General features: G+C 55.7%; 49 protein-coding genes and 2 riboswitches (2 of these 51 cut by a window edge). Of the genes, 29 read left to right on the forward strand and 20 right to left on the reverse strand.

Annotation, left to right across the window (positions count from 1 at the left end):
* Both IEX86_RS05750 and IEX86_RS05755 read right to left on the reverse strand, forming a co-directional pair.
* Nucleotides 1-2571: the 5' portion of a DEAD/DEAH box helicase gene (locus IEX86_RS05750; protein ID WP_188865340.1), read on the reverse strand. The gene continues 1782 nt to the left of window position 1, outside the view; only the first 2571 of its 4353 coding nucleotides appear in the window; its start codon is at nt 2569-2571; its stop codon lies off the left edge, out of view.
* Between the two features lie 88 nt (nt 2572-2659).
* Nucleotides 2660-4153, reverse strand: coding sequence for an MFS transporter (locus IEX86_RS05755; protein ID WP_229685267.1), 1494 nt, complete (start codon nt 4151-4153; stop codon nt 2660-2662).
* 204 nt (nt 4154-4357) lie between these two features.
* On the opposite strand from IEX86_RS05755, the gene IEX86_RS05760 reads away from it, so the two are divergent.
* From IEX86_RS05760 to IEX86_RS05775, 4 genes are all read left to right on the forward strand, one after another.
* A complete protein-coding gene (locus IEX86_RS05760; RefSeq protein ID WP_188865160.1) occupies nt 4358-5575 on the forward strand; it encodes a maltoporin in 1218 nt (405 codons plus the stop codon).
* A 174-nt stretch (nt 5576-5749) separates the two neighbouring features.
* Nucleotides 5750-7054, forward strand: coding sequence for an ergothioneine biosynthesis protein EgtB (gene egtB / locus IEX86_RS05765; RefSeq protein ID WP_188865161.1), 1305 nt, complete (start codon nt 5750-5752; stop codon nt 7052-7054).
* 2 nt (nt 7055-7056) lie between these two features.
* The gene (gene egtD, locus IEX86_RS05770; protein ID WP_188865162.1) at nt 7057-8016 is read left to right on the forward strand and encodes an L-histidine N(alpha)-methyltransferase; all 960 of its coding nucleotides are present in this window, start codon (nt 7057-7059) and stop codon (nt 8014-8016) included.
* A 220-nt stretch (nt 8017-8236) separates the two neighbouring features.
* Entirely contained in the window at nt 8237-10060 is a 1824-nt protein-coding gene (locus IEX86_RS05775; protein ID WP_188865163.1) for a sensor domain-containing phosphodiesterase, read from the forward strand.
* A 41-nt stretch (nt 10061-10101) separates the two neighbouring features.
* Here the strand turns inward: IEX86_RS05775 and IEX86_RS05780 are convergent, their stop codons facing one another.
* The 5 genes from IEX86_RS05780 to cobW all read right to left on the reverse strand — a co-directional run bounded on the left by IEX86_RS05780 (nt 10102) and on the right by cobW (nt 18034).
* Nucleotides 10102-11421, reverse strand: coding sequence for a DEAD/DEAH box helicase (locus tag IEX86_RS05780; protein WP_373290398.1), 1320 nt, complete (start codon nt 11419-11421; stop codon nt 10102-10104).
* An 85-nt stretch (nt 11422-11506) separates the two neighbouring features.
* Nucleotides 11507-12253, reverse strand: a complete 747-nt coding sequence (locus tag IEX86_RS05785) for a VWA domain-containing protein (protein ID WP_229685268.1) — start codon at nt 12251-12253, stop codon at nt 11507-11509.
* Nucleotides 12178-13188: a magnesium chelatase ATPase subunit I gene (locus IEX86_RS05790; protein ID WP_188865165.1), complete on the reverse strand. Its 1011-nt coding sequence runs from the start codon at nt 13186-13188 to the stop codon at nt 12178-12180. The genes IEX86_RS05785 and IEX86_RS05790 overlap by 76 nt, the downstream gene beginning before the upstream one ends.
* Nucleotides 13189-13231: 43 nt before the next feature.
* On the reverse strand, nt 13232-16978 hold the full coding sequence (cobN, locus tag IEX86_RS05795) for a cobaltochelatase subunit CobN (RefSeq protein WP_188865166.1): 3747 nt from the start codon (nt 16976-16978) through the stop codon (nt 13232-13234).
* Nucleotides 16979-16981: 3 nt separating this feature from the next.
* Nucleotides 16982-18034 (reverse strand): cobalamin biosynthesis protein CobW, encoded by a 1053-nt coding sequence (gene cobW / locus IEX86_RS05800; protein WP_188865167.1) that lies wholly within the window; start codon nt 18032-18034, stop codon nt 16982-16984.
* A gap of 124 nt (nt 18035-18158) precedes the next feature.
* A riboswitch (cobalamin riboswitch) is annotated at nt 18159-18348 on the reverse strand.
* A gap of 58 nt (nt 18349-18406) precedes the next feature.
* Nucleotides 18407-18622: riboswitch (cobalamin riboswitch) on the forward strand.
* A 96-nt stretch (nt 18623-18718) separates the two neighbouring features.
* On the opposite strand from cobW, the gene IEX86_RS05805 reads away from it, so the two are divergent.
* From IEX86_RS05805 to IEX86_RS05855, 11 genes are all read left to right on the forward strand, one after another.
* Nucleotides 18719-18904 carry a CbtB domain-containing protein gene (locus tag IEX86_RS05805; protein ID WP_188865168.1) on the forward strand — a complete coding sequence of 62 codons (186 nt, stop codon included), beginning with the start codon at nt 18719-18721 and terminating at the stop codon, nt 18902-18904.
* A 9-nt stretch (nt 18905-18913) separates the two neighbouring features.
* The gene (locus IEX86_RS05810) at nt 18914-19600 is read left to right on the forward strand and encodes a CbtA family protein (RefSeq protein ID WP_188865169.1); all 687 of its coding nucleotides are present in this window, start codon (nt 18914-18916) and stop codon (nt 19598-19600) included.
* A complete protein-coding gene (locus IEX86_RS05815) occupies nt 19600-20628 on the forward strand; it encodes a sirohydrochlorin chelatase (protein WP_188865170.1) in 1029 nt (342 codons plus the stop codon). The genes IEX86_RS05810 and IEX86_RS05815 overlap by 1 nt, the downstream gene beginning before the upstream one ends.
* 4 nt (nt 20629-20632) lie before the next feature.
* Nucleotides 20633-21274: a precorrin-8X methylmutase gene (locus IEX86_RS05820; protein ID WP_188865171.1), complete on the forward strand. Its 642-nt coding sequence runs from the start codon at nt 20633-20635 to the stop codon at nt 21272-21274.
* Entirely contained in the window at nt 21271-22536 is a 1266-nt protein-coding gene (gene cbiE / locus IEX86_RS05825; protein WP_188865172.1) for a precorrin-6y C5,15-methyltransferase (decarboxylating) subunit CbiE, read from the forward strand. Before IEX86_RS05820 ends, cbiE begins: the two co-directional genes overlap by 4 nt.
* Nucleotides 22533-23231 carry a precorrin-2 C(20)-methyltransferase gene (cobI, locus tag IEX86_RS05830; RefSeq protein WP_188865173.1) on the forward strand — a complete coding sequence of 233 codons (699 nt, stop codon included), beginning with the start codon at nt 22533-22535 and terminating at the stop codon, nt 23229-23231. Before cbiE ends, cobI begins: the two co-directional genes overlap by 4 nt.
* Nucleotides 23225-23989, forward strand: coding sequence for a cobalamin biosynthesis protein (locus IEX86_RS05835; protein ID WP_188865174.1), 765 nt, complete (start codon nt 23225-23227; stop codon nt 23987-23989). Before cobI ends, IEX86_RS05835 begins: the two co-directional genes overlap by 7 nt.
* Entirely contained in the window at nt 23986-24750 is a 765-nt protein-coding gene (gene cobJ / locus IEX86_RS05840) for a precorrin-3B C(17)-methyltransferase (protein WP_188865175.1), read from the forward strand. The genes IEX86_RS05835 and cobJ overlap by 4 nt, the downstream gene beginning before the upstream one ends.
* Complete coding sequence (gene cobM, locus IEX86_RS05845) at nt 24747-25535, forward strand: precorrin-4 C(11)-methyltransferase (protein ID WP_188865176.1); 789 nt, start codon at nt 24747-24749, stop codon at nt 25533-25535. Before cobJ ends, cobM begins: the two co-directional genes overlap by 4 nt.
* A 78-nt stretch (nt 25536-25613) precedes the next feature.
* On the forward strand, nt 25614-26705 hold the full coding sequence (locus tag IEX86_RS05850; protein ID WP_188865177.1) for a cobalt-precorrin-5B (C(1))-methyltransferase: 1092 nt from the start codon (nt 25614-25616) through the stop codon (nt 26703-26705).
* Nucleotides 26702-27421, forward strand: coding sequence for a cobalt-precorrin-6A reductase (locus tag IEX86_RS05855; protein ID WP_188865178.1), 720 nt, complete (start codon nt 26702-26704; stop codon nt 27419-27421). The genes IEX86_RS05850 and IEX86_RS05855 overlap by 4 nt, the downstream gene beginning before the upstream one ends.
* A gap of 3 nt (nt 27422-27424) precedes the next feature.
* Here the strand turns inward: IEX86_RS05855 and IEX86_RS05860 are convergent, their stop codons facing one another.
* The 3 genes from IEX86_RS05860 to IEX86_RS05870 are packed head-to-tail and all read right to left on the reverse strand — an operon-like array spanning nt 27425 to nt 29780.
* Nucleotides 27425-28282 carry a segregation and condensation protein A gene (locus IEX86_RS05860; RefSeq protein ID WP_229685269.1) on the reverse strand — a complete coding sequence of 286 codons (858 nt, stop codon included), beginning with the start codon at nt 28280-28282 and terminating at the stop codon, nt 27425-27427.
* Complete coding sequence (locus IEX86_RS05865) at nt 28279-28911, reverse strand: L-threonylcarbamoyladenylate synthase (RefSeq protein WP_188865179.1); 633 nt, start codon at nt 28909-28911, stop codon at nt 28279-28281. Before IEX86_RS05865 ends, IEX86_RS05860 begins: the two co-directional genes overlap by 4 nt.
* Nucleotides 28908-29780 carry a PHP domain-containing protein gene (locus tag IEX86_RS05870; protein WP_188865180.1) on the reverse strand — a complete coding sequence of 291 codons (873 nt, stop codon included), beginning with the start codon at nt 29778-29780 and terminating at the stop codon, nt 28908-28910. Before IEX86_RS05870 ends, IEX86_RS05865 begins: the two co-directional genes overlap by 4 nt.
* Before the next feature lie 62 nt (nt 29781-29842).
* Here IEX86_RS05870 and IEX86_RS05875 point away from each other — a divergent pair, with 62 nt between their 5' ends.
* From IEX86_RS05875 to IEX86_RS05890, 4 genes are all read left to right on the forward strand, one after another.
* Nucleotides 29843-30427 (forward strand): septation protein A, encoded by a 585-nt coding sequence (locus tag IEX86_RS05875; RefSeq protein WP_188865181.1) that lies wholly within the window; start codon nt 29843-29845, stop codon nt 30425-30427.
* A gap of 79 nt (nt 30428-30506) precedes the next feature.
* On the forward strand, nt 30507-31184 hold the full coding sequence (locus IEX86_RS05880; RefSeq protein WP_188865182.1) for a response regulator transcription factor: 678 nt from the start codon (nt 30507-30509) through the stop codon (nt 31182-31184).
* Between the two features lie 130 nt (nt 31185-31314).
* Entirely contained in the window at nt 31315-31761 is a 447-nt protein-coding gene (locus tag IEX86_RS05885; RefSeq protein WP_188865183.1) for a Spy/CpxP family protein refolding chaperone, read from the forward strand.
* 61 nt (nt 31762-31822) lie between these two features.
* On the forward strand, nt 31823-33157 hold the full coding sequence (locus tag IEX86_RS05890; RefSeq protein WP_188865184.1) for a sensor histidine kinase: 1335 nt from the start codon (nt 31823-31825) through the stop codon (nt 33155-33157).
* Here the strand turns inward: IEX86_RS05890 and IEX86_RS05895 are convergent.
* On the reverse strand, nt 33138-33698 hold the full coding sequence (locus IEX86_RS05895) for an NAD(P)H nitroreductase (protein WP_188865185.1): 561 nt from the start codon (nt 33696-33698) through the stop codon (nt 33138-33140). The two genes, IEX86_RS05890 and IEX86_RS05895, sit on opposite strands and share 20 nt — an antisense overlap.
* 223 nt (nt 33699-33921) lie before the next feature.
* Here IEX86_RS05895 and IEX86_RS05900 point away from each other — a divergent pair, with 223 nt between their 5' ends.
* Nucleotides 33922-35307, forward strand: a complete 1386-nt coding sequence (locus IEX86_RS05900) for an adenylate/guanylate cyclase domain-containing protein (protein ID WP_188865186.1) — start codon at nt 33922-33924, stop codon at nt 35305-35307.
* 29 nt (nt 35308-35336) lie between these two features.
* Here the strand turns inward: IEX86_RS05900 and IEX86_RS05905 are convergent, their stop codons facing one another.
* The 3 genes from IEX86_RS05905 to IEX86_RS05915 all read right to left on the reverse strand — a co-directional run bounded on the left by IEX86_RS05905 (nt 35337) and on the right by IEX86_RS05915 (nt 38783).
* Nucleotides 35337-35990 (reverse strand): thiopurine S-methyltransferase, encoded by a 654-nt coding sequence (locus tag IEX86_RS05905; RefSeq protein ID WP_188865187.1) that lies wholly within the window; start codon nt 35988-35990, stop codon nt 35337-35339.
* A gap of 97 nt (nt 35991-36087) precedes the next feature.
* A complete protein-coding gene (locus tag IEX86_RS05910; protein ID WP_505909227.1) occupies nt 36088-37764 on the reverse strand; it encodes a DEAD/DEAH box helicase in 1677 nt (558 codons plus the stop codon).
* A gap of 269 nt (nt 37765-38033) precedes the next feature.
* Complete coding sequence (locus IEX86_RS05915; protein WP_188865189.1) at nt 38034-38783, reverse strand: spermidine synthase; 750 nt, start codon at nt 38781-38783, stop codon at nt 38034-38036.
* A gap of 125 nt (nt 38784-38908) precedes the next feature.
* On the opposite strand from IEX86_RS05915, the gene IEX86_RS05920 reads away from it, so the two are divergent.
* Nucleotides 38909-40255 carry a class II 3-deoxy-7-phosphoheptulonate synthase gene (locus IEX86_RS05920; protein WP_188865190.1) on the forward strand — a complete coding sequence of 449 codons (1347 nt, stop codon included), beginning with the start codon at nt 38909-38911 and terminating at the stop codon, nt 40253-40255.
* Here IEX86_RS05920 and IEX86_RS05925 read toward each other — a convergent pair.
* Together IEX86_RS05925 and IEX86_RS25385 are read right to left on the reverse strand one after the other, a co-directional pair.
* Nucleotides 40236-41465, reverse strand: a complete 1230-nt coding sequence (locus IEX86_RS05925) for a winged helix-turn-helix domain-containing protein (protein WP_188865191.1) — start codon at nt 41463-41465, stop codon at nt 40236-40238. The genes IEX86_RS05920 and IEX86_RS05925 overlap by 20 nt on opposite strands.
* A 52-nt stretch (nt 41466-41517) precedes the next feature.
* Entirely contained in the window at nt 41518-41748 is a 231-nt protein-coding gene (locus tag IEX86_RS25385; protein ID WP_188865192.1) for a DUF1127 domain-containing protein, read from the reverse strand.
* Between the two features lie 99 nt (nt 41749-41847).
* Between IEX86_RS25385 and IEX86_RS05935 the strand changes: the two genes are divergently transcribed.
* Nucleotides 41848-42708 carry a LysR substrate-binding domain-containing protein gene (locus IEX86_RS05935; protein ID WP_188865193.1) on the forward strand — a complete coding sequence of 287 codons (861 nt, stop codon included), beginning with the start codon at nt 41848-41850 and terminating at the stop codon, nt 42706-42708.
* Here IEX86_RS05935 and IEX86_RS05940 read toward each other — a convergent pair whose 3' ends face one another.
* From IEX86_RS05940 to earP, 3 genes are all read right to left on the reverse strand, one after another.
* Nucleotides 42709-43455, reverse strand: coding sequence for a sulfite exporter TauE/SafE family protein (locus IEX86_RS05940; protein ID WP_188865194.1), 747 nt, complete (start codon nt 43453-43455; stop codon nt 42709-42711).
* Between the two features lie 92 nt (nt 43456-43547).
* Entirely contained in the window at nt 43548-44114 is a 567-nt protein-coding gene (gene efp, locus IEX86_RS05945) for an elongation factor P (protein ID WP_188865195.1), read from the reverse strand.
* Nucleotides 44115-44144: 30 nt separating this feature from the next.
* Nucleotides 44145-45293 carry an elongation factor P maturation arginine rhamnosyltransferase EarP gene (earP, locus tag IEX86_RS05950; protein WP_188865196.1) on the reverse strand — a complete coding sequence of 383 codons (1149 nt, stop codon included), beginning with the start codon at nt 45291-45293 and terminating at the stop codon, nt 44145-44147.
* A 433-nt stretch (nt 45294-45726) separates the two neighbouring features.
* Between earP and bcsR the strand changes: the two genes are divergently transcribed.
* The 7 genes from bcsR (at nt 45727) to curA (ending at nt 57248) form a co-directional block, all read left to right on the forward strand.
* Complete coding sequence (gene bcsR / locus IEX86_RS05955) at nt 45727-45948, forward strand: BcsR/BcsP family cellulose biosynthesis protein (RefSeq protein ID WP_188865197.1); 222 nt, start codon at nt 45727-45729, stop codon at nt 45946-45948.
* Between the two features lie 3 nt (nt 45949-45951).
* Nucleotides 45952-46683, forward strand: coding sequence for a cellulose biosynthesis protein BcsQ (bcsQ, locus tag IEX86_RS05960; protein ID WP_188865198.1), 732 nt, complete (start codon nt 45952-45954; stop codon nt 46681-46683).
* Nucleotides 46680-49268, forward strand: a complete 2589-nt coding sequence (gene bcsA / locus IEX86_RS05965) for a UDP-forming cellulose synthase catalytic subunit (protein ID WP_188865199.1) — start codon at nt 46680-46682, stop codon at nt 49266-49268. Before bcsQ ends, bcsA begins: the two co-directional genes overlap by 4 nt.
* Nucleotides 49269-49270: 2 nt before the next feature.
* Entirely contained in the window at nt 49271-51523 is a 2253-nt protein-coding gene (gene bcsB / locus IEX86_RS05970; RefSeq protein WP_188865200.1) for a cellulose biosynthesis cyclic di-GMP-binding regulatory protein BcsB, read from the forward strand.
* A 5-nt stretch (nt 51524-51528) separates the two neighbouring features.
* Nucleotides 51529-52632 (forward strand): cellulose synthase complex periplasmic endoglucanase BcsZ, encoded by a 1104-nt coding sequence (gene bcsZ, locus IEX86_RS05975; RefSeq protein WP_188865201.1) that lies wholly within the window; start codon nt 51529-51531, stop codon nt 52630-52632.
* On the forward strand, nt 52620-56075 hold the full coding sequence (gene bcsC / locus IEX86_RS05980; RefSeq protein WP_188865202.1) for a cellulose synthase complex outer membrane protein BcsC: 3456 nt from the start codon (nt 52620-52622) through the stop codon (nt 56073-56075). Before bcsZ ends, bcsC begins: the two co-directional genes overlap by 13 nt.
* Nucleotides 56076-56207: 132 nt before the next feature.
* Complete coding sequence (curA, locus tag IEX86_RS05985; protein ID WP_188865203.1) at nt 56208-57248, forward strand: NADPH-dependent curcumin/dihydrocurcumin reductase; 1041 nt, start codon at nt 56208-56210, stop codon at nt 57246-57248.
* Nucleotides 57249-57299: 51 nt separating this feature from the next.
* Here the strand turns inward: curA and bcsG are convergent, their stop codons facing one another.
* Nucleotides 57300-57671: the end of a cellulose biosynthesis protein BcsG gene (bcsG, locus tag IEX86_RS05990; RefSeq protein ID WP_188865204.1), read on the reverse strand. 1314 nt of this gene lie beyond the right edge of the window; the window shows 372 of its 1686 coding nt (coding positions 1315-1686); its start codon lies beyond the right edge, outside the window; its stop codon occupies nt 57300-57302.

A 57671-nucleotide genomic window follows, 5' to 3' on the forward strand; every position in this document is an offset into this window, starting at 1 on the left:
GCGCTCCTCTACAGGAGCATCGTCCAAAAAGGCATAAGGCCGTGCGGTCAGTATCTCGGCAGCAAGAGGTGATGGCGCAGGTAGATCACGTACCTGCGTCTCGACGGTGCCTGCTTCTATATTCCTGAGCAGCGCAAGCCAGCCCATACCATCCATGGAGTCCTGCAGGCAATCGCGCAGGGTTTGCCTGACAAGGGGATGCTCGGGAACCTCGCGCTCGCCCGCAATGTTTTCCAGACATGCCGTCTGATCAGGAAAAACAGTTGCCAGTAGATCCTCGCTGCGCATCCGCTGCACCTGGGTGGCTACCTTTCGCCCTGCTGTAAAACGCGGCAATGCGAGAGCGGTGGTTGCATTCCAGCGCCAGCGGATACCAAAGATCGGTGCATCAAGCAGTGCCTGGATAAGGACGTGCTCTGCCGTATTGGAGTGCAGATAACACCAGACATCCTCTAGCGGAAAACTGTGGCGGGTAGACAGCGAAAGGATCAGGGCATCTTCGGTCGCGGCTGCTTGCAGCTCTACATTGAAACTACGGCAAAAGCGCTTGCGCAGCGCCATTCCCCAGGCTCGATTGATACGACTCCCATAGGGCGAATGTATGATGAGCTGCATACCGCCCGCCTCATCGAAAAACCGCTCCATTACAAGCATTTGGCGTGTCGGCAATGCACCCAGCACCTGTCGGACACGACCTAGATAACTCACTATCTGCTCAGCCGCCGCCAGTGGCAGTTCTTTTTCCGCCATCAGCCAGTCAATAGCTGATGCAGGGTCGGACAAACGTGCGTCCAGTTCCTGTCGCAAGCGTGAGACGCCTTGAGAAAGCTCATCTGTTCGCCCAGGCGCCTCACCGTGCCAGAATGGAATATTGGGCGGCTGGCCCCCTGCATCCTCCACACGAACACGGCCATTTTCGATCTTGCGAATGCGATAGGACGTGTTACCTAACTGAAAAATGTCGCCCGCCAGGCTCTCGATAGCGAAGTCTTCGTTAACGGTCCCCACACTGTGTCCTTGCGGCTCCAGGACCACCGAAAAGTCACCGCTTTCAGGAATGGTTCCGCCACTCATGACGGCTGTCATCTTGCCGCCACGGCGGCCTCGCAACAGCCCGTTCACAGCGTCCCGATGGACATAGGAGGTTCGAGCGCCACGTCGATTGGTATAGCCTTCACACAGCATGGCTATCACCGCATCGAAATCGGTGCGCGACAGTGCCGCATAGGGATCGGCCCGGCGGATCAGGGCAAATAACGCGTCCTCCTCCCATTCACGGCATGCCGTTTCGGCCACAATCTGCTGTGCCAAGACATCCAGTGGTTGCTGAGGGATACTCAACGCATCCAGCTCTCCACGCCGAATGCAATCTAGCAGTGCCGCACATTCGACGAGATCGTCCCGTGATGTTGGAAACAATCGCCCTTTCGGAACGCCACCAACATGGTGGTTTGAGCGGCCCACGCGCTGAAGAAACGCCGCAATGGATCGAGGCGAGCCGATCTGACAGACCAGTTCAACATCGCCAATATCGATACCCAGCTCCAACGATGCGGTGGCCACCAGTACCTTAAGCTCACCATGCTTAAGGCGCTGCTCAGCTTCAAGCCGCTGCTCTCTGGCCAGACTGCCATGATGAGCAGCCACCACTTGATTGCCAAGCCGGTCCGTTAAGTGCCGCGCCACACGCTCAGCCATACGACGGGTATTGACGAACACAAGCGTGGTCCGGTGGGCCTCAACCTGCTCGGTCAACCGAGCATAAATACTTTCCCATGCTTCATTGGACATTACGGGTTGCAAAGGGACAGGGGGCACCTCAATGGCAAGATCCCGTTTACGGTCATGTCCAATGTCGATAACCGTACATGACCTTTCCTGGCCTGCTTCATCACGCCCCACCAGAAAGCGCGCAACAGCGCCAATAGGCTTTTGTGTTGCCGACAACCCAATCCGTACCAGAGGCCGCTTGCATAACGCCTCAAGACGCGCAAGGGAGATGCTCAGGTGACTGCCCCGCTTCCCACCAGCAACAGCATGGATTTCGTCCACAACCACACTTCGGACCGTGCCCAGCATGGCCCTACCCGAGTCTGAACCCAGCAAGACATAAAGCGACTCAGGCGTAGTCACGAGAATGTGTGGAGGCCGCTTGCGCATAGCGTTGCGCTCGCGCGGTGGCGTATCGCCTGTTCTAACGGCCGTTCTAACAGTAATGGATGGCAGGCCACTACGTTCAAGTTCAGCGGTAATGCCCGCTAAAGGCCTTTCAAGATTGATCTGGATATCGTTTGATAACGCCTTGAGGGGCGATACATAGACCACCCAGGTTTCATCCGGCAATACCCCGCTCTGCTCAACACCGTGGCATATCAATTCATCAATCGCAGCCATAAAGGCCGTGAGGGTCTTGCCAGAGCCAGTCGGGGCCGCTACCAGCGTCGACTGACCGGCCTTGATGGCAGGCCATGCACACCGTTGCGCTTCTGTGAGATCAGTAAAGGTGTGCGAAAACCAGGATTGTACGGCAGGATGAAAACCTGACAGGACAGCATGGCTGGAATCAGCCAGTAGACAGGGCTGCTTAGACGAAGCCGGACGAGTGGGGTTATCCACCTCGCCCGGCTTACCAGGGAACGCTTGAGTCAAACCATAAAGCTCAATTGTCTACCAGCGACAAAGGTCGTGCGACAGACTCAAGTGATTTGCGCTCGGCCGCTACGCCCCAGATCGACTGCACTATACCTGCAGCAATCATGAGACTGGCGCCAATGGCATAGCCGTAGAACACATTGACTCGGCTACCACTCTCAATCAACTGGCCAAACAGGGTCGGGCCAATAATCCCGCCAAGGCCGGTACCAAAGGCATAGAACACGGCAATTGCCAAGGCCCGGATCTCTAACGGGAATGTTTCCGCTACGGTCAGATAGGCGGAGCTCGCTGCAGCGGAAGCGAAGAAGAAGATAACCATCCAGGCAATCGTCTGAGTCGTCGCATCCAGCATACCCTGCTGGAACATGTAGCCTGTAATGATGAGCAGTACACCTGAGATAGCATAGGTTGAGCTGATCATAATCCGGCGACCAACTACATCGAAGAGGCGCCCCAGCAGCAGTGGACCGCAGAAGTTACCTAGCGCAAAAGGCAAGACATACCAGCCAACGCTCTCGGATGGCACCCCATAGAAATCCGTCAGCACCAATGCGTAAGTAAAGAAAATCGCATTGTAGAAAAAGGCCTGTGCTGTCAGTAATGTCATGCCTACCATCGCACGCTGACGATGCACGACAAACAGGCTTTGGAAAACCTCCTTGAGCGGCGTGTGGTCCCGGCCACGCATGCGCAGGTGAAACTTGGGATCGACTGGCTCAAGTTTGTAGCCTTCGGCCTCGAAGCGTTTCTCGATGTTATCGACAATTCGCTTGGCCTCTTCCGGTTCGTTATGGATCATGAGCCAACGCGGACTCTCAGGTATCCACATCCGCATAAACAGAATGATCAGTCCAAGCACCGCACCGATCCCGAAGCACACCCTCCATCCCATATCGCCTGGAAGCAGATCGGGGTCCAGAAACACGATAGAGCCCATAGCTCCCAAGGCTGCACCAATCCAGAAAGAACCATTGATGGTCAGGTCAACCCAGCCACGATAGCGTGCCGGCGTGAACTCCTGAATAGTAGAGTTGATGGCCGTGTACTCGCCGCCAATGCCTGCGCCCGTCAGGAAGCGGAACAAAAGAAAGCTCCACAGGTTCCAGGAAAATGCTGTCAGAAACGTTGCGCCCACATACACGAACAACGTGATAAAAAACAGCTTGCGTCGCCCCAGACGATCCGTCAGCCAGCCAAAGAACAGAGCCCCCAACACTGCACCAGCGATATAAACCCCGCCTGCCAAGCCAATATCGGCACTTGTCAGCTGTAATGCCGGACTCGCCTTTAAAGCACCTGCAACCGAGCCTGCCAAAGTAACTTCGAGCCCATCCAGAATCCAGGTGATGCCTAGCGCCATGACCAGCAGGGTATGGAAACGCCCCCAGGGTAGACGATCAAGCCGAGCCGGAAGATTAGTCTCGTAGATATGTTCGTGCAGGTTTTTATCTGAAGGGGAATCCGCCTCGCGGACAGCGGAAACATCTGAGGCCGCCATATGTCTTGTCCTCACTATTTTTATAAAGGAGCCGCACAACACTGCGACTGGCGCTTTTGCACAGCTCGTCTACAAATTGAGAGCTGGGTCATATAAAAGTAGTTCAGCGAGGCGCTAAGCAACTCGTCGAGTAACAAGAAGTCCGAAAAAAGCTTTTTTTTAAGAAAAAGAAATAATGCGTTATCGGGAGAGCGACAATAAATAATGAAAACAATGATTCGCGGTACTTCAGCGGCTCTTTTAGCGTGCGTTTTTCCACTGACAGGGCAGGCATTCGAATTTGATGGCTATGGCCGTGTTGGCATAGGGGGAGCCGATGCAGGAGGAAAACAGTCCTGTTTCCAACTGCCAGGCGCGCCTGCCAAATACCGTCTGGGTAACGAGTGCGAAACGTACTGGGAGCTGGAAGGCCACCAGGAGCTATACAAAGGCGCCGATGGAACGCTCTGGAAACTCCACGGCATGGCTAGCCTGTATAACGTGTACGATAAGTCGCCAACGTTTAGTGGAGATAACGGCAGTGTCCGTTTACCGCAGATCTGGACGAGTCTGGCCTTGCCCGAGCTGAACGGCGGGGGGTTATGGTTTGGCCGCCGCTATTACAAGCGTCACGACATCCACATTAACGACTTCTATTACTGGAACCCGAGCGGCACTGGCGCAGGTATTGAAGACTATGGCCTGGGCGATACTGGGCTGCGCCTGAGCTATGCGTTCTCCCGCGAAGATAATATCGAGCAGAAACACAAGGCCAACCGACACGACATCAACTTGGGCGGCATCAAGGCCAACAAAGATGCAGAAATCGAAATTGGCCTGAGCTATATCCAGAAAGCCGGACACGTCGAAGACTCGCACAGTGGCTGGTCGATTTCCGCCGAACACAAGCAAGTAAATTTCTTTGGCGGTGAAAACCGTTTCACCGTCCAGTATGGAGAAGGTCCAGGTATCGGACTTGGGCAGACAGGCAACGTGCAGGCCGACAAGGACGTAAAGAGCATCCGAGTTCTTGAATCGCCTCGCTGGCAGATTACGCCGCGCTTTGGCGGAATGCTGCTGGCTCTCGTGCAGCGTGATCGCGCACCTAATAATGCAGGCCAGACATGGTATTCCTTTGGTGTGCGCCCCTCCTATGCATTTAGCGAGCACTTCAAGCTGTTAGTGGAAGCAGGTCATGATCAGATTGACCCTGAAGAAGGCGGCACTCGCAAGCTGACCAAGTTTACCGTCGCCCCAACGCTTGCCTTAGGCGGCATGGGCCTTCTGGACCGTCCTGAAATTCGGTTCTACTGGACCTATGCGCAGTGGAACCGCGCTGCACAGCTGAGCGCCGCGCAGGATACCGCTCTCTCCGACTCTGGAGCGTTTGGTTCCCAGCGCCACGGTTCTAACTTTGGCGTTCAGCTGGAAACCTGGTGGTAAAGTAACTTTATAGCCGTATCAAGCCATTAATTCCGATACGGCTATAAAAATTTCACAGCTCAGAAGCAAACGATCTTAGTCCCTTCTATTCTAGAAAGAACTTTAAGTTTCTCCCTGGGTCCGTTCTACCAAGCCCACCTCTGACATTTGTCGGAATGACTTGGAGATAACGTCATGAGCCATCTCGCCTGCGAGATGAACAGCGTGGATGCCTTTGCTCTAGACACCACTGACGGCCTCATCGAACGCTTCAAACAGGTTCGCGCCGCTACTGAAAAATTGTGTGCACCGCTTCAGACTGAAGACTACCTGATCCAAAGCATGCCCGATGTCAGCCCTCCCAAATGGCATTTGGCTCACGTCACCTGGTTTTTCGAAGCCTTTATTCTCAAGCCCTTCATGCCGAGCTATAAAGCGCTCGATCCAGCCTACGATTATCTTTTCAACTCCTACTATGAAACCCACGGCACCCCTTTTCCACGAGCCAAGCGCGGCCTGATCTCTCGGCCAACGGTTGCAGAGGTCTATGCCTTTCGACAGTGGGTGGATCAGGCAATGGTTGGTTTACTCAGCGACCTGCCAAAGCAGCACAGTGCAGAAATTGCTCGTCGTACAGAGCTGGGATTGCACCATGAGCAGCAACATCAAGAACTGTTGCTGATGGATATCAAGCATATTCTGGCCCAGAACCCTCTCCACCCGGTCTATCGGCAGGATCTAAAGCCAGGAGCGTCTACTGAGTCCGCACCTCTGAAATGGCACGCCTATCCGAGTGGTGTACGCCATATGGGACATAGCGGCAACGGCTTTGCCTTTGATTGCGAGACACCTCGCCATCGCGTCTTCGTCGATGAGTTTCAGCTGGCCAGCCGCCTGGTTACCAACGGAGAGTACATTGCGTTCATTGAAGACAATGGCTATAGCCGCAGCGAGCTTTGGTTGTCGGATGGATTTAGTCAGGTTCGACAAGCCGGTTGGCAAGCGCCGCTCTACTGGGAGAACGTGAATGGCCGCTGGCACTCCATGGGCCTGGGTGGCCTGCAACCGGTCGATGAGCATGCGCCTGTCTGCCATATCAGCTTTTATGAAGCCGATGCCTATGCTACCTGGGCAGGCGCTCGCCTGCCGACCGAAGCAGAATGGGAAGTGGCTGCAGCGGGTCTGTCGCATGTGGGTAATTTCGTCGAGCAAGACCACCTGGCACCCGTTGCATGCAGTGTTCAGGCTTCCGAACAGCCGCAACAGATGTTTGGTGATGTCTGGGAGTGGACAGGTAGCGCCTACCGCCCCTACCCCGGCTTTAAGCCGTTGGATGGCAGCCTGGGCGAATACAACGGTAAGTTCATGTCTGGGCAGATGGTCTTACGAGGGGGTTGTTGCGCCACACCTGCTGATCACATTCGCGCTACCTACCGTAATTTCTTTTATCCAACCATGCGTTGGCAATTTGCCGGCCTTCGCCTTGCAAAGGAGATCTGACCATGGCTTTAGCGGTTCGCTTCTATGATCAGCAACCAGATGTCGCTGGCGACTCCCTGCGTGAAGATGTCCTGAACGGCCTGGCAGCAGAGCCCAAAGTGATCGCGCCCAAGTACTTCTATGATCAGCGGGGCTCCGAGCTATTTGAAGCAATCACCGGTACACCGGAGTACTACCCGACTCGTACTGAGGAGCGCATCCTGACCGAGGCCGCCAATGACATTGCAGCCATCGCCGGTCCTGGTACGACGCTCATGGAATTGGGTAGCGGTGCCAGCCGCAAGGTTCGTTTGCTACTGGAAGCGCTGCGCCCCCAAAGCTACCTGGGCGTCGATATCTCCCGCGACTTTCTGTTGTCCAGTACACACCGCCTGGCCGCGGATTACCCTTGGCTCGACGTAAGTGCATTGTGCACAGACTTTACCCAGCCGATGGAGCTCCCCCGCACACTAAGTCAGTCGCCAGTGCTGGCATTCTTTCCAGGCTCAAGCATTGGAAATTTCACACCGGTGGAAGCGCGCGCTTTTCTACGTAACCTTCATCGACTATTGCCTCCCGGCAGTGGCCTGTTGATCGGCGTGGATCTGATCAAGAGCAAGGCCCGCCTGGAAGCTGCCTACAACGATGCGGAAGGAATCACTGCTGCTTTCAACCTCAATGTGCTGGAACGTATTTGTCGAGAACTGGATACCGACCTGGACCCGTCGCGTTTCAGTCACTATGCCTTCTACAATGAGCAGCAGTCTCGAATTGAAATGCACCTGGTCAGCCGGCGTGCCCAAACCATTCGCATCGAAGACCAGCGGTTCATGTTTCGCCAAGGCGAAACGCTCCATACTGAAAACTCTTATAAATACAGCCTGAAAGGATTTGAAACCTTGAGTCGAGAGGCTGGATTTTCTCCCATTGCCGTGTGGAAAGACCCTGGCGCCCTCTTTAGCGTGCACTACCTGGGTAAGTGATCTGACAGGTAAAGTCAATTTTCTTGCGCATGGCCAACAGTTAGGTTACTCATGATGCCGATGCGCCACTCTGGCGCAGACGCCAAGGCTAGGCTATTCCTATAGTGATATTTAACCGTTGCGGTTATTTTAAATAACTGTTTAGCGGAAATGAGCTGTAGAGCGCTCATGCGTCAGTATGAGTGTGTTATTTAGCAGACATGTCTGCAGGATTTAGCTTATGAGTAACGGCGCTGCCCTCCCGCCTAATGAAGTTGAGCGCTTGGCCGCTTTGCGCAGTTCAAATTTGCTGGACAGCCCGGCTGACCCCGCATTTGACCATATAGCCGAAATTGCTACCGAACTCTTCGACGTGCCTATTGCCATCGTTTCGCTGGTGGATGAGCACCGGCAATGGTTCAAATCCATCCGTGGGCTCGACGCACAGGAAACGCCTCGGGATATATCGTTCTGCTCTCATGCCATCCTGGATGAAAACATCATGCAGGTGCGTGATGCCCAGACCGACCCACGATTCAAGGATAACCCACTGGTAACCGGTAACCCCGGCATACGCTTCTATGCCGGCATTCCGTTACGGACCCACGAGGGCCTGGCCTTAGGCACCTTATGCCTGATAGATACCAACCCACGGTCTGAGCTCAGTGGTACCCAGGTACGACTTCTCAGTAAACTACGTGACATGCTGATGGAGCGCATCGAGACGCTCCGCTCGCTTAGTTACGTAGACCCCGTCACTCAGCTTCCTAACCGCAGCCGGCTTCTAGAGGATGCGGAATCAATGCTGCGCAGCTCCGAAGAGCTCCTAGCGGTCTCCATGGATGTCTTTGATCCGTTCTATTTGAACGGTCTGCTTAATGCACTTGGTCAGGATCATTACGAAGGACTGCTGCAGTCCATTAAAGAGCGCCTGCTTTCCCTTCTGCCCCAGGGAATACGGTTGTACTCCATCGGGACGGCTCGCTTCGCCTTTTTGATCCACGGAATGTCTGACCTGCAAAGCAAGGAAGTGCTCGACTGCATCGAGCGCGGCATGACGGGCCTTATCGACTACAACGGTATTCCCATCGAAACGCGCCCCGGCCTGGGCATCCTCAAACTCCAGCCAGGCGATACACGAGACTGGCTGAGAGCGCTGATATCGACAGCCGATGTAGCGCGTGAACGGCGTATGGGAAGCCGCTATTACGACTCGGACCATGACTTGGCTCAGCAGCGAGCCTTTGCCTTGTTGAGCAGCCTGCCGGTGGCCCTGCACAGCGAAGGTCAGCTCTCCTTGTTTTATCAGCCCCGTGTAGACCTTAAGACAGGTACATGCCGTTGCGTAGAGGCTCTGCTACGTTGGGCTCACCCTAAACTGGGAGCCATTGGCCCTACCGAATTCATTGCGCTGGCTGAAAAGACGGCCTTGATTCGCTCCATCAGTTATTGGGTGATCGATGCCGTACTGAGTCAGTATGCACTTTGGAAGGCAGACGGCCATTGCTTCAATGTCTCGATCAATATCTCCTCCCACGACTTGGAAGACCCAAGCTTTGCCGAGCGTGTCGCGGAAAAGTTGGCCAAGCATGGCGTGCCGCCCACATGTGTAGAGTTTGAAGTGACGGAAAATTCGCTCATGTGCAACTTCGAGAATGCCCGAACTCAGTTGGATGCGCTCAGGCATTTGGGGTCATCCATCTCAATCGATGACTTTGGCACCGGATACAATAATCTGATTTACCTACGCCAGATCCCTACGGATTACATCAAGATCGATCAGAGCTTTATCCGTTGCCTGCCAGGTGATGAGAAGGACGCACTCATCGTACGGACCATGATTGAGCTGGCTCATGGATTGGGATATGAAGTCACGGCTGAAGGCGTAGAGACACCAGAGATCCTGGAGACGATACTGGCTTTGGGTTGTGATGAGGGTCAGGGTTATCACATCGCCAAGCCGATGGGCGCCATTGAACTTGAGGGCTGGCTCAAACGCCCTGGAACGTCTTACCTCTCTGGGCAGGATGGCTCGCCCTTTCCGTCCTCATACATGACGAATTAACCCAGGGCGAAGTTGGCCCTGCAGGAGCAGGGCCACCCTACTCACTCTGCGTCTGTCTTTTTACGCTTGAGGGGCGCCATACCATCCTGGCTCACTATTTTAGAGGCGCTGGGACGCTTGGGCCGTGGAGACGTTTTGGTTTTGGTTGCAGGCTTCTTAGTGTCAGTCTTTTTCTTCTTGGTACTGGCAGCCTTACCGGAGGCTTTGAGTTTTTTGGGCCCTTGGTAAGTACCTTTGAGCGGTTGTACCACACGACGCTCAAAACGTAGCTTCAAGTAGCGCTCAATGCTAGACATCAAATTCCAGTCGGTATGGCAAATCAACGAAATTGCCACTCCCGCCTCGCCGGCACGCCCGGTACGGCCGATACGGTGTACGTACTCATCACCGCTACGTGGCATATCGAAGTTGATGACCAGATCCATGCCTTCGACGTCCAAGCCACGAGCGGCTACATCCGTAGCAACCAACACGGACACAGCGCCCTGCTTCAGTCGCTCCATAGCCAGCTTGCGGTCTTTCTGGTCCTTTTCGCCATGCAACACGAACACCTTGATATTGCTGGCCGTCAGGACACCGCCCAGACGATCAGCCTGTACGCGGGTATTGGTAAAGACGATGGCTTTACGATAAGTCTCATGGGCAAGCAACCACTGGAGCAGGCGCTCCTTGTGAGCGACATCATCTGCCGTAATGATCTGCTGGGTCACCGCCTCGTTGAGTTCGCCGGTACGGTCAAGCATGAGCACTTCCGGCTCGCGCAGAACATGCTCGATAACAGTACGCAGAGTATTGCCGCCACTGGTAGCTGAAAACAGCAGCGTCTGCCGGGACTCTGAAGTGCACGCATCAGCCAGCTTGAGCACGTCCTCGGAAAAGCCCATGTCGAGCATCCGGTCTGCTTCATCGAGCACGAGAAAATCCACATCGTCCAGCTCAAGGCCGCCGGTATTTAAATGCTCGATCAGCCGCCCAGGCGTTCCAATAAGGATCTCTGGATTCTTGCGCATTGCAGCGGCCTGCTCCTTGAAGCCCTCACCCCCAGTAATGAGTCCCGCCTTGAGGAAAGTGAATTGAGCAAAACGCTCGACTTCCTTAAGCGTCTGCTGGGCAAGCTCGCGTGTAGGTAAAAGAATCAGCGCCCGCGCACCCGCTTGAGGCTTGGGTTCAGACAACAGCCGGTGCAGAATCGGCAGCACGAATGCTGCCGTCTTGCCGCTGCCAGTACGGGCAGTAACACGCAGGTCCCGTCCATCCAGCGCCGGGCCGATCGCCGCCTCCTGAACAGGGGTGGGCTTTTTGAATTTCAGCGTGTCCAGTGCCTTGAGCAGACGCTCGTGCAGGTCGAAATCGGAAAACAAGGACGCATACCTCAAAGAAAATCGTAGTTCTGCCGCATAGCCTACCGGTTACGCAACAAAACCGCTGCCTTATTTAGCGTAGCGGTTATTCCAGCTTCCCAGCGGGAAGCTCGTCGATGTGGCAATAGGCTGCCTGGAGATCAATCGCCAACTGGCGCGCACGCCCTAGCCGTACCGGAGCACGCTCGGCATCTATGACAAGGATGGATGCGTCTAGCCGAGGCAGTGAGGTCCAGGCACGTATACGCCCATCGGTTAAGAGTGCAATATTTACCCGTCCATTTCCATGATGCCGCCGATGCTGTTGCAACCACTCATGCGCCTGAGTGAGAGACTCCATTAGCGGTGTACCGCCTCCTGCGCCAAGGGTTTCAAGCCAGTCTGGTATACGCTGAGTGGCGCGCCGAGTCTGGGAAAGCCACTGCGGGCCTGCGCCTGCCGCTCCTAGCACCGCTACGCTTGCCCGTGCACGATAAGCCTGCTCCAGGTATCCCAACAGCACGCCTTTGGCCTGCACCAAGGCCCCATGACGACGCATGGAAGCGGAGGCGTCGATAATAAACAACCACTGTTCGTCAGGCTTTTGGGAGCGAGGCTGCCGGACTAGATCAGTTACTTGCCGAGGTCGCCCCTTCAAAAGAGTAGGCACCCAGGCAATCGGCCCCTTCTCGCCCGAGCACGAAGCACCATGCTGGCCATTGCTGGCCTCTCCCGGTAAGGGTCGAGCATTCGTCGCCCGGGTTGGACGACGAATGCTCAGCGCTTTTTTGGCCAGGCGTCGCCTGAACGCTTCTCTCCAATCGCCGTAGCCTGGGGCGGTAACTCGCCCCACTGCCCTTGACCACTAGCAGGACTCTGGGACGGCCCGGACGCAGGATTACTGATAGACGGTGGCGGCGGCGCATCTGGAGAAGACGGCTGGCGGCGACGATGCCGCAGTGCAAATTCCTCTACCGCATCGATATCCTCTCCGGTAATAGCCTCGTGGCCGCGCCAAGCCGCATGGGCGCGGGCTGCCCGTAGCCAGACAAGATCCGCACGCATGCCATCTACCGCTGCCGCAAAGCAGCGCTCGGCAATATGTGACAGCGATACATCGTCCAATGCGATACCCGCCAAGCGCTCACGCGCAGCCTGACAGCGTTGGGCGAGAGCCGCCTGCGTCTCGGCCCAGTGAGTTACGAAACTGTGCGGATCAAGATCAAATGCCAAACGGCGGCGCATGATCTCGGCACGTTCCGCAGGAGCAGGATGAGCGTTCAGCGCCACGTTAAACCCAAACCGATCAAGCAGCTGAGGCCGTAGCTCTCCCTCTTCAGGATTCATGGTGCCGATTAAAACAAAACGTGCCGAATGACGATGGGAAATCCCGTCACGCTCTACGGTGTTCACACCACTGGCGGCCACATCAAGCAACAGGTCAACCAGATGGTCCGGCAGCAGATTGACCTCGTCCACATACAGTACGCCCCCGTCTGCCTTAGCCAACACCCCGGGTGAGAACTCCGCGCGTCCTTCGCCCAGTGCAACATTGAGGTCCAGCGTACCGGTGATGCGTTCCTCGCTGGCACCTAACGGCAAGGTGACAAAGGACCCTCCAGGCATCAAGGCCGCTACGCCTCGCGCCAGGGTCGACTTCGCCATACCACGCGGCCCTTCGATCAGCACCCCACCAATCCCCGGATCGATGGCATTAAGACACAACGCCAGCTTCAACGAATCGGCACCTACAATGGCAGCCAAGGGAAATTGCGGGGTATCAGACATATCTATGCTCATTTATGGGCTGGTATTATGCAAAAAAGCTTAATCAGCTTTCTTCACTGTCCATCAGAATATTTTCCAGTGCTTCGCGGTAGTGCCCCGGCTCCTGCCAAAGCCCACGCTGTTGAGCCTCAAGCAATCGCTCAGTCATCTCCCGAAGGGCGTCAGGGTTGTGTTGCTGGATAAACTCACGGGTCGCGGGATCAAGCACATAGGCATCGGCCAACAATGCATACTGGTGATCATCTATCAGTTGTGTTGTGGCATCAAAGGCAAACAGATAGTCCACCGTTGCTGCCAGCTCGAAAGCACCTTTATAGCCATGCCGCTTCACACCATCAATCCACTTGGGATTGGCAGCACGTGAGCGAATGACACGGTTGAGCTCTTCCTTAAGGGTACGGATACGCGGCGACTCGGGCTGGCTATGATCACCGTGGTAGGACGATACCGCTTCGCCCTGCAACGTCTCAGCGGCGGCCAGCATGCCGCCTTGAAACTGGTAATAATCGTCTGAATCCAGTAAATCGTGCTCGCGATTGTCCTGATTATGCAGGACGGCCTGTAGACGACCGAGCCGCTCGACGAAGCGTTCCCGGGCCGGCGTGCCCGGATCATCTGCCCCATAGGCATAGCTGCCCCAATTCAAGTACACCTCGGCCAGGTCATTACGGGACTGCCACTGTCGCTCATCGATAGGACCTTGCAAGCCCGCCCCATAGGCGCCGGGCTTGGAGCCGAACACACGCCAGCCAGCCTGTCGCCGCGCCTCAGGTGCGCTAAGCCCTTTCGTCTCAAGCATCTGTCGTTCAGCGCGGACACGGGCTGCCAAGGGATTCATATCGTCCGGCTCGTCCAACTCGGCAACAGCCTGCACGGCGGCATCGAACAGGCGGATCAGGTTAGCGAAGGCATCGCGGAAAAAGCCGGACACCCGCAATGTAACGTCTACACGGGGCCGATCCAGGATCGTCAAAGGCAAGATCTCGAAATCACTGACGCGCTGGCTACCCGTTTGCCAGACCGGGCGTACACCCAACAAGGCCATAGCCTGGGCAATGTCGTCACCGCCCGTTCGCATAGTGGCTGTTCCCCACACGGACAAACCCAACTGACGCAGATAATCGCCGTGGTCCTGCAGATGGCGCTCCAGCAACAGATTGGCCGACTGCCAACCGATACGCCACGCCGTTGGGGTAGGCAGATTACGTACGTCCACCGAATAGAAATTGCGTCCGGTAGGCAATACATCGAGTCGGCCCCTGCTGGGTGCGCCACTGGCACCCGCCGGGATAAAACGTCCTGCCAGCGCGTTGATGATACCCTCTGTTTCAGCGGGACCACAGGCGTCAAGCAGCGGTGCGATATGAGTTCTGATCTGATCCAGCACACGCCCAGCTCTGGGCCATTGTGCTTTGGTTAGCTCACCGCCAAGCACTTCCTGAATCAACCGGCCCGCCAATAGCTCAAGTCGCTCGCGGGTATCCCCCGCAATACGCCATGGGTCTGAGCTGATCGACAGCAATAGCTCTGGTCGCGGGCCCTGCCATGGCGCGCCCAATTCAGCATCCAGAGGATCAAAATTTAGCCTTAGATCATGGGCCAATGCCTGTAACAGACTGGCATTACCGCCCTGCCCGTCGCCGCGAGGAATACGTACCAGCGCCAGCAGCGTGTCGAGGCGCAAGCGGTCGCATGGAGACTCGCCGAAAATATGCAACCCATCGCGAATCTGCGATTCCTTCAGCTCACAGAGATAGGCATCCACCTTGGGCAACCAGTCTTCCGGGGCTTCTCCTTCTGTCAGTTTCAGCTCCAGATCTAGGCTGGTATTACGCAACAACTCTGCAATATCACTTTGCAGTTCTCGGGCACGGCGCGGATCAAGTAACTGGGCTTCATAAAATTCATCAGCAAGTTGCTCAAGGTCACGTAATGGGCCATAGCTTTCCGCACGCGTCAGGGGTGGCATCAGGTGATCAATGATCACCGCTTGGGTCCTTCGCTTGGCCTGCGCACCTTCACCCGGATCATTGACGATAAAGGGGTAAATATTAGGCATCGGACCGAGCACGACATCCGGCCAGCACGTTTCAGACAGGCCTACCCCCTTCCCAGGCAGCCACTCAAGATTACCGTGCTTGCCTACATGTACAACCGCATGAGCGCCATAGACATGCCTCAGCCAGCAATAGAACGCCAGATATCCATGGGGTGGCACAAGATCGGGGTCGTGATAGACCGCACTAGGGTCGAGGTGGTATCCCCGCGCAGGCTGTATACCTACGAACGTCAGCCCGAACCGCAGTCCGGCTACCATCATACGGCCGCCACGAAACATTGGGTCCTGCTCGGGATCACCCCAACGCTCCCGCACAGCGTCCTGGTTTTCTCTGGGTAGTTGAGCGAAGAAACGCCGGTACTCTTCCATGCCCAGACTTTGGTGGCAGGGACGTAGATCCAGGCTGCCCAAGTCATTCGTTACGCCACCCAATAGCGCATGGACCAAGGCTGTTCCGCTCTCCGGCAATCCCTCAACAGGATAGCCTTCACCCTGTAATGCTCTAAGAATGTTAAGTGCAGCGGCAGGCGTGTCCAACCCTACACCATTGCCAATACGACCATCACGGGTGGGGTAGTTAGCCAAGATCAAAGCGGTACGCTTTTCACTGTTCGGGAGCCTGGCTAGCAGGATCCAGCGCCGAGCCAACGCTGCAACAAAGTCCATCCGCTCCCGCACTGGCTGATAACAGACTACGTCGCTCTGGCTGCGCTCATCTCTCCATGCCAAGCCTTTAAAGCTGACGGGACGTGTAATGATTCGCCCGTCCAGCTCCGGCAAGGCAATATGCATTGCAAGGTCTCGTGGGCCGAGCCCTTGGGCGTTTTCCCTCCATCCCTGCTCGTTATCCTGAGCGCAGATAGCCTGCAATACCGGTATATCGCGGCGGAAAGGCCGAAGATGAGGCGCGTCTGGATTGGACTGAGCAAATCCCGTTGTATTGATGATCAGCTCGGCCTCTACTGAATCCAGCAGCGCCTCGACATCCGCAAGACAAGCTGGCTCTTTTAGACTGGCCACTGCAATAGGAAGCGGGTTGACCCCCTGAGCCGCCAGAGCTTCGCAAAAAGCATCAATGAAGCCTGTGTTGGCCGCCTGCAAATGGCTGCGGTAAAACAGCAAGGCCGCCACTGGACAGTCTTGCTGCCAACGCTGCCGCCACGTGCTGAGTGCATCTCCTTCGGGGCTAGACGTATACACGGCAACACGCGGTAGCGGCTGAGGCTCAGCCCACGACTCGTCACGTCCCAACCATTGCCGGCCGATAAAGCGATACAACATGCGAGCATTATCGAGGCCGCCCTGCCGCAGAAACTGCCAGACCCGCTCGGCATCCTGAGGCGCTGCGTTACCCAGTGCCATTAGCTCGGGATCGGACTTATCGTCACCGGGTACAAGAATCAGCCTGGCACCCCGGGCAGCCAGTTCGACCAACTGGTCCACGCCGTAGCGCCAATACCCGGCACCACCCAATAATGAAACAACGATGACCTTGGCATGCTGAAGCACTTCGTCAACATACAGATCCACCGACGCGTGATTCATCAGCTGCATGGGATTAGCCAGGCGCAAGCTGGGAAAGTCCTCAGGCAATTCACGTGCGGCCTCAGCTAGTAACGCCAGATGCGAGTCGGCGCTGCACAGGATTACCAGATCCGCCGGCGTCTGCGCCAGGTGAGCGATTCCGTCGTCAGGTGTGAAGCCGCCGGGCTGGGTCCTGAGTAAATGCATCTCTTAGGCCAGTGTGCTGCGTAGCTCGGCGCTGATAGCGGCCTGGTCCAGTTCCTGCCCGATTATTACCAGACGCGTTTGTCGAGTCTCATCCGCTTTCCAGGCGCGGTCAAAGTGCTTGTCGAAGCGAGTGCCAACACCCTGAACCAGCAAACGCATCGGCTTGCCTTTAATGGCGGCAAAGCCCTTGATTCGCAGGATGCCGTGGCGCTGCACCAGCCCTGTCAGCGCGTCCAGCAAGGTGCTCTCCTCCACCTCCGGTAGATCGACGGAAAACGAGTCAAACTCGTCATGATCATGCTCTTCATGAGGCTCATGGTCGTGATGCGTCTTTCGCGCATCGATGTGCAGCTCGGCTTCCGCATTCAGTCCCAGCAGAACAGACAAGGGTAACTGACCGTTGCTGGCCTCAATGATCTTGACCGATTTCGGCAGCTCGCTTTCGATCTGGCTGCGTACAGCGGCCAAGGCCACTTGCGGCATCTGATCGACTTTGTTCAGGATAACCAGATCCGCGCTAGCCAACTGATCCTCAAACAGCTCATGCAGTGGAGACTCATGATCCAGATTAGGGTCCAGCTGACGCTGAGCATCAACCTTCTCGGGATAGGCCGCAAATGTACCCAGCGCCACTGCCGGGCTATCTACCACAGTCACAACGGCATCCACAGTGCACGTGTTACGGATTTCCGGCCATTGGAAAGCCTGGACAAGCGGCTTGGGCAGGGCCAGACCTGAGGTCTCGATCAGGATATGGTCAATGTCTGCACGGCGGGCAACCAGGTCGCGCATCACTGGGAAAAACTCTTCCTGAACGGTGCAGCACAGGCAACCGTTCGCCAGCTCGAATACTCGCCCTACGGCCTCTTCTTCAGTACAGCCGATGCTGCACTGCTTGAGAATTTCACCATCGATACCGAGTTCGCCAAACTCATTCACAATGACCGCAATGCGGCGTCCCTGCGCATTTTCCAGGATATGGCGCAGTAGCGTAGTTTTACCGGCGCCGAGAAAGCCGGTAATGATCGTGACAGGAATCTTGGCCAAGGTTTTCATGAGCTGCCTTACAGAAAGGGACAGGCAGGCATGACGAAGACGCGCCTCTGCGCAGTCCAAACGCCATACCGGATCACCCCGCCCGGTTGTCGGAAAGGATACTGCTCATGCACAACTGGCAGTATCCAGAAAGTTGTTCAAGGCAGGTCTCCTGGCTCGCGGCAACGCCTCTCGCCTTCCCGCCCAAGGGCAGTGGCTTGATGAAAAGCGCAATTCGAACAACCGCTTACAGTTGCGGGGGCAGCTGCGGCCTTACACCGCATTCCCTCTTAGCTTCAGGCATTTGCTGAAGCACCTTGAAGGCGCAAAGGCTACGAGCGACACCTCCGGGTGTCAATCGATGAAGTTGACGCTCCGCCTGTGTTCGTGGTCTGCTTGCGCCTGATTTCAGGTGTCGCCACGCGGTTCGTGGCGGTGAAACGGGAAGCCGGTTCAAGTCCGGCACTGCCCCCGCAACGGTAAGTGAGCGAAGATCGATATCCACTGTGCTCGGCTGTAGAGCATGGGAAGGCTGGTCTTTTAGGCATCGGAGCCTCCTGCCCCGCGCCCCTCACAAGTCCGGAGACCGGCCTGATTGACTATTGAGCAACCCGCGGTGGGCGGGCGCAGCTGAATGGCGTGGCGCGTAAGCGACCGCGCTTTCGTGCGTTCCCTCATCCTCGCCACACTCCTTGGAGGGAATCCATGAATAGCCAATCCTTGCCCACGACGTCCACGGCGTCCATAAGTCTGACCCAGCGTCTGATTGCCGCCTCGCTGGCTTGTCTATTAGGTGCAGGTCTGGTCTTTCTGGCCGGCTTCTCGCATATCGATGCAATTCACAACGGCGCCCATGACACTCGCCACAGCGAAGGTTTTCCCTGCCACTGAGGCTGCGACATGTACAAACGCATCGCTTTTACGGCCGGGTTTGCCGGTCTTCTGGCTGCACTGGTTCTAAGCCTGCTGCAAGGACTCTGGATCACTCCCATGATCTTGGAGGCCGAGACTTATGAGTCTGCTGTCGAAGCACATACGCATACGGCTGATGCCTTAATTCATCACCATGAAGAAACCGCCTGGGCGCCAGATGATGGCTGGCAGAGAACGCTTTCGACATTAGGCGGCAATCTGGTCGTTGCGGTTGGGTTTGGCCTGATATTGGCTGGCCTCTTTACGCTACGAGCGCCCAGCCAAGCCTGGCAAGGCCTGTTATGGGGCGCAGCCGGCTACCTTGCCTTTTGTATGGCCCCGTCCCTGGGACTACCGCCGGAACTGCCGGGAACCGCAGCCGCTGAACTGACAGCACGGCAAGGATGGTGGGTCAGCACAGCTGCCGCCACCGCCTGCGCACTGGCCTTATTATTTTTGACACGTCAATGGGCGTTGCGTCTGGTCGCATTGGCCCTTTTGGCGCTGCCCCATATAATTGGCGCACCACAACCTGCCGGACAGGCAAGCCTAGCCCCTGAGTCCCTGCAACACCACTTCCAAATGGCGGCCCTTATTTCCAATGCTGTCTTCTGGATCGTGCTGGGCTGGCTAAGCGCCTGGTTCTACACCCGTGATATAGCTGAGAATACCTGATGACCTTAAGTAACAGCGCACCCGCCATTCTCGTCGTGGGGCATGGCACTCGCAGCAGGCCGGGCGTCGAAGAGTTTTTTCGCCTCGCCGAACACCTCAAGGACCGTTTCCCGGATCGCCTGTGCACTACCGGCTTTCTCGAGTTCGCCCGTCCGACTATTGCCGAAGGCCTCAACAAGCTGATCGCCGAAGGCGCTCGCAACATTACGGCCATCCCGGGCATGTTGATGGCCGCTGGTCATGCCAAGAATGACATCCCCAGCGAACTTAACGAGTTCATGGCCGCGAACCCGGAAGTCAAGATTACCTATGGGGTAGAACTGGGCGTCAACGCCAAGATGATGCGCGCAGCACGCGAGCGAATCGAAGCGGCCGAAGCAGCGTTTGGCGAAGGGTATCGCCGTGAAGAGACCTTACTGGTCGTTGTAGGCCGGGGCGCTTCTGATGCCGATGCGAACTCCAACATCACCAAGATCACGCGTTTCCTGTGGGAAGGCATGGGATTCGCCTGGGCCGAGACCTGCTATTCCGGTGTGACCAAGCCGCTGGTAGCCGACGCATTGCCTGTGGTGCATCGCCTGGGCTACCGCAATGTGGTTGTTTTCCCCTACTTCCTCTTTACAGGGCGACTGATCGACCGCATCTATGCAGATGTGGATGCCTATGCTGAAGCTCATCCCGAGGTACGTGTCGCCAAGGCCGGTTACCTGAATGACCATCCTCTGGTCATCGAGGCGCTGGTGGATAAGCTGCGCGAGACCGAGGAAGGTACAGGCAACATGAATTGCCAGCTTTGCCACTATCGTGAGCAGATCATTGGTTTCGAAGATCGCGTCGGAGCGCCTCAGTTCGGGCATCACCATCATGTTCGTGGAATTGGTACTGACGCTGACCATGATCACCATCACCACCACGGTCATCACCACCATCATCATGACCACGGTCATAGCCATGATCATGCGCTGTCTCCTGCCATGCCCGCTGCCGAGCCGCTGAAAGGCGTGCAAAAACTGACTCCAGCGGACTGATTGCATGCCTTTTGATTACCAGCACGACCCGGAAGCGATCGAGCGTCAGTCCTTCGAGCAGATCAGAGCGCTGACGGATCTCAGCGGCCTTGATGCCGACCAGACGCAGATTGCTATGCGTCTGGTGCACACCTGCGGCGAACCGGAAATCGTTCAGGCGCTGCACTTCAGTGAACGTGCCGTAGAGACTGGGTTAGCCGCAGTTTCCGCCGAGGCTCCTGTTCTGTGCGATGTAGAAATGGTCAAGCATGGCCTGACACGACGCATGTTTGGGGATCGCCCCTTGTGCTTCCTGAACGATCCCCGCGTTCCGGCGCTGGCAAAAGCAGCAGGTGAAACCCGTAGCATGGCAGCGCTGGAACTATGGGAGCCGCACCTGTCTGGCAGCATTGTTGTGATTGGTAATGCGCCGACCGCTCTGTTCCGTCTTCTTGAGCGACTTGAAGCGGGTGCACCGAAGCCTGCGCTGGTAATCGGCATGCCCGTTGGCTTTATCGGCGCTGCGGAATCCAAGGAGGCGCTGATGGAACATGGTCAGGCATTGGGCATTGAATGGATGGCGTTGAGCGGCCGCCGCGGCGGCAGTGCACTGGCAGCCGCAACACTCAATGCACTGGCGCGCGTGCAACGAGGAATACGCTGGTGACCGAGCGGATCTGGAGAGGCCCTACGCTGGAAGTGATCGGCCTGGGGTTGGCGGGTGAAGCGCTTTCCGCTGAGGCACGCCATGCACTCGATACCGCTGAACTGGTCATCGGCGCACCGCGTCACTTCGAAGCGCTCGAACGCTTAGGACTTACCGTTCCTCGGAGGGCTTATTTCCCTAGCCCGTTTTCCGCACTCTGGTCACTCCTGGCGAAACATGCTGATCAATGCATTGCCCTGCTCGCCTCCGGCGATCCCCTGTTTTATGGTCTTGGCGGGCATCTACGCAAGCATCTTGATCCTGAGCAGCTGCGCTTTTATCCGGCCGTCTCCAGCATTCAAGCCGCGTTCGCCCGGCTCGGGCAACCCTGGCAGGACGCCGAAGTCGTTAGCCTGCATGGCCGCCCCCTATCCAGCCTGCGCGCTTGCCTGAAAGTTAACCGCTGGTATGCAGCATTGACCGATGCCCGAAGCCATCCCGCTGCCATAGCAGGTGAGCTCCTTGCAGCTGGCTTTACCGATTCTACCGTTTGGGTGGCTGAGGACCTGGGTACCCATGACGAACGCGTATCGTCTCATCCAGCCAACCAGTTGAGTGCATCAACCGATACCTTCTCTCTGCTGAATGTAGTGATTTTCAAGACCTTGGGCGCAGGGGGCGTACTGCCCGAGTTTCCAGGCATCGCCGACACTGCCTTTAGCACAGACAGTGATGAGGCTGGCAAGGGGCTGCTGACCAAGCGGGAGGTACGTCTGTGCGCACTCTCCCTGATTGAGCCTCGTGCAGCCGATATTGGCTGGGACATCGGGGCCGGCTGTGGTGGTATCGCAGTAGAGTGGGCTCGCTGGAATGCCTATGGACAGGTACACGCGCTGGAATATCACCCGGAGCGACTAAGGCACCTGTCTACGAACCGTGAGCACTTTGGCGTCGTCAAGAACCTGCATATTCATGAGGGACGAGCGCCTGAAGCACTTACCGAGCTGCCTGCGCCGACCGTTATCTTTGTAGGGGGCGGCGGCCGTGATCTTGCAACCATCCTTGAGGCGTGCTGGTCGCAGCTTCCTTCAGGCGGGCGCCTGATTGCCACCGCAGTTACTGAAGAGGCGCGTGTGGCGCTGCATAGCTTTGCGCAGGCAATACCTGTCCCGACTGAAGATGAGTGGATTCAACTGGCCGTCTCCCGTGGCGATTACCTGGCAGGACAGCGGCTCCTGCGGCCACATCTGCCTGTCCTTCTTTTCAAGCGAATCAAACCATGACCGGTACGCTCTATGGCATCGGTGTCGGCCCCGGCGACCCCGAACTGCTTACTTTCAAGGCTGCCCGCCTGATCCGTCAATGTCCGGTGGTGGCTTATATTACCAATCAGCATGGAGCATCCCAGGCACGGGACATTGCGCAGGAGCACCTTGTCGTTCAGCTGGAATTGCCTATCCGCATGCCCTTCGAGCGCCAGCGTCATGCAGCGCTTGCCGTCTATGATCAGGCGGCCGGGGACATTGCCCAACAGCTTGAGCACGGACAGGACGTGGCCGTCCTGTGTGAGGGCGATCCTCTGCTTTTCGGTAGCTTCATCTACTTACATGACCGCTTGGGCGACCGCTTTCCTTGCCAGATCGTACCCGGCATCAGCTCGATCATGGCAGCCGCCGCCGCGGCGAGGCATCCGCTGACCCGACTAGAGCAGAGCCTGCGTATTCTGCCCGCCACTGGCGGGCCGGAACGCCTGCGCAGCGCCCTGGCTGAGCCGGGCCCACTTGTGATCATGAAGCCGGGCCGCTACTACGGTGAAATCCTGCGCCTGCTGCGCCATACAGGCCGCGACGTCAATAGCGTTTACGTCGAATATGCCAGCCGTGACACGCAGCGAATCATTCAATGCCACGAAGCAATGCCCGACGTTGAACAAGGGCCCTACTTTGCTTTGTTTCTGATCGGCGCGCAGTCATGCTAACCATTATCAGCCTGACCGATGCCGGCGCGGCGCTCGCTCGTCGGCTGCAAAACCTGGATAAGACCGCCGAATGGCTGCACCGTCCACAGCCCTTTACGGAGACGGTACAGCAACGCTTTCAAGCCGGGCATCGACTGGCACTGATCTGCGCCAGCGGTATTGCCGTGCGTACCCTCGCGCCGGTCTTACAGGACAAATACCGTGATCCGCCGGTGCTGGTGTTGGACGAAGCCGGTCAATTTATCATTCCACTGTTGTCCGGGCATGAGGGTGGCGCTAATGCGTGGGCCCAGGAATGGGCTGAACAACTAGGTGCCCAATGCATTATCACCAGCGCTCGCCGTTATACCCGCCCCCTATATATCGCTGGCCTAGGCTGCGAGCGGGGTTGTCCTGAGGCAGTACTGCACGAACTGATGACACATACCCTGGCTATTCATTCGCTGGCCATTGCTGACGTGAGCGGTATCGCCAGTATTGCCCTGAAAAGCGATGAAGTCGGTATGCTCGCATTAGCCGAAACGTTAAACGTGCCTATTCACTTTTTTGAGCCCGACACGCTCAACCGTTACGAACACCAGCTCACTCAGCGCTCCGCCATTGTTTTTCGCGAGACCGGCTGCTACGGCGTAGCAGAGGCTGCCGCCCTTGCGTTGGCCGAGCAAATGACAGGCGGTCCAGCCGAGCTGATCATTCCCAAACACAAGAACGCGCGTGCGACCTTTGCCCTGGCGCGCGCCTATCAGGACCCTTCATGACTGGACGTTTAGTTATCATCGGCACTGGCCCTGGCGGGCTGGAACATTTGAGCCCCGCAGCCAGCCACGCACTGGAGTCCGCCACGGATCTGGTGGCTTATCCTCTGTACGTAGACTTGCTTGGCGAAATCGTTGCCGGGAAAGCACGGCACGACAGCCCATTGGGTGATGAAATTGGTCGCGCCCGCCGCTCCCTTGAGCTGGCAGCCGAGGGCCGCAGTGTGGCCCTGCTTTCCAGCGGCGACGCCGGCATCTATGCCATGGCGACACTGGTTTTCGAGCTACTGGAGCATGAGGCACTGCCTGCCTGGAATGAAGTGGATATCGCTGTGGTGCCCGGCATTTCGGCCCTACAAGCCTGTGCCAGCCGGGTCGGCGCCCCGCTTGCCCATGACTTCTGCACGATCTCGCTCTCGGACCTGCTCACTCCCTGGGAAACTATCGAGACGCGCATCAAGGCTGCAGGCCTGGGCGACTTTGTGGTTGCCTTCTACAATCCTGTGTCCCAGAAACGCACCTGGCAGCTGGCTCGTGCGCGTGAACTGCTGCTGGAAAGGCGTCCTGCGGAAACACCTGTCATCATTGGCCGCAATGTTACTCGGGCGACCGAGCAGATCACCGTCACCACATTGGGTGAGCTAGACCCAACTCAAGTCGATATGTTGACGATCGTACTGGTTGGCAACAGTGAAACCCGCCGTGTCGGCCAATGGGTGTATACACCTCGCGGCTATGCCAAAAAGCTGGGAGCCGATGCATGACTGTTTATTTCATCGGCGCAGGTCCAGGCGATCCTGAACTGATCACTCTCAAGGGCCAGCGCCTGATTCACAGTTGCCCAGTCATCCTCTACGCAGGGTCTTTAGTTCCAGAGGCTGTGCTCCAGGGCAACACCGCTGAGCAGGTCATCAATACGGCAGAGCTGCATCTGGCAGAAATCATGGCATTGATCGAAGCAGCCCATGCAAAGGGCCAGGACGTGGCGCGCGTTCACTCGGGCGACCCCTCACTGTATGGTGCCATTGGTGAGCAGATCCGCCGTTTGCGTGAGCTTGAGATTCCCTTCGAAGTAATCCCAGGCGTCACAGCAACCTCTGCCTGTGCGGCACTCCTTGGCACAGAACTGACGCTACCGGATATCTCCCAGACTATTATTCTCACGCGCTATGCGGGCAAAACAGCCATGCCCGAAGGTGAGCAGCTGCCCGACCTCGCACGGCATGGCGCAACCCTGGCGATTCACCTAGGCATCAACCGATTGCACAAGATCGTTGAAGATCTGATTCCTCACTATGGCGCCGACTGTCCCGTTGCTGTCGTTCATCGCGCGACCTGGCCGGATCAGGATTGGGTCATGGGCACGCTTGAGGATATCCTAGCCAAAGTACGGGCCAAAGGCTTTCACCGTACCGCCTTGATTCTGGTCGGACGCGTGCTGGCACCGGATGACTTTTCCGAATCCTTTCTTTACCGAGAGGACAAGGCTCATGTATATCGTCCAGCATACAAGCGCCGCAAGAAAACCAGCGAGGAGCCACCCGCATGAGATTGATCGCCTACCAGAGCCCCTCTCCCAGGCATGATGCATTCATGTCTGGGGCGATCTGAAGGCGGTCAATACCTAATGCGAGAGGAGTCTCCCGAACGCAAAGGCCCCTTGCGCAGCGGCTTTACGACAGGCAGCTGCGCCACGGCTACCAGCCTGGCAGCGGCACGCCTGCTCCTGCTGGGCGAACCCAGCGACGCACTCACCATTGATCTGCCCAAAGGTGAAAAAACACTCCTGCTTCGTATCGAGCGCTGCGAGCGAACGGCCACAGGCGCCCTCGCCTCGATCATCAAGGATGCCGGAGATGATCCAGACGTAACCCATGGTGCGCGGGTTTTTGCCCAGGTCAGACTGACGACAGAGCCTGGCCTCATCTTTCAGGCTGGCCCTGGTGTTGGCACCGTAACCCGGCCCGGCCTGGTATTGGATGTCGGTGAACCCGCTATCAACCCGGTACCTCGACAGATGATGCGCCATCATCTGGAACGGCTCGCCCACAGCTGCGGCTACCGCGGCGGCTTTCAGGTGAGCATTGGTATTGAAAACGGCGAGGTGCTTGCACTCAAAACCATGAACTCGCGCCTGGGTATCCTGGGAGGCTTGTCTATTCTAGGTACGAGCGGCATTGTTCGGCCCTTCTCCTGTGCAGCCTATATCGCCTCTATCCAGCAAGCGATTGATGTCGCTCGCGCCAATGGCGAGCTTCACCTGGCTGCCTGTACGGGTAACGTCAGCGAGGCAGCCATGCAAGCCTATTTCGATCTACCGGAAATTGCGTTGATCGAAATGGGAGATTTTGTCGGCGCGGTACTAAAGCATGTTAAACGCGTGCCCGTGCCAAGGTTGTCGCTCTGTGGCGGCTTTGGCAAGATCAGCAAGCTTGCAGCCGGCCATATGGACCTGCACAGCCGTAGCTCCAGCATAGACCTGCCCTGGCTGGCTGAGCAGGCCGCAAGTCTGGGCGCGGATGCTGCTTTACAGGCAGCCATGGGCTCATGCACCACTAGCCAACAGGCACTCAAGTTGTCCCACGAAGCAGGCTATCCCCTGGCGGATCATATCTGCCGACTCGCCCACAACGTGGCCTTGAGCAAGTTACCTGCCAGCACTGCCCTCGATGTCTTTGCCATCGACCGAGCTGGCAACCTGATGGGCAGTGCGTCTTGAACCGGATTCTGCTACTCGGTGGTACTACCGAAGCACTGCGCTTGGCCTATCAATTGCCAGCCAATGCTATTTACAGCCTGGCCGGCCTGGGCCAGGTGCCAGACGACCTGCCCTGCCACTGTCATGTAGGCGGCTTTGGTGGTATCGACGGGTTGAAGCACTTTCTTGGCGAACAACAGGTTGATCTGTTACTTGATCTGACACATCCCTATGCCGAACAGATCAGCCGACACGCTCACGAAGCCGCCAGGCAAATGGGCATACCCTACTGGGTATTGCGCCGCCCGCTTTGGCACCCTTCCGCTGATGATGATTGGCACGACTGGCGGGAGTGGCCCGACATGATGGCTCAACTCGCATCTTTTACGCGCGTACTCATGGCCCTTGGCCGAGAGCCGTTAAATCATCTGGATGAGATCCCTCGCCACCAACACTGGTGGGTGCGCTGCCTGGGCTCGGAACAAATGCACCCTAACGTTAGCCTTTTGAGCGCAAGAGGGCCGTTCCGGCTGGAAGACGAGTACACGCTCTTAAAAGAGCAAAAGATTGAGGTAATCGTTTGTAAAAACAGTGGTAGTGCGGCCACCGAGGCAAAACTGATTGCTGCGCGAGAACTGAACATTCCTGTCCTGATGCGTACCCGGCCTGCCCTACCACAGGCGGATCGGATCTTCACTTCGGTGGATACCTTAGTGAAGGCGCTAGACCTCAGATAAATATCAGGCCTCGGCGGAGCTCACCTCGGCAACAGACCCCTCTCCGCCTCGAGCCCTCACATGGATTGCCGCAAAAGGCTCGTTCTGCACCAGTTCAATAAGAGACTCCTTTACCAATTCCAGAACTGCCATAAAGGTCACCACCACACCTATTCGGCCCTCCTCGACAGTGAACAAGGCAATAAAAGGCACGAAATGGCCTCCTTTGAGCCGCTCTAGCACATCGCTCATACGCTCGCGGGTCGACAACGTCTCTCGTGATACCTGGTGGCTCTCGAAGAGATCGGCCCGCCGCATAACCTCGCTCATTGCCAGCATCAACTCATTCAGGCTGACATCCGGTAAAAGCTTACGTGCCTTGGCTTCAGGGGCCGGTAACGTCGGCACGGTAATATCACGCCCTACCCGAGGCAATGTATCCAGATCCTCAGCTGCTTTCTTGAAACGCTCATATTCTTGTAACCGGCGAATCAATTCAGCCCGTGGGTCACCTTCTTCCTCTTCAATCTCTGAGGACCGGGGCAGCAGCATGCGTGACTTGATCTCAGCCAACATGGCAGCCATCACCAGATATTCAGCTGCCAACTCAAGGCGAACTGACTTCATAAGCTCTACATAGCCCATGTACTGACGTGTAATCTCAGCCACAGGAATATCGAGAATATCGACGTTTTGTTTACGGATCAGATAGAGCAGCAGGTCAAGCGGCCCCTCAAACGCCTCAAGAAATACTTCGAGCGCATCAGGCGGAATGTACAGGTCCTGCGGTAACTCGGTAAAAGCCTGCCCATATACCAGAGGTACCGCAGTCTCTACACGCTCAACAGGCTCAACAACTTCAGGGCTGCCTGACTCACTCATGCACGCTCACGCTCGAAAGGCTCTGAATCACCCGCGCCAATACGCAACACTTCCGGCTCGCTGTCGGTCAGGCTAATCACTGTAGAGGGTTCAAGCCCCCCCATACCGCCATCGATAATCAAATCAACGAGATGGTCCAGTTGATCTCTCATTTCATAGGGGTCAGAGAGCGCTTCCTTTTCATCAGGCATGATCAGGCTGACGCTCATCAGCGGCTCGCCCAACTCCTCCAGTAATGCCTGGGTAATAGGATGCTCGGGCACACGCACGCCGATGGTACGGCGCTTGGGATGCAACAGAATACGTGGCACCTCGCGCGTGGCATTGAGAATAAAAGTATACGGCCCCGGCGTATGAGCCTTAAGCAGGCGAAAGGTGCTTGTATCAACCTTGGCATACAGGCCCAGTTCGGAAAGATCACTACACACTAAAGTGAAGTTATGCTTATCGTCCAACTGCCGAATGCGGCGAATACGTTCTACGGCATTTTTCTCACCAATACGACAGCCCAATGCGTAAGACGAGTCGGTTGGATAAGCAATAACGCCCCCACTTTGGATGATATCCACCGCTTGGCGAATCAACCTCGGCTGAGGATTTTGTGGATGTATCTCAATATACTGGCTCACGTTGGCTCCTGATTAGCGGGGTAAATGGCATGACCGAAACGCGACCATAGCGGTGGCAGGTCTTCAGGCACTGGGCGGTACATGCCCAAATCAGACCAATCACTTGGCGTATGAAAATCGCTTCCGGCACTGACCATCAGACCAAACTCACGCGCCAGAATTGCCAACATGCCAACCTGTTCCGCAGGCTGCACCCCATTGACCACTTCCAGGGCATGCCCACCGGACATAATAAAGTCACCAATCAGCTTACGCCGCTTGGTGCGTGTGAAGTCGTACGCGAGTGGATGAGCCAGACTGATCCAGGCCTTGGCTGCGCGCAGGGTTTTGACTGTTTCATCCAAGGTTGGCCAATGCTGTTTCACATCGCCAATCTTGCCGCCCCCCAACCATTTTCGGAACGCTTCGCTCCTGTCCTTTACATGACCGGCCTGCACCAGAAATTCGGCAAAATGAGGGCGGGAAGGCGCATTACGGCTATCGCCCAGCGCTTGCTGGATCGCCTGAGCGCCCACAAGCGCCCCAGGCATTCCTTTGGCTGCAAGACGCCGGTCAATCTCTTCGGCACGTGCCCAGCGGCCTTTGTAAAGGGCATCCAACGCCTGTTTCATTTCAGGAGATTCACTATCGAAACCGTAGCCCAATACATGAATTGTCGCCCCGCCCCAGGTACAAGAGAGCTCAACGCCTGTAAGCAGCGTTAATCCCAGGTTCTCGGCCGCCTGTCGTGCTGCGGGCAACCCCTCCAACGTGTCGTGATCAGTCAGGGCCAATAGTCGAACGCCCCGCTCGTAGGCACGTGTAACTACCTCGGCTGGGGCTAGAGTCCCATCGGAAGCCGTACTGTGGCAGTGTAGATCGACACGCATCCTGGTTCCTCGTCTTGATTCGTCTGTTATTATGCCCGGATGTATTGGCTCCGGCTGCTTAAATGAAACAACTAATCGATTTCATCCCCCTGCTCCTGTTCTTCATCGTCTTCAAGCTTGAACCTCGAACTGTCGAGTTTGCAGGCCATGCCTTTTCCCTAGGCGGTATCTTTAGCGCGACAGCGGTATTGATCATTGCCTCGGTCATCGTCTATGGCATTCTCTTTATCCAGCAGCGTCGCCTGGAAAAAGGTCAATGGCTAACGTTGGTGGCCTGCCTGGTATTTGGCGGTATGACACTGGCCTTCCATAGCGAAACGTTCCTCAAGTGGAAGGCGCCTGTGGTTAACTGGCTATTCGCCCTTGCTTTCATTGGCAGCCATTTCATTGGTGAAAAGCCCTTGATCGAGCGGATGCTAGGCCATGCCATGACCTTGCCCCATTCCATTTGGGTACGCCTGAACATCGCCTGGATCTTCTTTTTCTTGGTCTGCGGCTTTGCCAATTTGTTCGTAGCCTTCACGTTCGAAAGCATCTGGGTGGATTTCAAGGTGTTTGGCAGCTTGGGCATGACACTGCTCTTTATGATTGGCCAAGGCATTTACCTGTCCAAACATCTACACGACAGCGACTCCAAGAAATCCTAGAACGATTGAAGCCCGCTATACGGCTGCCGGCTTATAACTATTCGGCAGCCTACTTCCGGCTTCCAGCGAGCCTAACGTAATGAGTCAAATTCTTCTGATCGATGATGATCGTGAGCTGTGCGATCTACTAGGAGCCTGGTTGCAGCAGGAAGGATTCGAGGTGCGTGCCAGCCATGACGGCGTAACTGCTCGTCAGGAACTGGCCAATCATACCCCTTCTGTAGTCGTACTGGATGTCATGCTGCCCGACGGCAGTGGCCTTGAGTTGCTCAAACGGCTGCGCAGCGATTATCCCGAGCTGCCTGTCGTGATGCTGTCTGGCCGCGGTGAACCACTGGATCGAATCCTGGGCCTGGAGCTGGGTGCCGATGACTATCTGGCCAAGCCCTGCGACCCACGGGAGCTGACCGCACGCCTGCGCGCCGTTCTACGTCGCAGCCACCCGGCACAACCTGCAGCTCGGCTGCAACTGGGCGATCTGTCCTTAAGCGTTGCCCGAGGCGTCGCCAACATTGGCGAGCACGAGGTCAATCTGACCCTTACAGAAAGCCGTATCCTGGAAGCACTGCTTCGCCAGCCCAGTGATCCTTTAGATAAGCAGGCCCTGGCCCAGATTGCATTGGGACGTAAGCTCACCCTTTACGATCGCAGTCTGGATATGCATGTCAGCAATCTGCGCAAGAAGCTTGGCGCTCACGCGGATGGAAGGCCCCGCATCATGGCCATTCGGGGCCGTGGCTATTACTACAGTGAATAACAAACACAGCACCACCCCATTTCGCTGACCGCGTATTTACCCAAGCTTTACCTTGATTGACCGCACCTGACCTTGCCTCCGTTAAAGTGGACTCATCCGGTCGATACCGGCTCTCAAAAAGGAGAACCTTATGCGCAAGATGATTCCAGCCCTGCTGTTCGCGTCCCTGCTGCCTACCTTGTCTTTTGCAGCGCCTGCGCCAGCCGATGACATGCCACCACCTCCACCCGGCATGCACAAGGACGGCGCCAAGGGCCATCGTGACATGATGGGTGGTCCATTTCGTGAGCTTAACCTGACACCTGAACAGCATCGCGCCATAGGCAAGCTGATGAGCCAGGGAATGCATGATCGCCAGGACATTACTCACAAGTATCTGGACAAGCTGCCAGAGAAAGAGCAGCAGGCCATGAAGGATGAGCTCAAGGTAAACCGTGAAAAGACGCAGAAAGCCATCCGCGATCAACTCACACCTGAGCAACAGAAGAAGTTTGATGAGCTCGCCAAAAAGCAGGAGCAGCGTAAAGCAGAGTGGGCTGAGTTTCAGCAGTGGAAGAAAGAACATAAATCCAACTGATGTATAAAGCTGCCCAGCCCTGCTGGGCAGCTTTATATCTGCACTAAGGTTCTAAATGGTCTTGAGAACATTGTTCTGGCGAGTATTCGGCACCTTCTGGCTGGCAATCCTTTCGGCAGTCGGCCTGACAATGCTCCTGGGGCATATCCTCGATCAGGATTCCTGGATCCTGTCGCGTCATCCTGGCCTTCAACAACTTCCACCCCAGTGGGTCGAACGCTATGAGCATGCTGGTGAAGAGGCGGCTCAACGATTACTTGAGCGCCGTAAACGCCGCTTTGGCGTCGATATACAGGTACTGGGTGAAAACGGAACACCCCTTATACCCGGCACACTTCCGCCACACGTCATGGAAATGGAAAAGCGTGGCCCCAGAAGGTCTCCGCCATGGCGAAGAATAACCACCGAATACACCAGCAGTGAAAGCGGGCGCAGCTACCTGTTCATCTATCACATCCCGCTCCCTGAGCTGAACGCCTGGCGGCGCGACTCATTGCTCTTCCCGATTAGCGTGTTGGCCATTGCCTGCGTGGTTCTGACTTTATTCAGCCTGTTGCTGACATTGGCCATCACTCGCCCCCTGAACCGCTTACGCAGCGCTGTTCATGATCTGGGGCGGACAGCTTATCAGCAGGATAGCCTAGCCAAGCTCTCACGACGCAGAGACGAGTTTGGCGTACTCGCGCAGGACTTCAACCGAATGGGTGATCGCCTGCAAAGTCTTATTGTCAGTCAACGGCAACTGCTCCGGGACGTTTCCCATGAATTACGCTCTCCCCTTGCCCGGCTCCGTATTGCACTTGCCTTGGCTGAGCGTGCGACGCCTGAGGATCGTGCGGCTATGTGGCCAAGGCTGGAGCAGGAATGCAATCGCCTGGAAAATCTGATTGGCGAGATCTTGGCGCTGGCCCGGCTGGATAGCGAATCCGGCGATCGGGCCGATATTCCATTAAGCGCCCTCATTGAGCAGTTATGCGACGACGCCCAGCTGACCTCGCCCGAGCAGCGTATCGATGTGAAAGTGTCAGCCAACGTAATGCTGCACGGCTGGCCCGATTTGCTTGAACGAGCCCTCGACAACTTGATCCGTAATGCGCTGCGCTTCAATCCTGTTGAGGTACCGCTGGAAATCACCACATGCCAAACTGAAGAAATACTAAGTATCAGCGTGCGCGATCATGGACCAGGTGTTGCGGAAAAGGACTTGCCGCGGCTGGGTGAACCGTTCTACCGCGCACCCAACCAGACCAGCCAGGGCTATGGCCTTGGCCTTGCTATCGCTCGACGCGCCGTCGAGCGACACGGTGGAAAGCTCCTGTTTGCTAATCATGCCGAGGGCGGCTTCATTGCCACCCTGGAGTTTCCTGCAAGCCTGATCACGCGGGCCAAGTCTTGACGAACTGTTTCGTTTCCAGTGCTACCGGCTTGCGCGGAGCGAGCTCGGGTGTTCCCAGGTAAATAAAACCAACAATCTCCTCATGAGCCTCGATACCTAACCCCTTACGTACGACGGGATCATGGGTAAGATCACCGGAACGCCATATAGCACCCAGCCCCATAGCATAGGCCGCTAATTCCAAGCCATGAGCGGCACAGCCTGCCGCCAGGATCTGCTCCTGTGCTGGCACTTTGGGATGCTCCTGAATACAGGCGACCGCTACAACCAGCAAAGGGGCACGCATTGGCATATTGCGCGCCTTGGCTAGCGCCTCTGGTGCACTTTCTGGATTGCGGGTCAGGATAGCCCTGGAAAATAATTCACCCAGCGCTTGGCGTCCTTCCCCTTGAATCGTTAGGAAGCGCCAAGGGCGCAACTGCTTATGATCGGGCGCTCTCAGAGCGGCCGCGAATAGGATTTCCAACTGCTCCGCCGTGGGTGCAGGCTCGGCCAGACGAGCAACGGAAACGCGATTGAGCAGCACATCAAGTGCATCCATGAACACCTCTTTTCATCAAAATGACCATTGTTGTACAGACCCGGCAAAGTGTGCCATTACTCCATACCAAACTTCTGCTCATCGGCAACAAGTAAAGACTTTGGACGAGAATAACGACCTCAGATAAGATCGCCCTCGCCAGTGACGCTATCCTGGCACGGCTCTTTGCAAGACTTCCGAGGGTTACTATGGCACTACTTTTTCTTTCAGATGGATGGACTCCATGAAGTTCCTGAACCATCGACACGCCAACAGCCCATCTGAGTATTTAGGCGAATACTATTCTCGTGCGTTGGCGTATCTTGCCCTGGCAGCCACGATTGCTGCAGGCGCCTATGCCAATCACTTTGCATACAACATACTGTGGCTGGTTCCGTATACGCTGCTGTATCCCCATGTGGCCCAGCAGATCAGCATACGCTTTCGTCGCAACCGCAATCAGGAAACCGACCTGATCCTGCTGTTCATTGATTCCATTCATGCAGGCGGCAGCATTTTACTGCTGGGTTTTTCGCTCGTGCCCAGCTTCATGATCCTGCTGCTCCTGACATTTACCTCCCTACTGATGGGCGGAGGCCGCTATGCCGCTATTGCACTGCTGACGGCTTTTAGCGCCTTGCTGGCAACCAGCGCAATTGCACTGGAGCATATTGAGCCGCATACACCGCTTCTGGTCACGTTTGTGAGCATCGTGGGCACCAGCCTACACCTCTGCATGACGGCTTATTTCATGTATGAGCAAAGACTTCGCCTGCGTCAGGCGCAGGAAGAGCTCAAGCTCGAACATGAGAAAGCAGCAAACCTGGCTCACAACCTCTCCAAGTACCTGCCTTCCCAAGTATGGGAGTCGATCTTTACCGGTAAAAAGAACGTCATTCTTGAAACCCAGCGTAAAAAGCTCACCGTATTCTTTTCCGACATCAAGGGCTTTACGGAGCTGTCTGAGGAACTCGAAGCCGAAGCCCTGACGGATATGCTCAACAATTACCTTAACGAGATGTCGAAAATTGCCATCAAGTACGGTGGCACTATTGATAAATTCGTGGGTGATTGCGTGATGGTATTCTTTGGCGACCCTAATACCCAAGGCGCCAAAAAAGACGCAGTTGCGGCAGTATCCATGGCCATTGCCATGCGCAAGCATATGAAGGTGCTCAGGCAGCAGTGGCGTAGCCAGGGGATTACCAAGCCTCTTGAGATCAGAATGGGCCTGAATACTGGTTACTGCACAGTAGGCAACTTTGGTGCAAGTACGAGAATGGACTACACCATTATCGGTCGTGAAGTGAACCTCGCCAGCCGGCTTGAGAGCGCAGCTGATGCGGGGGAGATCCTGATCAGTCACGAGACCTATTCATTGATCAAGGATGTGATCATGTGCCGTGACAAGAGCCAGATCAGCGTTAAAGGCTTCAGTCGCCCCGTCCAGATCTATCAAGTGGTGGACTTTCGCCGTGATTTGGGTGCTTCCCCCAGTTACATGGAACATGAAGCTCCCGGCTTTTCCATGTATCTGGATACTAATAGCATTCAGAATTACGATAAGGAGAAAGTCATTCAGGCGTTGCAGCAGGCAGCCGAAAAGCTACGGGACAAGGTTATCCTGTAATCCAGAGGGCAGCGTACGCTGCCCTTTCTTTATCGACCTATCCGATAGACCACTTCATCAAGCCACGTCACTCCTTGACTGGCGAACTTAGCGTTTTCCGCCAGCACATCATTTCGCTCCAGACACTCGAGCCTCCATGCTGAACCGTATAAGGTTTGCACTTCCTGCTTCGAAACCGAAAACGGCGGACCTGAGCGTTTATGCTGCTCGTATTCCAGAGTTACAAGAAGCCCTTGCGACTCTTTAGGCATAAGCCTGCCCATCTGCTCAGCATAGGAAGCCCTCATACATTCTGGCAGGGCAATCAGGGCCGCGCGGTCATAAAACCCATCGCACTTGCCCACATGTGTAACGCTAACGTCGAAGAAATCACCCTGTAAGATTTCGTAAGGTCCAGCCTTGTAGAGCACCAGCTCATCCTGCTTCTCCTGCACAGGGCTCAGCCCCTGTTCAGCGAAAAACGACTCGACTGCTACCTGAGAAAGCTCGATCCCAAGGACCTGAACCCCTTGATCTGCCAACCAGACCATATCTAACGTCTTCCCACAGAGCGGGACCAATACACGTGACCCGCTCGCAAACCCTAACGATGGCCAGTTTCGCGCAAGATAGGGACTGACTTCTGCCCCATGAAAACCGATCTCATTGCGCTGCCACTTGGTTAACCAGAATGCTGCGTCCACATAACCTCCTTGCTTACAGTTAGGTACAGGGTACGCGATACCCAAAAAACAAAAAGCCCCGGCACAAGGCCAGGGCTTTTTGCAGATTGCTAAAGACTTAATCTTCGCGATAACGACGCAGACGCAGCGGCTTGCCACCTACACGTGTATCTTTCAGACGATTCAGCAGCCCTTCGAGGCCCTCTTCCGGCAGCTCGATCAGGCTGAAGGATTCACGAATCTGAATGCGGCCAATTGCCTCACGCTGAACACCACCCTCGTTAAGGATAGCACCCAGCAGGTTCTTGGCAGCGATACCATCGCGTGCACCTAGTGCCGTACGGCAACGTACGCGCCCTTCCGGCAGCGCTGCCATCGGACGGCGATCACGTGGCTCGCCACGCTCACTACGACCACCACTGCTTGGACGCTCACCACGATCGGGGCGAGATGCCGGTGTCAGCGGCTGCTCACGACGAACCATGTCGATATCCAGTGCGCGACCAGCCGTGAGCTTGGCCAGTACCGCAGCAGCCAATGTTGTCGGGTCACACTGCAGACGTTCGCAAAGCTCATCACGCAGCGAACCGCGGCTTTCTTCTGCATCGGCCAACAGTGCACCCAGGCTATCCGCCAGGCGAGAGATACGGGCTTCCAGAACGGCTTCGGCATCGGGAAGGCGAATCTCGCCAACCTTCTGGCCGGTAACACGCTCGATGACCTGTAGCATACGACGCTCACGCGGCGTTACCAGCAGCAGCGCACGACCTTCACGACCAGCACGGCCTGTACGACCAATACGGTGTACATAGGATTCTGGGTCGTAAGGCATGTCGATGTTCAGCACGTGCGTGATACGAGATACGTCCAGACCACGTGCCGCAACGTCTGTTGCAACCACGATGTCCAGTGACCCATCCTTGAGCGACTCGATCACTTTTTCACGCTGGGCCTGGGGCATGTCGCCATTCAGGGCACTAACGCGATAGCCCTGACGCTCCAGCATTTCAGCCATGTCTAGCGTGGCCTGCTTGGTACGTACGAAGGCGATCAGGGCATCGAAGTTTTCCACTTCCAGCAGGCGCAGCACGGAGGCTGGCTTCTGGTCAGCGTGGACCATCAGGTGCGCCTGCTCAATGCGGGCTACCGTCTGGGTCTTGGCTGCGATGCGGATGTGCTTGGGCTCCTTCAGATGACGCTCGGCGATCGCACGGATCGATGGCGGCAGCGTGGCGGAGAACAATACAGTCTGGCGTGAGTCAGGCATGGCCTCGAAAATAAACTCGAGGTCATCCATGAAGCCCAGCTTGAGCATTTCGTCTGCTTCGTCGAGCACCAGCCGTCCAACAGTGGAAAGCAGGTTTTCGTCACGACGCAAGTGGTCGCACAGGCGGCCTGGCGTTGCCACCAGAACCTGAGCGCCCAAACGCAGCGTACGCAGTTGCGGGCCCATAGGGGCACCACCGTAAAGCGCTACGACCTTAACGCCGGGCATTTCAGTGGAATACGTTTCGCAAGCCGTTGCGACCTGCAGTGCCAACTCGCGGGTGGGCACCAAAATAAGAACTTGCGGCTCACGACGAGCAGGATCGATACGAGACAGGAGCGGAAGCGCAAAAGCCGCTGTCTTGCCTGTACCTGTCTGAGCCTGACCGATCATGTCATGGCCAGCCATGATGACTGGAATCGACTGAGCTTGAATGGGGGATGGTTCTTCGTAGCCGACGGCCTTGATGGCGGCCAGTATATTAGGATTGAGATCGAGTGCGGCGAAACCGCCGATTTCCTGGGTCATTGTCTTGCCTCTGTACATCGCAAAGACCCAAGACCTAGTGCTGCTAATTTCCGATAGACCGAAGTCACCCAGGCAGACGAGGTGAGGATTTGCGAATGAGTAATTTACGTGGTGTTACATCTGGATAGTTCGCACTGCAATGCTAAGGCCGGTGCGAACCGGGAAAATGCAGTTCCTGAACGGAAAGGTCTGAAAAGACCGAGGCGTATCATACCGGAGAACTCAGGATTAGCCCAGCATTTCTCGAAAATGCTTTTAAGACCAAGTATTTAGCTGGCCGGACGAATCAGATCCACCAGATGGCCGAACGAATAACCTACCTTTTGTTCCATGTTCTCGACACGAGCCTTGAGACCTTCCTTGTCTAGAACCTGCTCGAAGCTTGCTGGCACCAGGATGATGACATTGCCTTCCGGCACAGGACACTCCCAATAATGATGCCTGAACATGCCACGCAGGAAGGCAGACCCCAACGGCTTGTCATCAGTGCTGCTCCACTGATTGATGATCAACCACCCCCCGGGATTCAGGCGGCTCTGGCAGCCGGTCAGAAAGCCCCAGGCCAAGTGAGCGGCCGAGGGCCCTACATCGGTGTAGAGGTCGACGAAGATCAGATCGGCTGGCTTACAGCTATCGAGTAGATCCATCGCATCGCCAATACGTATATGTAACCTCGGGTCATCCCCCAGGCCAAAGTATTGGCGGGCCAGTGGTGGCACAGCTTCACGCAGCTCAATGGCCTCCACATTCTGCAGCGGCAGATGGTCAAGGCAGGCACGTGTCAGCGTTCCGGCTCCTAATCCCATAAACAAGGCACGGCCTGGCTCGGGATGGCAGAGCGCACCCATTAACATGGCGCGGCCGTATTCATACTCCAGCCATGCAGGGTTGGCCGTAGATACGCAGCTCTGCTCAATCTCATCCCCGAACTCAAGGAAGCGGTACTCCCCTGCCTCAACGACACGTATGCGACCGTGCTCATCGTATACTTCCGCCAGTAACCGCTCCTGAGTATCCATGTCGACTCCTTTATACAGAGCGCACCATCTTAGGCAGACTGATATAGCACGTCTATCAGCGCCGACGGTTGTTAATCGGTTAACATGCTTGCCCGATTAGATAATCCGTAAAGCAAGTAGCCATCATGACCCAACCCTGGAGCCCTGACAGCTGGAGAGCACTACCCATCCAGCAGCAACCCGTTTATCCCGATGCCAAGCGTCTAGACGACGTAGAGCGCACCCTGGCCAGCTTCCCACCGCTTGTATTTGCAGGCGAGGCACGTGAATTGCGCCGTCAGTTTGCGGAAGTCACCCATGGCCGGGCTTTTTTGCTTCAGGGTGGCGATTGCGCGGAAAGCTTTGCGGAGTTCTCCGCTGGCAAGATTCGCGACACGTTCAAAGTGCTGCTGCAAATGGCCGTGGTGATGACCTTTGCCGCTGGATGCCCTGTGGTTAAAGTCGGTCGTATGGCTGGCCAGTTCGCCAAACCCCGCTCTTCGGGAGAAGAAATTCAGGATGGCGTTACATTACCGGCCTACCGTGGTGATATCGTCAATGGCATCACGTTTGATGAAGCCAACCGAGTGCCGGACCCTCAGCGCTTGCTGCAGGCATACCATCAGGCTACGGCAACCCTGAACCTGTTGCGCGCGTTTGCCCAGGGCGGCTTTGCTGACCTGCATCAGGTTCATAAATGGAACCTGGACTTCATTGCCAACTCTGCCTTGGCAGAGCGTTATCATCAACTGGCGGATCGAATCGACGAAACCCTGGCATTCATGCGGGCTTGCGGCCTGGAAAGCGCGCCACAGCTCAAGGAAACCAGCTTTTTCACGGCCCATGAAGCATTGCTGCTCAATTACGAAGAAGCATTTGTTCGTCGTGACAGCCTGACAGGCGACTGGTATGACTGCTCCGCTCATATGCTCTGGATTGGTGACCGTACGCGCCAGCCTGACGGGGCGCACGTAGAATTCCTGCGCGGCGTAAACAATCCTATCGGCGTAAAGGTCGGACCGACGACCTCAACGGAAGACCTGATCCGCCTGATTGATATCCTTAATCCGGAAAATGATCCGGGCCGCCTGAACCTGATCGTACGCATGGGTGCCAACAAAGTAGGTGATCACCTGCCCCGCCTGATTCAAGCCGTACAAAAAGAAGGCCGCCTGGTACTCTGGAGTTCGGATCCAATGCACGGCAATACGATCAAGGCATCCAGCGGGTATAAAACGCGGGACTTTGCCAGTGTACTATCGGAAGTCCGTGAGTTTTTTCAGGTGCATCAGGCTGAAGGCACCTATGCGGGTGGCATCCATATCGAGATGACCGGCCAGAATGTGACTGAATGCATCGGTGGCGCTCGGCCAATTACCGAAGCAGGCTTATGTGACCGTTACCATACCCATTGTGACCCACGCCTGAATGCTGACCAGTCACTGGAATTGGCCTTCATGATAGCTGAAACCCTCAAGCAGGTCCGGCGCTGACCGCAGCCAATGGTGCCTTGAGCACTGCGGCGCTACCATGCAGATTGATTTCCGCCAGCCCCAGCCAATTGGCTAGCTGGCGGAGATTCTCGGCCAACGAATGAACAGCGGCCTCGCTTAACGGCGTTCCTTCTCCATGTAGCGCATGGACAGCCAAGCGACTATGGGCGCGCTCGGCACGCAAATCCACACGTGCAACCAACTGCTCATTGAAGAGAAACGGCAGCACATAGTAGCCATATACCCGCTTGTGTATAGGCGTGTAAATTTCCAGCCGATACCTGAAATTGAACAGCCGCTCCGTGCGTGAACGCTCCCATATGAGCGAATCAAAAGGTGATAACAGCGCACTCGCCTGCCGTGCACGCAGGGAATACTGTGGCTCGCCAAGGCTATAAGCAGGATTTTTCCAACCGTCTACAGCCAGCACTGCCAGTTCGTTGGCTTCGACCAGCTCAGCGATACGCACCTTGGCATCGCCAGGGTCGAGCCGATAGTAATCTCGCAAGTCTTTTTCGGTCGCTACACCCAGAGCAGCAGCGCTTCGACGGATCAACTCACGCTGTGCTTCAGCCTCGCTTAACTGTGGTTTTTCCAATAAAGCACGGGGAATAACGTTCTCAGGTAAATCATAAAGGCGCTCGAATCCACGCCTGCCCGCCACCGTTACTTTTCCCGCCGCAAACAACCACTCCAGTGCTTTCTTCTCGACACTCCAATCCCACCAAGGCCCTGCCTTGCTGGCTCGGGTCGTCAAGCTGCCTGCCCCGAGCGCGCCTTGCTCGCGCACAGCCTGTAGTACCGAATCGATTACGGCTCGCTGCTCACGTCCAACTCGCGCAAGCTCCTGATAAATGCCTCGTCCCTGAGCTGCGCGTTCCATACGCCAGCGCATCAAGGGATAGTCTTCTATCAACATCAAGGACGCCTCGTGCCCCCAACACTCAAACAGCTGTCGCCTTTTGCCTTGGGACCACGCCATCTCATCAAGAAGTTTTTGAGGATAAAACCCAAGCCGGGAAAACAGCGGCAAATAATGTGACCGCACGAGCGCATTGACCGAGTCGATCTGCAAGATGCATAGCCGCTTCATCAGCGCTTCGATGTGACGATGCCGAACCTCGCCCTTGGGCTTGAAGCCATAAAAGCCTTGAGCCATGAGAGCAAGTCGGCGGGCGTCTTTCAACGATAGGGACAGTGGAGCTGACATGATCTCTTCCGAAGGTCAGATACGGACACCCTAGCCAACCCTCTGCCAGACATCAATGTGAAAAGGGGCCCTCCCAAAACGACTTGCGGCTCTCCTGCTCTGCATCCGCCCGGCTTAAACCCAAATCCTTCAGGGCGTCATCACTCAACATAGCCAGCGTTTGACGCTGTCTGGCCTGTTCACACCAAGCTCTAACGACTCCACTCGCTTTTTGCCACAAAGAAAGACATGGCGCCCTGTCAGAGTGGTCGGTGTGAGGCCGGATATCTAAGTGAGTTTTCATACTGATGTCTCCTCGTGAAGTAGTAGCATCAGTGTTGAACAGCGCCTAAGATCAATCCAACCAATAGTTCTGATGCCTTGCATTCAGGAGATTGATGAATTGAGCCTTTTCCCTAGTATTGATAGCGAACTCCTACGTACCTTCATCGCTATCGCTGACAGCGGCGGCTTTACACGTGCAGCCGAGGTCGTCAACCGGACGCAATCGGCCGTGAGCATGCAGATGAAGCGGCTCGAAGATGATATTGTCCGACGCCCTTTGTTCGAGCGGGACGGACGTCAGGTTCGCCTGACGGCAGAAGGTCAAGTGCTATTGGGATATGCCCGTCGAATCATGGCGCTACACAGTGAAGTGCTGAACACTTTGCGTGAGCCACACATGGTCGGCACTGTTCGGCTCGGCACTCCGGACGACTATGTCACGCGCTTTTTACCTGGCATCCTGTTGCGCTTTGCTCAGGCCTATCCACTCGTTCAAGTGGAGGTCCAATGCGAGACCTCGCTACAACTGCTGCAACGACATGATCTTGACCTGAGTATCGTGACATGCGAGCTAGGCCACGAAATAGGTCAGCCCCTTAGAGAAGAGCCCGTACGTTGGATGCAGGCAGTCGGCAGTTCGGCTCTTGAGCGAAGCCCTTTACCTGTAGCGGCATTCAACCATGGATGTTTCTGCCGCCTGTGGATGTGCAATGCCCTTGAAGCAGCAGGTATTGATTACCGTATTGCTTACAGCAGCCACAGCCTGTCGGCAATCATGGCTATGGTAGGCACCGGCCTTGCCGTGACGGCGCAACTACAAAGCCTGACCACACCTGAGATAGAAATCATCAACGAAGAAGAGGCAGGCCTGCCTTCCCTGCCCTCTGCCCGCATCATGCTTGTACGTAACCCAAACAGTCAGTCTCAGGTCACAGAGGCCCTCGCCAATTTCATTACCGAAGGCTTCCGTATCGGTTGATCATTTGAGTGAAAGCAGCGCAGCACACACCAGCAGAAAGCCACAAAACAGCGCGCGTAGCAGGCGCTCGGGCAAAGCGTGAGCCATTTTCACCCCCCACCCCACACTAAAAAAGCCGCCGATCGCTAGCGGTATACCAACAAGCCAATCGACTTCATGGTGAAACGCGTAGGTAGCAAGCGTAATACTAGTAGCAGGCAGCGCCATGGTCAGGGACAGGCCTTGCGCAACGACTTGAGACAGGCCAAACACGCTGGTCAACATCGGTGTCGCGATTACAGCGCCGCCTACCCCAAACAGGCCGCCGACCATACCCGCGGCCACTCCCAGCACGGCCAACCAGCCAACGCCAGGCGGATTGGCAACCGTACGGCTCTTCATGCGCAACTGCCAAAGGTTATAGGCCACCAAAAATAACAGGAACACAACGAAGCCTTTTCTCATCAGGGTGGCATCCAACCCTACAGCCAGCATGGCTCCTGCAACTGCCGACAGGATGCCAGCGCCTGAGAGAACACCCGCACGACGCCAGTCGATGCGATTACGCTGGTTGTACTTGATGATTGACACCAGCACATTAGGAACGACCATGACCAACGCGGTGCCTTGCGCCAGCTGTTGATCAAGCCCAAATACCAACCCCAGAACAGGAATGGCGATCAAACCACCTCCAATCCCGAAAAGCCCACCTACTACGCCTAAAACGCTGCCAAGCAGGATATCAAGCACAACCGCTATTACATCCATACACGCCCTGCCAACCATTGCCTTGTGGTGATCTTGCAAAACATGCCCATAAAAAAGCCCGGCATCAGCCGGGCTTTTATGACACTCGCCGATCAAACCTTGGCGCGTGACTTGTACTCGTTGGTACGAGTATCGATTTCGATGTGATCACCGATATTGCAGAACTCGGAAACTTTCAGCTCAAAGCCGGTGTTCAAACGAGCAGTCTTCATCACCTTACCCGATGTATCGCCACGAACAGACGGCTCGGTGTAAACGATCTGACGAACAATAGTGGTCGGCATTTCAATGGAGATAACGCGATCGTTATAGAACACAGCTTCGCAGACGTCAGTCATGCCATCTTCGATGTAGTTAACCGCATCGCCCAAGTCGTCTTTTTCGATCTCGTACTGGTTGTATTCATTATCCATGAACACATACAGGGGATCGGCGAAGTAAGAATAGGTTACTTCCTTGCGATCCAGAATCACTGGTTCCAGCTTGTCGTCAGCACGGAATACCGTTTCGGTACTAGTGCCAGACAGCAGGCTCTTCAGTTTCATCTTGACCACTGCAGCGTTACGGCCGGACTTGTTGTACTCAGCCTTCTGGATGACCCAGGGAGCATTGTCGATCATGGCCACTTGGCCGGCACGGAACTCTTGTGCGGTTTTCATGCGGTTATCCGTTTGGAAGAAGATAGAAAATCAAGCGCCGTATAATAGCCGCTCTGCATGGAATTGTACTAGCGTTGACGCCAAGTCATTGAGTTCGCTCTGTCGGGCACACCAGTTTTCTGCATGAGCGGTCATTTCAGGCTCCCACTTTGACCATTCACGCCAAGCCTTTCCAAGCGCTCCCTCCCCGTTCCAGGCATGCCACAACGCTCGTGTGGCCGCCTGGGCAGCAGGACTCAATCCCTCCAGATAACGATCCAGGAACGCGTCTAGCTTGAGCATATGGGCTCGTTTCTCCTGCGGATAGATATGCCAGATGAAGGGGCGGCCAGCCCACTGCGCACGAATAAACGACTCCTCACCCCTCGCGGCATTGAAATCGCAGCACCAGAGAAGCAGGTCATAGTCATCCTGCTGACGAAACGGAACGACAGACAGCCGCAGCGAGCCGCGACGATACTCATCCCCAGCCTGTAGCGCCTCCGTACCGAGCCAGCAGGCCACGCTGCCCAGTACGCGTCCTTCAGGAATGAGCAGCAAGGTCGGTACGGCGTCTTCGGCCAGCTCATGTAACCAGTCGGCCAGCGTTGGAATTTCATAGCTGAACAGTGAAAAGACACGCTCATCGGGCCGCTGGGTAATGCCCAGAGTCGCCAGAAAGCACGCGCGCGCTTCAGCCGAGGCTTGAAAGCGTGCTCGTCTGGCGAGTAGATCCCGCTCTCTAAGCAGCCCCCCTGTTCCCCCGGTAAAACCGGGAAAGAAGAAATACTTCTGTAGCCCTTGTTGAGGCGATGGCAGGCGATGACAGCTCTCAATCCATCCTTCAGCGCTCAGATACTCAAGGTTGATCCAGAGCGGCTTGGAAGTGCGTCGGGCCATCGCTTGAACATAAGGCTCGGGTAATGGGCAACCAAATGCTTCGACAACCACATCCGCAGGTATGACCTCTTCGGGCCAGTTGGCTGTCCAGTGATGCACCTCGACGCCGAGATGCTGCTGCACAGGAGCATCGCTGATGCGCCCAGCGGGATGAATACGCGCAAAGGAAGGCCAGTCATCTACCCACAAGCGCACCTGCTGGCCATGCTCAACCACCAGTTGACGTGCAAGCCGCCACGTCACACCGATGTCGCCATAGTTATCGACGACACTGCAAAAGATATCCCACGAAGCGTTCATTCACCCTCACTGCTCAGCGGATGACACACCCAGCGTCACCACCGGACGGCATTTAGCCAGACACAACGCTCAGGTCAACTAGAAATGAGGTGAACAGATGAATGCCATCAAAATGCCATTCGTCTTAAACAAGACCGATTCGGTCAGAAGTGGCAGGGCAAGGCTTCAAACAATAATGAGGCTAGCCGATAATTTGCACTGATTCACAAAAAATGAATCGAGTGGATTAAGGAAATCAAATTTAAGGCGTAGCTGGACCCGGGCAGTCTGTTATCAGACACGGATCACGGGCGGTAGTAGGTCAATCCGATTATGGCAGTCCTTCATGACGCTTTTATTTCCGAGTGCTTAGTCCATCGCACCTCACGCCGCTTGGTGCGCCAGAAATAAATGCGGTAAAGCTCAGCGCTTTGCAAACAGGAGCACTATTGGAATGGCTAAACTGCCGGTTACTGACGCCCAAGCTTTGGATATCAATGGTCGTGAAGATGTTTCCACGTTAATTCATCATTACGATTTGCAAAATTTCCGCTACGCTGAAATTCAGACTGTACAGAACCTGAATAAAGCGCTGGCCGAATGGCCTCTTCTTTTGGAAACGCTTCAGGTCGTACTACCGACTCAAGAGCAAGCCAAACTGAAGAATGCCTCATAAGATATGCACGTTATAGCCGTCCAGGGAATACGGGGCGGCTGTGGAACCACCTCAATAGCCGCAGGCCTGGCGGCAAGTCTAGCCACATTACAGAAACATGTTCTGCTGATCGACCTTTGCCCGAGTAACCTGCTGGGGCTCCACTTTGGTCTTTCCGTAACCGAAAGCGCGGGCTGGGCGCAGGCATTGGCTGAGGGATATCCCTGGCAAAGTACGGCCTTCCTCTATAAGGAAAATATCTGGCTTTTGCCCTTTGGCCGCCCGACTTCGCTCTCTCATCTACACGAACTGGCCGCTGACTGGTTACCCACGTCCCTGCGCGCACTTGCCATGCCGGACGATACCTATGTGATTTTCGATGTGCCGCAGCATTCGAGTTTTCGAGAGGCACTTGGGCAAATCACAGATCTGCAATGGATTCAGATCGTGCAGGCCGATCCCGCGTGCCATGCCCTGATCAACCAACAATCCCTGGTTGGCCAACTGAACACACCCAATCGCTTCTGGCTCGTGAATCGGTATCAGCCGGCGTACAAGTTGTCACGCGACCTGATTCAGCTCTGGCGGCTGGTTTTAGGCAAAACCCTGATTTCAACCGTAATCCATGAGGATGAAGCCGTACGTGAAGCCCTTGCCCTGAAGCGTCCTTTAGCAGATAGCGCTCCCGCGTCCCTGGCCAGCCATAACTTCCTTTCGCTGGCTACGTGGAGCGTGGCGCAGGCAGGCTCAGCATGATTCTGGCACCGACAGCTAAATCCTGGCTTTCGCTGTACTACCGCAAAAGCTGTGAGCATCATCGCCCACCGGTTGCTTTTCTGCTGACGTCGTTGTGGCTGTTAGGTTGGATTTTCCTGCGATTCGAGTGCCCTACCTGGCAATGGGTCGCAATCAACTGGCGTGCACTGTACCCCCAATTATCTGTTCGCCGCCTGGGCAACCCTGTACGTACAGTCACGCAAAGTGTCTGGCTGCTTCTGGTCAGGCCAGTCAATGGTAAGGGGCCGGACTATCTGGCTGGGCTGTCTAAGGGCGCCCAACGCTTTCTAACCCTATTCAAGCATCGACGCTGGCTGCATCACTCGGCAGAACGGCTGCCCCTAAAGCTGCCACTAGATACCCTGAAGGATCATGCATGGTCATCTCTTTCATTCAGAGCCAAATGCATCCTGGGTGGGGCCTTTTCACTTATTGCCGTACCGCTTTTGCTGCTGTGTGTAACGCAGCCTTTCGAGATTGGTCAGCAGATTGTTTTTATTGCGATGATCTGGGCATTGGCGATGATTATCCGCAAGATGCCGGGCCGCTTTCCCACCCTGACACTGATCATTCTTTCCCTGATCGTATCGTGCCGGTATTTCTGGTGGCGGTATACGCAGACGCTTAATTGGGAAAATCCCATGGATATCGTCTGTGGCATGCTTCTGCTGCTAGCGGAAACCTATTCCTGGCTGGTGCTGATCCTGGGGTACTTTCAGACAATCTGGCCGCTGGATCGTAAACCCTATCCACTACCGCTCAATATTGCCGAATGGCCCTCGGTCGACATCTACATTCCTACCTATAACGAGGACCTGTCCGTTGTACGGTCGACCGTACTGGCTTCTCTAGGCATTGACTGGCCAAGGGATAAGCTGAACATCTATATCCTCGATGACGGCAAGCGAGAGGCCTTTCGCCAGTTTGCCGCCGAGGTAGGCGTGCATTACCTGATTCGTTCGGATAACCGCCACGCCAAGGCCGGTAACCTGAATGCGGCCATGAAAATCACTAAAGGTGAATTTTTGGTCATCTTTGATTGCGACCATATTCCGACCAGTTCTTTCCTTCAGATGACCATGGGCTGGTTCTTGAAAAGCCCGAAGCTGGGCGTCATGCAGACCCCTCACCACTTCCTGTCGCCAGACCCGTTCGAACGTAACCTAGGTAACTTTAGACGGACGCCAAACGAAAACACCTTGTTTTACGGCCTGGTACAGAATGGTAACGACATGTGGGATGCCACGTTTTTCTGTGGTTCGTGCGCCATCCTACGGCGTACCGCTGTGGAAAGCATTAATGGTTTTGCCGTGGAAACCGTGACTGAGGATGCCCATACCTCCCTGCGCTTGCATCGTAACGGCTGGACCTCTGCGTACATCCGCATTCCTCAGGCAGCCGGGCTGGCTACTGAAAGTCTTTCTGCGCATATCGGCCAGCGGATTCGTTGGGCACGAGGCATGGTACAGATTTTCCGCCTGGACAATCCCTTAATGGGCAAGGGCCTCTCGCTTCCGCAACGGCTCTGCTACTGCAACGCCATGCTCCATTTTCTGGCAGGCATTCCCAGACTGATTTACCTGCTCTCACCCTTGGCCTTTTTGATTTTGCATGCCTACATCCTGTATGCGCCCGCGTTTTTAATCCTGCTATTTGTTCTGCCACACATTGCCCATGCCAGCATCACGAACTCACGCATTCAGGGCCGCTATCGCTATTCCTTCTGGAGCGAGATCTACGAGACGGTACTGTCCTGGTATATCGCCCGACCAACCACGGTGGCCCTGATCAACCCGCACAAGGGTAAATTCAACGTGACGGCCAAAGGTGGACTGGTCGAAGAAAACGTTTTCGACTGGTCAATTTCGAAGTCCTTTCTGTTTCTGGCAGGGTTGAATGTGGTGGGCCTGCTGTTTGGCGTCTATCGTTATTTTACTGGCCCTGCTGTCGAACAAGGCACCGTCATCATCAGTATGCTCTGGACCGTCTATAACCTGATTATCTTGGGCGGCGCGATTGCCGTTGCGGCGGAGGTCCGCCAGGTTCGCCGGACTCACCGTGTCGATTTGAGGTTGCCTGCTGCCATACGCCTTGCGGGCGGACATGTGTACGCCTGTATGCTGACTGACTATTCCGATGGCGGCGTTGGGCTGGAACTGCCGCCTGAGCTACAGCTTAAAGCTGACGAACAGATCTTCCTGCAACTAAAACGCGGCCTTGAAGAATACAGCTTTGACACGCGCGTTCGAAACCAGCGAGGCCGTGTGGTCGGGCTAGAACTTGAGCCCATGGATGTTCAGACGCGGATCAATTTTGTGCAATGCACATTTGCACGGGCCGATACCTGGGCGCAATGGCAGGAAAGTTTCGTTCAAGACAGCCCGCTGCGCAGCATCCTGGCGATTATCCGTGTCGGATTATCAGGATATAAACGCATGCTCCAGCACTCCCCCAGGATTTCACGCCCGCTTATCAAGGGATCGGTATGGCTGGTAGAGAAGCTTGTATCGTTTATACCTGTAACACCCGTCCTACAGCCAAAACGAACACAACAGCAAGGATAAGCATGAAGGGCGTAACCCGCTTTCTCATCGCAGCGGCCCTCTTGGCCTGCGCCCCCTGGACAATCGCAGCGTCTCCAGCTGCGCCGGCCAACAACACGCCTGCTCCACCGCCCCTGCAGGAGCGGCAGCTGGGCTTTAATCAGATTTCATCGGCGGGTAACCTCACTACCCGCAATGTACTGAGAAATCTCTACGCAGAATTCGGATTACGCAGTGATGAGATGGTCACCGGCGCCAGACTGCATCTGGTGTACACGCCCTCACCAGCACTGATTCCGGTACAGTCACACCTGAAGGTCTATCTGAACAATGAATTGATGGGGGTATTGCCTATCAATCAAGCGGACCTGGGCAAGGAAATCACTCGGGATTTGCCTCTCGATGCCCAGTTCATCGCCGATTACAACAGCGTACGCTTTGAATTGGTCGGGCATTACGCACCGATTTGTGAAGATTCGCTGCACTCCAGTCTATGGGTCGATTTCAGTGCAAAAAGCCAGCTCATCCTAAGTACACAGGCACTGAAAACCCAAAATGATCTGGCCATGTTGCCAGAGCCCTTTTTTGACCAACGTGACCCCGCGGCGTTAAGCGTTCCGTTCGTCTTTGCGGACCGCCCCAACAGTATGGAGCAGACGGCCGGTGCCATAATGGCCTCTTGGCTTGGAACGCTGAGCGGCTGGCGTGGCGCGAGTTTTCCTACCGCTTATGGGCAGCTGCCAACTCAAGGCAATGCCATCGTCTTTGCAACAAATGCGCAACTGCCCGATTTGATCGAAGGCCACGCCGAGGTTGCAGCGCCTACCATCGAGATCATCGATAACCCGCACAATCCCTATGCAAAGCTGCTACTCATTCTCGGGCGGGATGACAATGATCTGCTTATTGCAGCGAAAGCTGTTGCCCTGGGTGCAGTGACGTTACGGGGGCAGTCTACTACGGTGGACTCCCTACAGACCCTGACGCCTCGCCAACCTTATGATGCACCCAACTGGGTTTCGCTGGAGCGCCCTACTCGCCTAGGTGAGCTGATGGAGTATCCCAACCAGCTAGAAGCTTCCGGCATGGTGCCACGACCGATCACGCTGGCATTCAATATTCCGCCGGATCTGTTCGTGTGGCGAAATCGTGGTATCCCGCTAGACCTTAAATACCGCTATACGCCTCCATTGCGCGACGATACGGCCCTGCTGACGGTCAATGCGAACAATCAGTTCATCAAAGCTTTTACGCTGAGCAAGAATGCCAACCAGAGCATTGGCGGTGTCAACCTGCCAATTCTCAACGAAAACCTGCTGGGAACCAGTACCGGCTTTCAGGTACCTTCACTCAAGCTGGGCGCTCGTAATGAACTGCGATTTGATTTCTCATTTGGTGCTTTCCCTGCCAACGGCGACACCACTAGCTGCACCACTACGCTTCCACTCAATATCCAGGCGGCTATTGATCCGGACTCGACGATCGATTTTTCCTCGCTTTATCACTATAAAGCCATGCCTGATCTTCGTGCTTTTGTCAGTGCAGGCTATCCGTTTACCCGCCTTGCCGATCTTTCCCAGACACAAGTATTGATGCCCTCACAGCCAACACCGGAGCAGACAGGTCTTCTGTTTACCCTGATGGGGCGTATGGGAGCTATTACCGGCTATCCCGCAACCCAAGTTACTATTGGCGATGACTGGTCAGCCGTAAACAAGGGTGAGCGAGATCTACTGATCCTGGGCGAAATACCCGAGCAGGCCCGAGCCGAGATGAACAAAAACATGAGCGCGTTCGTGGATCAGACCCGAACGTCGCTCATGCTACCCAACCGTAAGGCATCTCGTCTTGAGCCTCCCCTACAGGACCCTGGGTTTATTGCAGGCGATACCCAGCTGGAGACATCATCCACAGGCCCGATTTCTGCGCTGGTTGGCTTTGAATCTCCCTATGCCAAGGCTCGTAGCGTAGTGGCGCTGATGGGCTACGGAGAAGGTAGCTATCAACAACTCGAACAGGCCCTGAGTCGTAATACCGGTCTTGAGACCATTACCGGGTCTGTCAGTCTGTTCCGTGGAAACCGCACCGACAGCCACATTGTGGGAGATCCCTATTACGTAGGCAGCCTGCCCTGGTGGCTGCTTCTCTGGTATCACCTGTCCGCACATCCGCTGCTGCTGGCATTCATTGCAATTGTGACCACACTCTTATTGGCTGCCCTGCTCTGGAATATTCTCCGCTGGCTAGCTCGCCGTCGCTTGCAGGAACATGAGTAACCGTCATGAAAAAATTGCTCGCCTCTTTCTGCCTGATCAGCCTAGCCAGCCCCGTATCGGCTGCCTGTCAGTGGCCGGCATGGGAAAATTTCAAGCGGGGCTTTATCGAAAATGGCAGGGTAATCGATCGTAGTGATGCGCGAGCAATTACCACATCCGAGGGGCAATCGTACGCCTTGTTCTTCGCCCTAGTGGCAGGCGACCGAACAACGTTTCAGCGTTTGCTTGGCTGGACCCAGGCCAACCTGAGTCAGGGAGACTTTTCCAAACACCTGCCTGCTTGGCTCTGGGGACGTGCAGAGAATGGCAACATGCAGGTGCTGGATGATAACGCAGCTTCTGATGCCGACCTCTGGATTGCCTACAGTCTTCAGGAGGCCTCGCGCCTTTGGAGGGTACGTAATTACCAGACGCTGTCCAATCAGCTCTTGCAACAGATCGACAGGCAGGAGGTCGCGCAGGTCGACGGCCTTGGCCCTGTATTATTGCCAGCCCCGGTAGGCTTTACCGATGAGGGCAGCTGGACGCTCAACCCAAGCTATACCCCGGTATTCCTACTCAGCAGCTTTGCGTACAAGCACCCGGAAGGCCCTTGGCAGCGCATGATTGCGCCCACCTTACGACTGTTGAATGAGACTGCTCCCAGAGGTTTTGCGCCTGACTGGATCGACTGGCGCTCAGACGGCTGGCACGGCTCCGAGCGGAGTAATTGGCAAGGTAGCTATAACGCTATTCGGGTGTACTTGTGGGCAGGCATGCAGGCGCCTGGATCAGCAGGCAGGGATAGCTTGCTGTCCCGCTTTCAGTCCATGCAGACCTATATCTCCCGAGCAGGTTATCCACCTGAAGAAGTCAATGTCCAAACCGGAGAGGCTCACAATCGAGGACCTTTAGGCTTTTCAGCGGCCGTCCTTCCATTATTGGCCAGCCTCGGGGATAAGACGTCTCTTGAGGGTCAACTGACACGACTAAAACAGGAGACCCTTGAGGCAGATGCCTACTATGGCAACGTGCTCTCCTTATTTGGGCGGGGCTGGCAGGAAGGTCGCTTCCGCTTTAACGTCCATGGCGAATTGCAGTTACCGGATACTGCTGCATGCCCGCGCTGATCATTTTGCTAGCGCTTTTGCTGGCTGGAGTTTCCGCTCAGGCACAGAATCGCGTTACACCGGAAGACTGGCTGATGGCCCAAGTCAGAGCAGGTGAGGCACGTAACAAGGATGACCTTGTAGAGGATAGTCTCTATCGCCTTTTCAAGGTTGCGCCTGATCATCCAGACGGGCTGGCAGCGCTTGCCCGTCTACGACTGAGGCAGAACAAACCGCAAGAGGCCCAGACTGCCCTGGAACACCTGGAAAAGGTCGCGCCTGACTCCAGCGCCTTGAGCCTGGCACGCCTTGACCTTGAACTGAATCAGCCACAGAAAAAGGCTCAACTGCTCCAGGCCCGCCTGCTGTCGCGAGCCGGCCGTTATGATGAGGCCCTGAAACTGTACAATGAACTGTTCAAGCCAGGCATACCGTCGCCGGAATACGAGCTGGAATACTGGCAGACTGTTGCCAATACGCCGCAGGGTCATGCAAAAGCGCTACAAGGCATTCAGTCACTGGTAAGTCGCTACCCTCAGAGCGGTAATTACCGGTTGGCACTGGTCAGGCAGCGCCTTGACCGAGACCCACATGACCCCGAGGCCTACAAGGATCTGGAAAAACTCGGTCAGGACCCCTACGCTCGCCAAGGTGCCTCTGCCGTATGGCTGGATCAGCTTCAGCGCATGCCGGTTGAAGATCGAACAGTTTCGCTATGGAAGCGCTACCTTGCTACCTATCCAGATGCTGCTCCTATCGCCCGTGAAGGTCTGATCGCGCAGCAAGAGCTGCTGGCAAACCCGGCATTCAGAGCCAAGCAAAAAGCTCAGCAGCTCCTGGAGCAGGACTCTCAAGACTTTGCCGCTATCGAGCGCGAGTTACGACAAGCGTTGAAGGGCTTTCCCAATGACGCTGACGCATTAGGCGGGCTAGGACGGCTACGACAGCGCGAAGGCCGACAGCGAGAAGCCTTGGTGTTTTACCAGCAGGCTTTGGCCGGCGAGCAAAACATCGACCAGCGTGCCAAATGGCAAAGCATGATCGAGACAGCTCAGTTTTGGGCAGCTTTAAATGATGGCGATGCTGCTCTGCGTGCAGGCAACTACAGTGCTGCCACACAGGCCTACCAACATGCTGCCAAACTACAACCTCGTGCGGTAGAACCATTGGCAGGGCTGGGTAATGCCTACGCAGCTCAAGGCGATACAGCCAGAGCTGAGCAAACCTACAAACGAGCGCTTACCTACGACCGCCAAAACGGCACGGCCTTGCGAGGCCTGATTAACCTTTATCTCCAGCAAAACCAGATCGACACGGCGAAATCGTTAATCGCTGCGCTCCCACACGATCAGCGTCAGCGTTACACGCCTGAGTTGAACCGTATCCAGGCCAGTATTCTGTCTCGCGAGGCCGAAAATCATACCGCCAAAGGCCAATGGGCAACTGCCGAACATAAACTGACAGAAGCTTTTGACCTCCAACCCGAAGACCCGTGGCTGGCCTATAATCTCGCCAGGGCTCGTGCGGCACTGGGCAATCCGAAGGCCGCTGATGTCTTTGCAGGCCAGCTCCGTCGGAATCCTGCAGATCCGGTGGTTCGATATGCCCAGGCCCTGTTTCTCGATAGCCAGGATCAGCCACAACGAGCGCTGGAGAGCCTGCGACACGTGCCAGCCAGCCAGTGGACCGAAGATATGCATGCACTTGCCTATCGCCTGGACTATGGCCTGACCCTGACACAGGCTCGTGAGTTGAACAATCGCGGACGCACTCAAGATGCGATTGATTTTCTGGAAAGTGCGCGCTCTCGTTTTCCGAAAGAAGCAGGTATTCCCCTCGCATTAAGCGAGTGGTCAGTGTTAAGCGGGCGTCCTAGAGAAGCCGAGCGCTATTATCGAGCCGCCCAGACGCTTGAGCCTGATAACGTTGAGGCTGGGCTAAGCCTGACGGAGCTGGCCCATCAACAGGGCCTGAATGCACAAGCGCGGCGCCAGCTTGCTGAGCTTTCATCTAAGCCTGCTACAGCTAGCCAGCAGCGTCGAATGGCCAATCTCTGGCTGGAATTGGGAGAGCCAGGGAAAGCTACTGCCTATATGGACGCCGCTCTGGAGATCGAAACCAGCGACCCGCTCCTATGGCGTGACGCCGCCCGGCTTGCCAACCAAAACCAGCAACCTGACCTTGCACTCGATCGGTATCGCCAGGCCATGCGGACAAGCGGCATAGGCGATCCTGGCCAAAACAACGGGCGCTTCACGCGTCAGACACGGATGCAACCAGATGACGATTGGCTAAAGCGCAGCATTCGCAGCGACACTGCTGAGCTTTATCAGCAACAGACCCCTACTGCCACACTGCAATACGATTCATGGGACAGCTCTGGCACTGCAGGGATTTCGGATCTCAAGGCCCATGACTTTCGCTTTGAGGCCGATCATCCCTTTAAAGACGGTAAAGGGTTTTTCCGGGCTGACACCATCACGATGGATAACGGTAGTCTTGGAAATACTCTGGAGCAGAACAATTTCGGAAGTGTCGCTCTATGTCAGACCGCTCAAGAGTGCAGCCGAGGCCATCTCAATCAACGCGCTCAAGGCACCAGTCTGGCTATTGGCTGGCGCGGGCAGGCTACCCAGTGGGACGTAGGCACTACTCCTCTGGGGTTTCCAGTACAGGATATTGTTGGCGGCGTACGCCTGAGTGGTGATCTTGAACCCCTTGGCTGGACGCTGGATCTCTCCCGTCGTGCACTGTCTACGTCCTTGCTGGCCTACGCAGGCACTGAAGATCCGCGCACAGGCAAGACCTGGGGCGGCGTACGCACCAATGGCGTATCACTAGGTCTCAGCTACGACAAGGGTGGTTTCTATGGCATATGGTCCAGCCTGCAGGCACATCGCCTGACAGGCAAGAACGTGGAAAGCAACGATCGCCTCCGCCTGATGAGCGGAATCTACTTTCGGCTGATCGATAAGCCAAATCAACGTCTGCGTGTTGGCAGTAATGCCATGTACTGGCATTTCAAGGAAAACCTGAGCGGTTATACCTTTGGCCAAGGTGGCTACTACAGCCCGCAGCAATACCTGTCCTATTCGATTCCGATCAACTTTGCACAGCGATGGGGAGATTGGTCGTTTTATACTGAAGCATCGGCCAGCTATTCCTGGGTCAAAGAGGACGATGCGGATTACTTCCCGACAAAATCTTCTTGGCAGCGCGCAGCAGGCAATCCGGTCCTGACAGGCGGCCGAAGCAAGGGGCTTGGCTACCGAGCCAGCTTTTCGCTGGAGCGTCGCCTTACGCCTAACTGGTTCGTTGGAACATCTGCCGGAATCGAACGCTCTGTAGGAAGCGATTACAAGCCCAATCAGGCCTTAGTGTATTTGCGCTATAGCTTTGCTCCATGGGACGGCGACTTAAAAATGCCGCCTGAGCCGCTTCTGGAATATGCCCAGTTCAACTGATACAAAACAGTGATGCAATAGAAGCTCAGGAACCCTGAGCACACAGGTCAGTCCCTTCCCTGTAGTCGACAGCCTGCCTATCCTCATCGGATAAGCGTTCAGCTGACCTTGGATGATCCACAGGAGTGAGACATGACCCAATCCCAAAACGAAAACCGCCGCATTGTAATGGCTTCGCGCCCACAGGGTGCGCCCACACAGGATAACTTTCGTCTGGAGCGTGAGCCCCGCCCAGAACCAAAGGACGGCGAGGTACTGCTACGCACGGTATACCTGTCTCTTGACCCCTATATGAGAGGCCGGATGAGCGATGCCAAATCCTATGCCGATCCGATGCAAGTGGGTGATGTAATGGTGGGCGGTACGGTTTGCCGTGTGGAAAGCTCCCGACATCCGGATTACAAGGAAGGCGATTGGGTCCTTGCTGCCAGTGGCTGGCAGGATTATGCCGTTTCCAATGGCGATGGCCTTAATAAACTGCGCGATAGTCCTGAGCACCCATCCTGGTCTTTGGGCGTGCTAGGGATGCCTGGCTTCACCGCTTACATGGGGCTGCTTGATATTGGTCAGCCTAAAGAAGGCGAAACTGTGGTGGTTGCCGCCGCTACCGGTCCGGTTGGCTCAACCGTGGGCCAAATTGCCAAGCTCAAAGGTTGCCATGTCGTAGGGATCGCTGGCGGCGCCGAAAAATGCAAGCACGCCACCGATGTCTTAGGCTTCGATGAGTGTGTCGATCACCATAGCGAGCAGTTTTCCTCAATGCTGGCCAATGCCTGCCCAAAGGGCATTGATGTGTACTTTGAAAACGTGGGCGGCAAGGTGTTCGACGCCGTTCTGCCTCTGCTCAATACTAAAGCTCGCATTCCCGTCTGCGGCTTGATCGCAACCTACAACAAAGATCCCAAGGATCTGCCCGACGGCAAGGATCGTCTCCCGATGTTGGAAGCCACTTTCCTGCACAAGCGTATTCGCATGCAAGGCTTCATCATTACGATGGATTATGGCGACCGCTACGGCGAATTCCTGGAAAACATGACCCCTTGGGTAAGCGAAGGCAAGATCAAGTATCGCGAGCAGATCGTGGACGGACTGGAAAATGCCCCTGAAGCTTTCAAAGGCCTGCTAGAGGGCAAGAACTTTGGCAAGCTGGTAGTTCGTGTCGGGAATGACTGACAGCTGCGAGTCAAACAAGGGCCGACCGTGTTTCGGTTGGCCCTGCCCTGCTCACTTTCCCCGCTCGGGATACTTGATCCAGCTTTTACCATCCAGCCTCAGATAATGCGTATTGTTGAAGCGCATCATCACGCTGCCCTCGTTTTCTGCTACTACATGATCCAGTGGCGGCAGGCTGGTAATTACGGCATTTAAATCGAAATTCGGATCTTTCCACGCAGCTCCGTCTACCAGATGATTAATCAACTCTGATAATGCGAAGTAGCTGGAAGGCGTGCGGATATGAACGGGCGCCTCATTCAATTTGGCCTTGGCGTTGATAAGCTTTACTCCCGCAGGAATATGCGTCACGGTCGGGCTGGGAATTTCCCGCATTCCCCTGATCTGCATAAGATCGCCTCGCAGGGCTGCTCCATGCTCGGA

The sequence above is a fragment of the Pseudomonas asuensis genome (assembly GCF_014646755.1).
Lineage (GTDB): Bacteria > Pseudomonadota > Gammaproteobacteria > Pseudomonadales > Pseudomonadaceae > Chryseomonas > Chryseomonas asuensis.

What these genes read in the sequence shown, in the direction of transcription:
- IEX86_RS05755 (WP_229685267.1), bottom strand. Translation starts at nt 4,153, where the DNA reads ATGGCGGCCTCAGATGTTTCCGCTGTCCGCGAGGCGGATTCCCCTTCA.
- IEX86_RS05760 (WP_188865160.1), top strand. Translation starts at nt 4,358, where the DNA reads ATGAAAACAATGATTCGCGGTACTTCAGCGGCTCTTTTAGCGTGCGTT.
- egtB (WP_188865161.1), top strand. Translation starts at nt 5,750, where the DNA reads ATGAGCCATCTCGCCTGCGAGATGAACAGCGTGGATGCCTTTGCTCTA.
- egtD (WP_188865162.1), top strand. Translation starts at nt 7,057, where the DNA reads ATGGCTTTAGCGGTTCGCTTCTATGATCAGCAACCAGATGTCGCTGGC.
- IEX86_RS05775 (WP_188865163.1), top strand. Translation starts at nt 8,237, where the DNA reads ATGAGTAACGGCGCTGCCCTCCCGCCTAATGAAGTTGAGCGCTTGGCC.
- IEX86_RS05790 (WP_188865165.1), bottom strand. Translation starts at nt 13,188, where the DNA reads ATGTCTGATACCCCGCAATTTCCCTTGGCTGCCATTGTAGGTGCCGAT.
- cobN (WP_188865166.1), bottom strand. Translation starts at nt 16,978, where the DNA reads ATGCATTTACTCAGGACCCAGCCCGGCGGCTTCACACCTGACGACGGA.
- cobW (WP_188865167.1), bottom strand. Translation starts at nt 18,034, where the DNA reads ATGAAAACCTTGGCCAAGATTCCTGTCACGATCATTACCGGCTTTCTC.
- IEX86_RS05805 (WP_188865168.1), top strand. Translation starts at nt 18,719, where the DNA reads ATGAATAGCCAATCCTTGCCCACGACGTCCACGGCGTCCATAAGTCTG.
- IEX86_RS05810 (WP_188865169.1), top strand. Translation starts at nt 18,914, where the DNA reads ATGTACAAACGCATCGCTTTTACGGCCGGGTTTGCCGGTCTTCTGGCT.
- IEX86_RS05815 (WP_188865170.1), top strand. Translation starts at nt 19,600, where the DNA reads ATGACCTTAAGTAACAGCGCACCCGCCATTCTCGTCGTGGGGCATGGC.
- IEX86_RS05820 (WP_188865171.1), top strand. Translation starts at nt 20,633, where the DNA reads ATGCCTTTTGATTACCAGCACGACCCGGAAGCGATCGAGCGTCAGTCC.
- cobI (WP_188865173.1), top strand. Translation starts at nt 22,533, where the DNA reads ATGACCGGTACGCTCTATGGCATCGGTGTCGGCCCCGGCGACCCCGAA.
- IEX86_RS05835 (WP_188865174.1), top strand. Translation starts at nt 23,225, where the DNA reads ATGCTAACCATTATCAGCCTGACCGATGCCGGCGCGGCGCTCGCTCGT.
- cobJ (WP_188865175.1), top strand. Translation starts at nt 23,986, where the DNA reads ATGACTGGACGTTTAGTTATCATCGGCACTGGCCCTGGCGGGCTGGAA.
- cobM (WP_188865176.1), top strand. Translation starts at nt 24,747, where the DNA reads ATGACTGTTTATTTCATCGGCGCAGGTCCAGGCGATCCTGAACTGATC.
- IEX86_RS05850 (WP_188865177.1), top strand. Translation starts at nt 25,614, where the DNA reads ATGCGAGAGGAGTCTCCCGAACGCAAAGGCCCCTTGCGCAGCGGCTTT.
- IEX86_RS05860 (WP_229685269.1), bottom strand. Translation starts at nt 28,282, where the DNA reads ATGAGTGAGTCAGGCAGCCCTGAAGTTGTTGAGCCTGTTGAGCGTGTA.
- IEX86_RS05870 (WP_188865180.1), bottom strand. Translation starts at nt 29,780, where the DNA reads ATGCGTGTCGATCTACACTGCCACAGTACGGCTTCCGATGGGACTCTA.
- IEX86_RS05875 (WP_188865181.1), top strand. Translation starts at nt 29,843, where the DNA reads ATGAAACAACTAATCGATTTCATCCCCCTGCTCCTGTTCTTCATCGTC.
- IEX86_RS05880 (WP_188865182.1), top strand. Translation starts at nt 30,507, where the DNA reads ATGAGTCAAATTCTTCTGATCGATGATGATCGTGAGCTGTGCGATCTA.
- IEX86_RS05885 (WP_188865183.1), top strand. Translation starts at nt 31,315, where the DNA reads ATGCGCAAGATGATTCCAGCCCTGCTGTTCGCGTCCCTGCTGCCTACC.
- IEX86_RS05895 (WP_188865185.1), bottom strand. Translation starts at nt 33,698, where the DNA reads ATGGATGCACTTGATGTGCTGCTCAATCGCGTTTCCGTTGCTCGTCTG.
- IEX86_RS05900 (WP_188865186.1), top strand. Translation starts at nt 33,922, where the DNA reads ATGAAGTTCCTGAACCATCGACACGCCAACAGCCCATCTGAGTATTTA.
- IEX86_RS05910 (WP_505909227.1), bottom strand. Translation starts at nt 37,764, where the DNA reads ATGACCCAGGAAATCGGCGGTTTCGCCGCACTCGATCTCAATCCTAAT.
- IEX86_RS05915 (WP_188865189.1), bottom strand. Translation starts at nt 38,783, where the DNA reads ATGGATACTCAGGAGCGGTTACTGGCGGAAGTATACGATGAGCACGGT.
- IEX86_RS05920 (WP_188865190.1), top strand. Translation starts at nt 38,909, where the DNA reads ATGACCCAACCCTGGAGCCCTGACAGCTGGAGAGCACTACCCATCCAG.
- IEX86_RS05925 (WP_188865191.1), bottom strand. Translation starts at nt 41,465, where the DNA reads ATGTCAGCTCCACTGTCCCTATCGTTGAAAGACGCCCGCCGACTTGCT.
- IEX86_RS25385 (WP_188865192.1), bottom strand. Translation starts at nt 41,748, where the DNA reads ATGAAAACTCACTTAGATATCCGGCCTCACACCGACCACTCTGACAGG.
- IEX86_RS05940 (WP_188865194.1), bottom strand. Translation starts at nt 43,455, where the DNA reads ATGGATGTAATAGCGGTTGTGCTTGATATCCTGCTTGGCAGCGTTTTA.
- efp (WP_188865195.1), bottom strand. Translation starts at nt 44,114, where the DNA reads ATGAAAACCGCACAAGAGTTCCGTGCCGGCCAAGTGGCCATGATCGAC.
- earP (WP_188865196.1), bottom strand. Translation starts at nt 45,293, where the DNA reads ATGAACGCTTCGTGGGATATCTTTTGCAGTGTCGTCGATAACTATGGC.
- bcsR (WP_188865197.1), top strand. Translation starts at nt 45,727, where the DNA reads ATGGCTAAACTGCCGGTTACTGACGCCCAAGCTTTGGATATCAATGGT.
- bcsQ (WP_188865198.1), top strand. Translation starts at nt 45,952, where the DNA reads ATGCACGTTATAGCCGTCCAGGGAATACGGGGCGGCTGTGGAACCACC.
- bcsA (WP_188865199.1), top strand. Translation starts at nt 46,680, where the DNA reads ATGATTCTGGCACCGACAGCTAAATCCTGGCTTTCGCTGTACTACCGC.
- bcsB (WP_188865200.1), top strand. Translation starts at nt 49,271, where the DNA reads ATGAAGGGCGTAACCCGCTTTCTCATCGCAGCGGCCCTCTTGGCCTGC.
- bcsZ (WP_188865201.1), top strand. Translation starts at nt 51,529, where the DNA reads ATGAAAAAATTGCTCGCCTCTTTCTGCCTGATCAGCCTAGCCAGCCCC.
- bcsC (WP_188865202.1), top strand. Translation starts at nt 52,620, where the DNA reads ATGCCCGCGCTGATCATTTTGCTAGCGCTTTTGCTGGCTGGAGTTTCC.
- curA (WP_188865203.1), top strand. Translation starts at nt 56,208, where the DNA reads ATGACCCAATCCCAAAACGAAAACCGCCGCATTGTAATGGCTTCGCGC.